Source organism: Rhizobium sp. WYCCWR 11152, assembly GCF_013087615.1.
In the GTDB taxonomy this organism is placed as follows: domain Bacteria; phylum Pseudomonadota; class Alphaproteobacteria; order Rhizobiales; family Rhizobiaceae; genus Rhizobium; species Rhizobium indicum.
In genome coordinates this window covers 57,672-114,217 of record NZ_JABFCP010000011.1, presented here as the reverse complement: position 1 = coordinate 114,217, position 56,546 = coordinate 57,672, and the positions used below count along the sequence as shown (strand labels likewise).

58 protein-coding genes (2 of these 58 cut by a window edge) are annotated in these 56,546 nt (G+C 60.8%); 47 read left to right on the top strand and 11 right to left on the bottom strand.

Going from position 1 to position 56,546, the window contains the following annotated elements; genetic code table 11:
- Window positions 1-636, top strand: partial view of a helix-turn-helix transcriptional regulator gene (locus tag G9X67_RS22070; protein ID WP_025393145.1) — the 3' portion only. Its footprint begins 111 nt before the window's first position; 636 of the gene's 747 nt are visible here — the last part of the coding sequence; its start codon lies off the left edge, out of view; it ends in the stop codon at window positions 634-636.
- An 8-nt stretch (window positions 637-644) separates the two neighbouring features.
- Window positions 645-1,391, top strand: a complete 747-nt coding sequence (locus G9X67_RS22065; RefSeq protein WP_171599675.1) for a helix-turn-helix transcriptional regulator — start codon at window positions 645-647, stop codon at window positions 1,389-1,391.
- Between the two features lie 82 nt (window positions 1,392-1,473).
- On the opposite strand, the gene G9X67_RS22060 is transcribed toward G9X67_RS22065, so the two are convergent.
- The 6 genes from G9X67_RS22060 to motA all read right to left on the bottom strand — a co-directional run bounded on the left by G9X67_RS22060 (window position 1,474) and on the right by motA (window position 6,780).
- On the bottom strand, window positions 1,474-1,917 hold the full coding sequence (locus tag G9X67_RS22060; protein WP_064652618.1) for a hypothetical protein: 444 nt from the start codon (window positions 1,915-1,917) through the stop codon (window positions 1,474-1,476).
- A gap of 5 nt (window positions 1,918-1,922) precedes the next feature.
- The gene (gene flhB / locus G9X67_RS22055; RefSeq protein WP_138334380.1) at window positions 1,923-3,002 is read right to left on the bottom strand and encodes a flagellar biosynthesis protein FlhB; all 1,080 of its coding nucleotides are present in this window, start codon (window positions 3,000-3,002) and stop codon (window positions 1,923-1,925) included.
- A gap of 232 nt (window positions 3,003-3,234) precedes the next feature.
- Complete coding sequence (gene fliG, locus G9X67_RS22050) at window positions 3,235-4,275, bottom strand: flagellar motor switch protein FliG (protein WP_138334378.1); 1,041 nt, start codon at window positions 4,273-4,275, stop codon at window positions 3,235-3,237.
- 28 nt (window positions 4,276-4,303) lie between these two features.
- Window positions 4,304-4,891: a flagellar motor switch protein FliN gene (gene fliN, locus G9X67_RS22045; protein WP_027666382.1), complete on the bottom strand. Its 588-nt coding sequence runs from the start codon at window positions 4,889-4,891 to the stop codon at window positions 4,304-4,306.
- Between the two features lie 65 nt (window positions 4,892-4,956).
- Complete coding sequence (locus G9X67_RS22040; protein WP_003545522.1) at window positions 4,957-5,907, bottom strand: FliM/FliN family flagellar motor switch protein; 951 nt, start codon at window positions 5,905-5,907, stop codon at window positions 4,957-4,959.
- On the bottom strand, window positions 5,908-6,780 hold the full coding sequence (gene motA, locus G9X67_RS22035; protein ID WP_011650470.1) for a flagellar motor stator protein MotA: 873 nt from the start codon (window positions 6,778-6,780) through the stop codon (window positions 5,908-5,910).
- A 254-nt stretch (window positions 6,781-7,034) separates the two neighbouring features.
- Here motA and flgF point away from each other — a divergent pair, with 254 nt between their 5' ends.
- From flgF to fliP, 13 genes are all read left to right on the top strand, one after another.
- Window positions 7,035-7,769, top strand: a complete 735-nt coding sequence (flgF, locus tag G9X67_RS22030; protein ID WP_138334377.1) for a flagellar basal-body rod protein FlgF — start codon at window positions 7,035-7,037, stop codon at window positions 7,767-7,769.
- A 119-nt stretch (window positions 7,770-7,888) separates the two neighbouring features.
- Window positions 7,889-9,289: a flagellar protein export ATPase FliI gene (gene fliI / locus G9X67_RS22025; protein WP_171599674.1), complete on the top strand. Its 1,401-nt coding sequence runs from the start codon at window positions 7,889-7,891 to the stop codon at window positions 9,287-9,289.
- 2 nt (window positions 9,290-9,291) lie between these two features.
- On the top strand, window positions 9,292-9,834 hold the full coding sequence (locus G9X67_RS22020; protein WP_138388096.1) for a flagellar protein: 543 nt from the start codon (window positions 9,292-9,294) through the stop codon (window positions 9,832-9,834).
- 243 nt (window positions 9,835-10,077) lie between these two features.
- Window positions 10,078-10,470: a flagellar basal body rod protein FlgB gene (flgB, locus tag G9X67_RS22015; RefSeq protein ID WP_138388095.1), complete on the top strand. Its 393-nt coding sequence runs from the start codon at window positions 10,078-10,080 to the stop codon at window positions 10,468-10,470.
- Window positions 10,471-10,474: 4 nt separating this feature from the next.
- Window positions 10,475-10,891: a flagellar basal body rod protein FlgC gene (gene flgC, locus G9X67_RS22010; RefSeq protein ID WP_003545531.1), complete on the top strand. Its 417-nt coding sequence runs from the start codon at window positions 10,475-10,477 to the stop codon at window positions 10,889-10,891.
- A 2-nt stretch (window positions 10,892-10,893) separates the two neighbouring features.
- A complete protein-coding gene (locus G9X67_RS22005; protein ID WP_138334374.1) occupies window positions 10,894-11,235 on the top strand; it encodes a flagellar hook-basal body complex protein FliE in 342 nt (113 codons plus the stop codon).
- A 19-nt stretch (window positions 11,236-11,254) separates the two neighbouring features.
- Entirely contained in the window at window positions 11,255-12,043 is a 789-nt protein-coding gene (flgG, locus tag G9X67_RS22000; protein ID WP_003545534.1) for a flagellar basal-body rod protein FlgG, read from the top strand.
- 16 nt (window positions 12,044-12,059) lie between these two features.
- Window positions 12,060-12,542: a flagellar basal body P-ring formation chaperone FlgA gene (gene flgA, locus G9X67_RS21995; RefSeq protein WP_003545535.1), complete on the top strand. Its 483-nt coding sequence runs from the start codon at window positions 12,060-12,062 to the stop codon at window positions 12,540-12,542.
- Window positions 12,539-13,660, top strand: coding sequence for a flagellar basal body P-ring protein FlgI (locus G9X67_RS21990; RefSeq protein ID WP_003545536.1), 1,122 nt, complete (start codon window positions 12,539-12,541; stop codon window positions 13,658-13,660). Before flgA ends, G9X67_RS21990 begins: the two co-directional genes overlap by 4 nt.
- Window positions 13,657-14,199 carry a MotE family protein gene (locus G9X67_RS21985; RefSeq protein WP_138334373.1) on the top strand — a complete coding sequence of 181 codons (543 nt, stop codon included), beginning with the start codon at window positions 13,657-13,659 and terminating at the stop codon, window positions 14,197-14,199. Before G9X67_RS21990 ends, G9X67_RS21985 begins: the two co-directional genes overlap by 4 nt.
- Window positions 14,196-14,912, top strand: coding sequence for a flagellar basal body L-ring protein FlgH (gene flgH, locus G9X67_RS21980; RefSeq protein WP_011650477.1), 717 nt, complete (start codon window positions 14,196-14,198; stop codon window positions 14,910-14,912). The genes G9X67_RS21985 and flgH overlap by 4 nt, the downstream gene beginning before the upstream one ends.
- Window positions 14,913-14,924: 12 nt before the next feature.
- Window positions 14,925-15,431, top strand: coding sequence for a flagellar basal body-associated FliL family protein (locus tag G9X67_RS21975; protein WP_171599673.1), 507 nt, complete (start codon window positions 14,925-14,927; stop codon window positions 15,429-15,431).
- The gene (fliP, locus tag G9X67_RS21970; protein ID WP_138334371.1) at window positions 15,428-16,165 is read left to right on the top strand and encodes a flagellar type III secretion system pore protein FliP; all 738 of its coding nucleotides are present in this window, start codon (window positions 15,428-15,430) and stop codon (window positions 16,163-16,165) included. Before G9X67_RS21975 ends, fliP begins: the two co-directional genes overlap by 4 nt.
- A gap of 140 nt (window positions 16,166-16,305) precedes the next feature.
- Here the strand turns inward: fliP and G9X67_RS21965 are convergent, their stop codons facing one another.
- The gene (locus G9X67_RS21965) at window positions 16,306-18,279 is read right to left on the bottom strand and encodes a glycosyl transferase (protein ID WP_171599672.1); all 1,974 of its coding nucleotides are present in this window, start codon (window positions 18,277-18,279) and stop codon (window positions 16,306-16,308) included.
- Between the two features lie 430 nt (window positions 18,280-18,709).
- On the opposite strand from G9X67_RS21965, the gene G9X67_RS21960 reads away from it, so the two are divergent.
- From G9X67_RS21960 to folD, 26 genes are all read left to right on the top strand, one after another.
- Complete coding sequence (locus tag G9X67_RS21960; protein WP_138334369.1) at window positions 18,710-19,615, top strand: flagellin; 906 nt, start codon at window positions 18,710-18,712, stop codon at window positions 19,613-19,615.
- Between the two features lie 282 nt (window positions 19,616-19,897).
- Window positions 19,898-20,806 (top strand): flagellin, encoded by a 909-nt coding sequence (locus tag G9X67_RS21955; RefSeq protein WP_062942473.1) that lies wholly within the window; start codon window positions 19,898-19,900, stop codon window positions 20,804-20,806.
- 246 nt (window positions 20,807-21,052) lie between these two features.
- Window positions 21,053-21,964, top strand: coding sequence for a flagellin (locus tag G9X67_RS21950; protein WP_129417936.1), 912 nt, complete (start codon window positions 21,053-21,055; stop codon window positions 21,962-21,964).
- Between the two features lie 300 nt (window positions 21,965-22,264).
- Window positions 22,265-23,227 (top strand): flagellin, encoded by a 963-nt coding sequence (locus G9X67_RS21945; RefSeq protein WP_138334368.1) that lies wholly within the window; start codon window positions 22,265-22,267, stop codon window positions 23,225-23,227.
- Between the two features lie 202 nt (window positions 23,228-23,429).
- Window positions 23,430-24,059 carry a hypothetical protein gene (locus tag G9X67_RS21940; RefSeq protein ID WP_171599671.1) on the top strand — a complete coding sequence of 210 codons (630 nt, stop codon included), beginning with the start codon at window positions 23,430-23,432 and terminating at the stop codon, window positions 24,057-24,059.
- A complete protein-coding gene (locus G9X67_RS21935; protein WP_138334366.1) occupies window positions 24,056-25,387 on the top strand; it encodes a MotB family protein in 1,332 nt (443 codons plus the stop codon). Before G9X67_RS21940 ends, G9X67_RS21935 begins: the two co-directional genes overlap by 4 nt.
- Before the next feature lie 4 nt (window positions 25,388-25,391).
- Window positions 25,392-26,687, top strand: coding sequence for a chemotaxis protein MotC (motC, locus tag G9X67_RS21930; RefSeq protein ID WP_138334365.1), 1,296 nt, complete (start codon window positions 25,392-25,394; stop codon window positions 26,685-26,687).
- A complete protein-coding gene (locus G9X67_RS21925) occupies window positions 26,684-28,117 on the top strand; it encodes a flagellar hook-length control protein FliK (RefSeq protein ID WP_171599670.1) in 1,434 nt (477 codons plus the stop codon). Before motC ends, G9X67_RS21925 begins: the two co-directional genes overlap by 4 nt.
- Entirely contained in the window at window positions 28,065-28,622 is a 558-nt protein-coding gene (locus tag G9X67_RS21920) for a lytic transglycosylase domain-containing protein (protein ID WP_138388557.1), read from the top strand. The genes G9X67_RS21925 and G9X67_RS21920 overlap by 53 nt, the downstream gene beginning before the upstream one ends.
- A gap of 280 nt (window positions 28,623-28,902) precedes the next feature.
- Entirely contained in the window at window positions 28,903-29,574 is a 672-nt protein-coding gene (locus tag G9X67_RS21915; protein ID WP_003545558.1) for a winged helix-turn-helix domain-containing protein, read from the top strand.
- 125 nt (window positions 29,575-29,699) lie between these two features.
- On the top strand, window positions 29,700-31,001 hold the full coding sequence (locus tag G9X67_RS21910; RefSeq protein WP_171599669.1) for a flagellar hook protein FlgE: 1,302 nt from the start codon (window positions 29,700-29,702) through the stop codon (window positions 30,999-31,001).
- A gap of 19 nt (window positions 31,002-31,020) precedes the next feature.
- Window positions 31,021-32,508 carry a flagellar hook-associated protein FlgK gene (flgK, locus tag G9X67_RS21905; protein ID WP_171599668.1) on the top strand — a complete coding sequence of 496 codons (1,488 nt, stop codon included), beginning with the start codon at window positions 31,021-31,023 and terminating at the stop codon, window positions 32,506-32,508.
- 3 nt (window positions 32,509-32,511) lie between these two features.
- Window positions 32,512-33,564 (top strand): flagellar hook-associated family protein, encoded by a 1,053-nt coding sequence (locus tag G9X67_RS21900; RefSeq protein WP_171599667.1) that lies wholly within the window; start codon window positions 32,512-32,514, stop codon window positions 33,562-33,564.
- A gap of 34 nt (window positions 33,565-33,598) precedes the next feature.
- Window positions 33,599-33,946, top strand: coding sequence for a flagellar biosynthesis regulator FlaF (gene flaF, locus G9X67_RS21895; RefSeq protein ID WP_027666404.1), 348 nt, complete (start codon window positions 33,599-33,601; stop codon window positions 33,944-33,946).
- Window positions 33,943-34,392, top strand: coding sequence for a flagellar biosynthesis repressor FlbT (gene flbT / locus G9X67_RS21890; protein WP_003556571.1), 450 nt, complete (start codon window positions 33,943-33,945; stop codon window positions 34,390-34,392). Before flaF ends, flbT begins: the two co-directional genes overlap by 4 nt.
- Window positions 34,383-34,811 carry a flagellar hook assembly protein FlgD gene (gene flgD, locus G9X67_RS21885; protein ID WP_171599666.1) on the top strand — a complete coding sequence of 143 codons (429 nt, stop codon included), beginning with the start codon at window positions 34,383-34,385 and terminating at the stop codon, window positions 34,809-34,811. Before flbT ends, flgD begins: the two co-directional genes overlap by 10 nt.
- 99 nt (window positions 34,812-34,910) lie before the next feature.
- Entirely contained in the window at window positions 34,911-35,177 is a 267-nt protein-coding gene (gene fliQ / locus G9X67_RS21880; RefSeq protein WP_003556576.1) for a flagellar biosynthesis protein FliQ, read from the top strand.
- A gap of 152 nt (window positions 35,178-35,329) precedes the next feature.
- Window positions 35,330-37,417 (top strand): flagellar biosynthesis protein FlhA, encoded by a 2,088-nt coding sequence (gene flhA / locus G9X67_RS21875; RefSeq protein ID WP_171599665.1) that lies wholly within the window; start codon window positions 35,330-35,332, stop codon window positions 37,415-37,417.
- Window positions 37,414-38,166 carry a flagellar biosynthetic protein FliR gene (locus G9X67_RS21870; protein WP_029874060.1) on the top strand — a complete coding sequence of 251 codons (753 nt, stop codon included), beginning with the start codon at window positions 37,414-37,416 and terminating at the stop codon, window positions 38,164-38,166. Before flhA ends, G9X67_RS21870 begins: the two co-directional genes overlap by 4 nt.
- 7 nt (window positions 38,167-38,173) lie before the next feature.
- A complete protein-coding gene (locus G9X67_RS21865) occupies window positions 38,174-38,587 on the top strand; it encodes a hypothetical protein (protein WP_171599664.1) in 414 nt (137 codons plus the stop codon).
- A 32-nt stretch (window positions 38,588-38,619) separates the two neighbouring features.
- Entirely contained in the window at window positions 38,620-39,183 is a 564-nt protein-coding gene (locus G9X67_RS21860) for a rod-binding protein (protein ID WP_011650492.1), read from the top strand.
- Window positions 39,184-39,307: 124 nt separating this feature from the next.
- The gene (locus G9X67_RS21855) at window positions 39,308-39,673 is read left to right on the top strand and encodes a hypothetical protein (RefSeq protein WP_003545575.1); all 366 of its coding nucleotides are present in this window, start codon (window positions 39,308-39,310) and stop codon (window positions 39,671-39,673) included.
- Window positions 39,673-40,212, top strand: coding sequence for a hypothetical protein (locus G9X67_RS21850; protein ID WP_138334356.1), 540 nt, complete (start codon window positions 39,673-39,675; stop codon window positions 40,210-40,212). Before G9X67_RS21855 ends, G9X67_RS21850 begins: the two co-directional genes overlap by 1 nt.
- Window positions 40,213-40,606: 394 nt before the next feature.
- Window positions 40,607-41,446, top strand: coding sequence for a WecB/TagA/CpsF family glycosyltransferase (locus G9X67_RS21845; protein ID WP_171599663.1), 840 nt, complete (start codon window positions 40,607-40,609; stop codon window positions 41,444-41,446).
- A 158-nt stretch (window positions 41,447-41,604) separates the two neighbouring features.
- A complete protein-coding gene (locus G9X67_RS21840) occupies window positions 41,605-43,377 on the top strand; it encodes a succinoglycan biosynthesis protein exop (protein ID WP_171599662.1) in 1,773 nt (590 codons plus the stop codon).
- Between the two features lie 120 nt (window positions 43,378-43,497).
- Entirely contained in the window at window positions 43,498-44,397 is a 900-nt protein-coding gene (gene folD / locus G9X67_RS21835; protein WP_171599661.1) for a bifunctional methylenetetrahydrofolate dehydrogenase/methenyltetrahydrofolate cyclohydrolase FolD, read from the top strand.
- A 112-nt stretch (window positions 44,398-44,509) separates the two neighbouring features.
- Here folD and G9X67_RS21830 read toward each other — a convergent pair whose 3' ends face one another.
- The gene (locus G9X67_RS21830; RefSeq protein ID WP_138388076.1) at window positions 44,510-45,535 is read right to left on the bottom strand and encodes a substrate-binding domain-containing protein; all 1,026 of its coding nucleotides are present in this window, start codon (window positions 45,533-45,535) and stop codon (window positions 44,510-44,512) included.
- Between the two features lie 308 nt (window positions 45,536-45,843).
- On the opposite strand from G9X67_RS21830, the gene G9X67_RS21825 reads away from it, so the two are divergent.
- The 6 genes from G9X67_RS21825 (at window position 45,844) to G9X67_RS21800 (ending at window position 52,927) form a co-directional block, all read left to right on the top strand.
- Window positions 45,844-47,205 carry an ABC transporter substrate-binding protein gene (locus G9X67_RS21825; RefSeq protein WP_138334352.1) on the top strand — a complete coding sequence of 454 codons (1,362 nt, stop codon included), beginning with the start codon at window positions 45,844-45,846 and terminating at the stop codon, window positions 47,203-47,205.
- Window positions 47,206-47,392: 187 nt separating this feature from the next.
- Window positions 47,393-48,406: a sugar ABC transporter permease gene (locus G9X67_RS21820; protein ID WP_171599660.1), complete on the top strand. Its 1,014-nt coding sequence runs from the start codon at window positions 47,393-47,395 to the stop codon at window positions 48,404-48,406.
- A 1-nt stretch (window position 48,407) separates the two neighbouring features.
- Window positions 48,408-49,571, top strand: a complete 1,164-nt coding sequence (locus G9X67_RS21815) for a carbohydrate ABC transporter permease (RefSeq protein WP_171599659.1) — start codon at window positions 48,408-48,410, stop codon at window positions 49,569-49,571.
- A 34-nt stretch (window positions 49,572-49,605) separates the two neighbouring features.
- Complete coding sequence (locus G9X67_RS21810) at window positions 49,606-51,258, top strand: alpha-glucosidase (protein ID WP_130700987.1); 1,653 nt, start codon at window positions 49,606-49,608, stop codon at window positions 51,256-51,258.
- 50 nt (window positions 51,259-51,308) lie between these two features.
- On the top strand, window positions 51,309-52,397 hold the full coding sequence (gene ugpC, locus G9X67_RS21805) for a sn-glycerol-3-phosphate ABC transporter ATP-binding protein UgpC (RefSeq protein WP_138334349.1): 1,089 nt from the start codon (window positions 51,309-51,311) through the stop codon (window positions 52,395-52,397).
- Window positions 52,398-52,573: 176 nt separating this feature from the next.
- Entirely contained in the window at window positions 52,574-52,927 is a 354-nt protein-coding gene (locus tag G9X67_RS21800; protein ID WP_003545591.1) for a hypothetical protein, read from the top strand.
- Window positions 52,928-53,008: 81 nt separating this feature from the next.
- Here the strand turns inward: G9X67_RS21800 and edd are convergent, their stop codons facing one another.
- From edd to zwf, 3 genes are all read right to left on the bottom strand, one after another.
- Window positions 53,009-54,832 carry a phosphogluconate dehydratase gene (gene edd / locus G9X67_RS21795; RefSeq protein WP_138334348.1) on the bottom strand — a complete coding sequence of 608 codons (1,824 nt, stop codon included), beginning with the start codon at window positions 54,830-54,832 and terminating at the stop codon, window positions 53,009-53,011.
- 77 nt (window positions 54,833-54,909) lie between these two features.
- Window positions 54,910-55,608, bottom strand: a complete 699-nt coding sequence (gene pgl, locus G9X67_RS21790; RefSeq protein ID WP_138334347.1) for a 6-phosphogluconolactonase — start codon at window positions 55,606-55,608, stop codon at window positions 54,910-54,912.
- 10 nt (window positions 55,609-55,618) lie between these two features.
- Window positions 55,619-56,546 carry the 3' portion of a glucose-6-phosphate dehydrogenase gene (gene zwf / locus G9X67_RS21785; protein ID WP_138334346.1) on the bottom strand. Its footprint extends 548 nt past the window's final position, so the window shows 928 of its 1,476 coding nt (coding positions 549-1,476); the start codon falls outside the window, past its right edge; the stop codon is at window positions 55,619-55,621.

The following is a 56,546-nucleotide window of genomic DNA, read 5'->3' as shown; positions in this document are numbered from 1 at the left end:
GGTGTCGCCAGCACCGGCAGGTTGCAGTCTGGTTTGCGCGCATTGACGGACTACGTGGGTGCGTCGCACTACCTTCTGGCGCGCTGCGATCTTCTTCAGGAAAGTGGCCTCGATTTCATCGTTTCGTCTGACTGGCCTTTCGATCTGGTCAGGGACATCGCCAATGATCTGGTTCGCGGCTATGCTCGGTCGACGGAGCTGGAAAAATGCATGCAGGTATTCCAGCCGAATTTTGCTCTTCTGCCTGACAGTGCCGAGGTTCCGGATGGCGCCAGCCGTCAATATTGTTCGGTGACCTTCAATGTCGGCCGGTCGCGGCTGGCCTTGATGTTCCTGTTCGGCGAGGGGTTCATCCTTTCGCCGGAGCGCCTGCGGGACGTAGGCCTGCTTGCAGGTTATGTCGCGAGCTTCCTGCGCTGCGGTGGGACGAAGGTCGATCGCGATTTCGAATTGACCGACCGCGAGCTGGAATGCCTGTTCTGGATCGCCGAGGGCAAGACCAGCGACGAGATCGCGATGATCCTCGGAATCTCTCGCAATACCATCAACAACTACATCACCAGCGTGATGCGCAAGACGGCGACCAAGACCCGGTCCGAGGCCATAGCCTTCGCCGTCCGCAATAATCTCGTATAGGGGGATCCATGGGCTATCCAGCAGGCAGGACGATGAGCAGCGCCGAGCAGCTGCGCACGGTGCGTGTGAACAGGATTTCCAGCCGGTCCGATCTTTTTCCGCGGCTGATCGCGATGCAGAAGCTCGCCGATGCGCAAGGCTTCGCGATCTTCCGCGTCAGCGGCTCTGGCCTTCCGGCAAAGCAGCGGCTTGTCTGCGAGCTTGAGAACTGGGGTTCTTCCAATGCCGGTTTCGGCAAGGCCTTCACGGATGCCTACGGCGATATTCTTCTCGATCATATCGACAAGTCGCTGCTGCCGCTCTCATGGGCCGGCGGTTACGACCGCGCGGCACCCGGTCCGGCAGACTTCTCGCCGTTCATGACCCGGCTGCAGGACGGTATCCTGTCTTTCTCCGGCCTTGCCTTTCCGGTGCGGCTCGGCGCCGTCGGCAATGGTTTCATCCTTTTCACCGGCGATGAGCTCGATCCTTCGAGCGATACCATCGTCGAGCTGCACGGTCGCTGCTGCCATATCATGATGGATCTGCTCTCGCTCGACGAACGCCGCACGGCTGCCGCCGAGGCGCTCAGCGAACGCGAGATCGCCTGTCTGCAGCTTGCCGGCGACGGCCGCATCAGCGAAGAGATTGCCGACAAGCTCGGCCTGTCCGTGCACACGGTGAACGCCTATCTCGGCTCGGCGACCATCAAGCTCGATTCCGTCAACCGCATCCAGGCGATCGCCAAGGCGATCCGGCTCGGTTATATCAGCTGAACCCACGCGTTGTGCCTTTCAGCGCCGCGCGTCTTTTGAGACGCGCGAGAGCATGTCGCGCAAAAGTGTGCATGGAAGAAAGTCAGCCGGTCAGCGCCTGCGGCGGCTGGTTGACGCTGTAACGCGCTTCCCGAAGGCTCTTTTTGAGGAAGATGGTGTTTTCGTCCGGATCGGCCGAGGGCTCCTGGAAAGCGATATGGCTGATCTCGATGCCGGCGTGATCTTCGGCAAGAGTGAGCTGTGCGTAGACGGTGACGCCGCGCGGCTTGATTTCCAGATCGAGAACGACTTCGGGCTTGCCGCCCCACTCCAGAGTATAATTGCCGCCCAGGCCGAAATTCACCGTGCCCGGATGAAAGAAAAGCTCCGCCGCCGAAGCGACGAGATCGGAAAGATTGCCGTAATACTCGAAGCGCAGCAGTGAAATAAGGTCAGAAGCATCCAGAAGTCGCAGTTCGGTAGCGACCGGGCTGATCGCGTCTGCAAGGATCTTTTCACGCTGCGTAGAGTGGGGGCATTTTTTCATTCGGCTTATCTCACCCGTTTGTTCCTGGCGTCCGCAGCGTAGACCCGGTGGATGAGCTCCGCTACCGCCTTATAAAAGACTGACGGGATGACACTATCGATCGAGACTTGCGCAAACATGGAGCGCGCAAGTGGCGGATCTTCGAACACCGGTATGCCGTTCTTCTCGGCGATCTCCCTGATTTTGAGCGCAATCAGGTCCTGACCCTTGGCCAGCACCACCGGCGCATCGTTCTCTTCGCGCGCGTAACGCAGCGCCACCGCATAGTGCGTCGGGTTTGCAATCACCAGCGTCGCGCGGTCCACGTTGGCGATCATGCGCCGGCGCGCCCGGTCGCGCATCAGCGAGCGCTGCCGGCTCTTGACGAAGGGATCGCCCTGCGCCTGCTTGTTTTCTTCCTTCACCTCGTGCCGCGTCATTTTCAGCTCGGTAAACCAGTGATGGCGCGTCCAGAAAAGATCGGCGATCGCCACGATAGCCGTGGCGATCAGCATGACGATGATGATCTTGCGCATCGCCGCCATCATTCGCACCAGGATCGTCTGCGGATCGGAGAACATCGCGTCGATCGAGCCGAAATATTCGCTCCTGAGCACGAAGAACAGGATCACCCCGACGACGACCACCTTGAACAGCGACTTTCCGAATTCGACTAGGCCGGGCACGCTGAACAGCCGTGACCAGCCTTTGATCGGCGAGATCCGCGAGACCTGCGGGCGGATGCGTTCGAGCACCGGCGTCGGCAGATTCTGAAAGACGGAGGAGGCGACGCCGAACACCATGAACAGGATGAAGGCGGGCGCCACCAGCGCCGCACTTGCCCAGCCGATCCGGACGAACAGCGCCAGGACATCCGGTCCCGTCTCGATCTTCCACTGGTCGGGCTGCTCGAAGATGTCGCGCAGCATTTCAGTCATGCGCCCGACACTTTCTGGAAGGAAGAATACGAGGTAAATGAAGGTCGCGAGGATCGTCGCAAAGATCGAAAGTTCGCGCGAAGACGGCACGTTGCCCTTTTCCGCGGCATCGCTTTGCTTTTTCGCGGTTGGGGCTTCTGTTTTGCTGTCCTTGTCATCGTCTGCCAAGTCGCGGCCCTCTTCAAAGAAATAGGCCGCAGCTAATGCTTGTCGCCCAAAAACGTGCAGCGGTTTTGGGATAGTGACATGCATCAGAACAAGGACCTAAAGCGCGTCGCAGGAACCGAGTTCTATGCGACGCGCTTTAGAGCGCGGTCTGTTGCTGGAAGGGTAGTCGCCTGTGGCACGGCGATCAACAGCCGCCTTTCGGCATGCCGGATTTGTCAACAGTCTCGACGTGTTAGGCGGCCGCCGAAGCGTCGCCTTCCTTTTCCTTGAGCTCGATCTGGCCGGAATTGGCCAGGCGAATCGCTTCCTGCGCCACGGCGCGGCGGGCAATCGCGATCTCGCGCGGATTGACGCCACCCATGCCGCTCTGCAGATCCGATTCGATCATGCGGCGCTGGCGTGGGCTGATGGCGGAGAGAACCGATTCGCGGATCTCCGGGGGCGACCCGCGCAGCGCGACGGTGAGCACGTCCGTCGAGATGTCGTTGAGCAGCATGACGCGGCTGCGCTGCGGCATGTACATGAGGTCCTCGAACAGGAAGATCTTCGGGCGAACCTTGTTGACCGACTCGCGGCTGATCGATTCGAGCGAGCTGAGCAGCGTGTCGACCTGCGGCTTGTCGAGCTCGTTCATAAGATCGGCGACCTTCGTCGAGCCGGCTGCATTGCGCTCTGCCTCGACCTCGGCAAGCAGCGTCATGACCTGGTTTTCGATGATTTGCGCAGCCTTCGGGCTGACCGCCTTCATGTTGACCGTTCTGTTCATGATGTCGGCGCGGCGGTTGTCGGGAAGCTGCAGCAGCACCTTGGCGCCGAAGGAGGAGGGCATCATCGAAAGAATATAGGCGACGGTCTGCGGATGTTCGCGCAGCAGGAACTGTGCGATGAATGTCGGCTCCGCCTCGCTGAGGCGATCCCAGATCGAGGTTTCGTAGGCCTGGAATGCGGTGCGGCGGCCGAGCAGGCTGTCGACCTCGTCGGGCGTCAGGCCTTCTTCAAGAATGGCCTCGATCGCCTTGGCGTTGTCCATCAGTCCGGCGCCCTCGGTGAAGAGGTCTTCGAACTCGGAGACGAGCAACAGGAGCTCGTCCGGCGGAATAGCGCGCAGCGACTGGGCGGATGAGATAATGGTCTGCAGTTCGGCCTGGGTGAAATATTTCAACAGCCGGCCGGCGACGCCCTTTCCCATAGCGAGAAGAACAGCCGCCGCCTTTTCAGCCTGGGTCAACGGTTTCCCGGCTAGTGCGCCGCCGAAATCGTCAAAGTCCATCATGGTCTAACCTCTCCGTCCCACACAGGGATCAGGCTTTTTTCGTACTCAAAACTTCAATCAGTTTCACACCGAATCGCGTGTCGTCGTTATCAAGCACCGTAATTTCGCCGCGGGCAATCCTGCGGCCATTCACCATGATCTCGACCGGTTCACCGATCTTCTTGTCGAGGGCGATCGTCGCCCCTTCATTGAGGTTCATCAGACCGGAGACCTGCATGCGGCTGGTGCCGAGCATGATCTGGACGTCGATCGGGATGTCCATGATCAGGTCGAAGTTGGAATTCAAAGCGCTGCCGAGCGGGGCCGGCGACGCCTCGAAGGAGGGGCTGCTGCCGAAATCCATGCCGGCCGCCGGGCTGGCATCGCCGCCGCCGAAGTCGCCGCCGAAATCGTCGCTGCCAAACGGGGTTTCCGAAGTCTCGCCGCCAAAGGCCGCCAGGTCCGTTCCTGCTGCGAAGGGGTCGCTCTGCAGGTCGTCGCCAAACTGCGACAGGTCGCCATCGGCATCCTGCTTCAGCACGCCGCGCAGATCGTCGATCGCCTGGTCGAGATCGGCTTCGCTGCCCGGAAGATCCAGGGAGAGGTCGCTGTTCTGCTGTGTTTTCTTCGTAGCCATGAAATCACTATTCCAGTTGAAACTTGCCTCAAACTGCCTTTGCAGCCCAAAAGCCAGAGAACCGATTAATTCATTAAATGACGGATGAGTTCGTCATCCGAGTTCATCGTATCCTTGACGCGGACCATGTAGTTTTCGCCTGAACGCCCGAACTCGCACACATACAATTCCTTGCTGTTGGCGCTGACCTCGACACGCACGTCGCCGTGGTCGCGGAACGGAATGACGTCGCCGACCATCAGCTTCGATATCGTGCGCAGCGTCAGGTCCTGCAGCCTGATCTTGGCCTCGAGCGTGACATGTGAGCGGCGGACCTGGTCGCCAAGCTGTTCGGTCCATTCCGCTGAGTTGCTGCTGGCCTGGCGTTTCGGCTTCGGCGGCGTCACCTTGGTCTTGAGCAGTGCCGTCTGCGGAACGATCAACGAAAATTCCGAAACGATGCCGGCAAGCGTGATCGACATGTTGATGGCAGCGGCGAATTCATCCGGACGATCCTCCTGCGGCCGGGCGCGCATGTCATGGGCGTACGGGGCCGAAAGGCTCGGTTCGAAACCGCCCGGCGCGTTGACGGCCGAGCGCAGCACCTTGGCGATCTTGTCGAAGACCATGACCGCCAGATCGAGCTCGATGATCGACAGCAGCCGGTCGGCCGGTTCCTCGATCGTATCGGCTGTGGCGCCGAGCAGATGCTCCATCAGCGTGATGACGAAGCCGTTGCCGCAGGCAAGCGTAATGTTCTGCGACCAGTTGCGCAGCGTCGCGTCGACGAGTGTGACGTTCGCGCTCAGGTCTTCGATGAGGTGGTTCTTGTAGCCGATCTCGCAGCCGAGATAGTTGACCGTCACGTCGAGGCCGGTCTCGCTTTTGATGACGTCGGGAAAGAATTCGCTGTAGATTTCCCCGAAGGAGCTGCAGATCTTGGCGACCCTGCCTCTGTCGCCAAGCCCGCCTGTCAGCTTGGCGAGGAGGGCAGGATCCATTGCCGGTTTGTCGTGCGAAGCATTGCTCATAGTCATTTAAGCCGCCTTGTTTTCGCCACCTGGGTTCATCATTTCCTGCTCGACCGCATCGATGGACGGACGCTCGTAAGCCGAGATCGTCTTGCGACCGTATTCGAGAGCGACCTGCGGCACCGAGCCATTCATATAGGCAAGCAGCGTCTGCTTGACGATGACGTAGAGGCGGTGCTGCTTGTTGCGCACGACCTTGATCTGGGAGACCAGCGGCGAGCAGACGCAGTAGGACAAGAGAATGCCGAGGAAGGTGCCGACGAGCGCCGAGCCGATCAGGTGACCGAGCACTTCGGGCGAATCGTTGATGTGGGCCATCGCTTTGATGACGCCGAGAACGGCCGCGACAATACCGATCGCAGGGAAGGAATCGCCCATGATCTGGATCGCGTGGTAGGGCTTCATCTTGTCGTGCATGATGGTGTTGAGCTCTTCATCCATCAGCGCCTCGATCTCGTGGCTGCGGGCGTTGCCGATGATGATCAGGCGCACGTAGTCGCAGATGAACGCCGTCAGTTCCTTGTTCTTCAGAACGGTCGGAGCCGATTGAAAGATTGTCGATTCGGCCGGATTGTCGATATGGGCTTCGATTTCGTTTCGCGACTTGGTGCGCAGGTCGCGCATCAGCGAATAGAGCACGCCGAGCGTATCGAGATAGTTACGTTCCTTCGGCACGGCATGCTTGAAGGCTTCGCCGAGCGCCTTGCCGGAATCCTTCACCACCTTCATCGGGTTCGCCATGATGAAGCTGCCGAGACCGGCGCCACCGATGATGACGAATTCGAAGGGCTGGAACAGAGCGTTCACGTCGCCGCCCATCGCCATGAAGCTGCCGATGACACAGCCGCAAGTCACTATAAATCCGATAATGATGTTCATCGTCAGCCCAATCTGAACGTTGCTTTTCATTGAGACCGATAGGGTTTCTGCCTTGCGTGAGGCTGATGAAAGGCCCGCTCGCGAGGCATTTCCGCGTGCCAGCTTCGCGCAAGCATCTGCCGTCAGTCTAAAGGGGACGAATGGGTGCCCGCGCCCGTTTCTGAGATGCCGCCTCAGCGAAATCCCGGCCGAACCACATGAGACGACGCCCGGCTTTTCGTCCCGTTCATCGCCAATGCTTGGAGCTTACCGACATGCAATCCGGTCTTTATGTTTCTCTGTCGTCGCAGATGGCCCTCGAAAAGCGCCTGACCACCATCGCAGACAACATGGCGAACGTGAACACGACCGGTTTTCGCGCCACCGAGGTGAAGTTCGACGAGATGGTGGCAGCCACCAAGAACAAGCTGAACACCAAGGTCGCCTTCGTTTCCCAGGGCAACGACTACCTGAACGAGGGAAATGGCGAGTTGCAGCACACCGGCAACATGCTCGATTTCGCTATCAAGGGTGATGCCTGGTTTGCGCTCGACACGCCGGCCGGCCAGGTTCTGACGCGAGACGGCCGCTTTACGATCAAGGATACCGGCGAACTCGTCTCGATCCGCGGATACCCGGTTCTTGACGCCGGCGGCGCGCCGATCCAGCTCAACACGACAGGCGGCGAACCGGCCGTCGGCACCGACGGCATCATCTATCAGGGCGGACGCCAGATCGCCTCGCTCGGCCTGTTCGAGGCCGATGTCAGCAAGGGTTACCTGCGCTACGAAAACAGCGGTATCATGACCACCGACCAGCCGCGCGCCGTCGTCGACCGCTTCAATGTCGGTGTCGAGCAGGGTTATCTCGAAAACTCCAACGTCAACGCCATGCGCGAGATCACCCAGCTGATCGAAGTCAACCGCGCCTTCGAAAGTGTCTCGTCGCTGATGCGCGACAGCGAGGATTCCTTCAAGGAAGCCGTTCAGACGCTTGGGGGCAGCCGCTAATGCATGTCGCCCAAAAGTGTCTGGCGGTTTTGGGAGAACGACACGCACAAGAACAAAGATCCAAAATACGTCGCATGCAGCAAGCTGCACGCGACGTATTTTGGGGTGGGATTTGAAGCATGAGCACCACGCTACTATCAGTGGACGGTCTTTCTCCGAAGCTGGCGCATCTGGCGGACCTCGTCGAGCGATACGCATCGCCGGAGTTCGCGGTTGCCCATGGCGGCCGCGTGCAGACCATCGCTGCGGGCCACTACACGGTTCACGGTCTCTCCCGCCATGTTCGTCTCGGCGAGTTCGTGGCCCATAAATCGGCCACCGGCATCCATCTCGGCGAGGTCGTGCGCGTCGAGCCGGAACTGATCTATGTCTGCCCGATCGAACCCGGCGAACCGATCGGTATCCACGATACCGTCATCCGCAAGGGCGCCTTCCGCATTTCTCCGACGGACAGCTGGTGCGGGCGCACCGTCAACTCGCTCTGCGAGCCGATCGACGGGCTGGGCCCGATCACCGAGGGCCTCGATCGCCGCTCGATCTCCAATACCGCGCCGCCCTCGATGACCCGCAAGCGTGTCGAGACCGGCTTCAAGACCGGCGTGCGCGCGATCGACATCTTCTCGCCGCTCTGCCTCGGCCAGCGCCTCGGCATCTTCGCCGGTTCCGGCGTCGGCAAGTCGACGCTTCTGTCCATGCTCGCCCGCGCCGATGCCTTCGACAAGGTTGTCATTGCGCTCGTCGGCGAACGCGGCCGCGAGGTGCGCGAATTCATCGAGGATACGCTCGGCAGCAATATGAAGAAGGCGATCGCCGTCGTCGCCACCAGCGACGAGAGCCCGATGCTGCGCAAGATGGCGCCGCTGACGGCGGTCACCATCGCCGAGCATTTCCGCGACAAGGGCGAGAACGTCCTCTTCATCGTCGATAGCGTCACGCGTTTCGCCCATGCGATCCGCGAGGTGGCGACCGCCTCCGGCGAACCGCCGATCGCGCGCGGTTATCCCGCTTCCGTCTTCACCGAGCTGCCGCGCCTCCTGGAACGCGCCGGTCCCGGTCCCGAGGGCGCCGGCACCATCACGGCGATCATCTCGATCCTCGTCGACGGCGACAATCACAATGATCCGATCGCCGATTCGACCCGCGGCATCCTCGACGGTCATATCGTCCTGCAGCGCAGTCTGGCCGAAGAAGGGCGGTATCCGCCGATCGATCCGCTCGCCTCGATCTCGCGTCTCGCCCGCAAGGCCTGGACGCCGGATCAGGAAAAGCTGGTATCGCGGCTGAAGGTGCTGATCCATCGTTTCGAAGAGACGCGCGACCTGCGCATGATCGGCGGTTACCGCCAGGGTGCTGATCCCGATCTCGACATGGCGATCAAGCAGGTGCCGATTATTTACGACGTTCTGAAGCAGTCTCCGGGCGATCGCGACTCGCTCGACGCTTTCGCCGATCTCGCCGGCGCGCTCAAGGCTGCAGCCGGCATGGGCAATCAGGGCGCCCCTATTCAGAGGAGAGGCTAGACGTGGCTGATTTCGACGACGAACGTATCGCTTCCCTGAAGCAGCGCAGGAAAGCCGCCATCCTGGATCGGTTTCTGACCTTCTCCGGCCTGGCGCTTGCCGGCGCCTCCGCCTTCTTTCCCTGGTATGTCTTCTTCAATGCGGACAAATTCGGCATCAATGTCGCCGCCAGCGAGAATTCGCGTGAACTACCGGATTGGCCGGCCCGCAACGTCTTCAGCGTCTCGCCGCTTGCCATGGTCAACAAGAACGAGGCGGACAAGAAGGCCCCGCCGATCGATCCGCTGACGACGGCGACGGTCTCCGATCTCGGCAAGGAGCGCGCTGGCCGCGCCATACAGGAAGATCAGCCTTTCCCCGGCAAGTCTTCCTTCCGCCTGCTGCATGTTTCCAACGGCCGGGCGCTGATCGAGGATCCCTCGGGCATGTATGTAGTGCGCATCGGCTCGATCCTGCCCGACGAAAGCCGCCTTGCGACACTCGAGCAGCGCGACGGCAAATGGGTGATCGTCACCTCCAAGGGCGAGATCTACCAGAACAATTGAACCTGTCCGCAAACGCCAAAGGCAACAGGGGCTCCGCCGCGAATCGGCCGGAGCCCCTGTTTTTTCCGTCATTTCTCAGATCGATTCCGATTTAGGGAATGACGCAGCCTTGCGCATCCGAAAGGCGCGCGGCGCTGTCAAAGCGGCGGCGTTCGCCGAAAACCGCCTCGAAGCCTGAATTCCCCGTAAGTCCCACGCAAGATTACCGCACTAGGTTCGGGACAGTAAAAACGGAGAGTTCTCATGCAACCGATCCAACTTTTCGACTTGGCTTCGCGGCAGGCGGAATGGCTGACGATCCGTCAGCAGGTTGTTGCCGGCAACATCGCCAATGCCAATACGCCGAAGTTCCATGCCAAGGACGTTACGCCCTTTGATGCGGTGCTCGACAATGCCAATATCAACATGGCGCGCACCAATCCGGCGCATCTCAGCGGCAACGATTTCAGCGACAGCGGCGATATCGACGTCAAGGACGCTGCGCTCGACCAGGAAATCGGTGTCCAGGAATCCGGCAACACGGTCGGTTTGGCCGAGGAGCTCTCCAAGTCGGGCGATATCAAGCGCCAGTACGATCTGAACACCTCGCTGGTCAGTTCCTTCAACCGCATGATGTTGATGACGGTCAGGAGGTAAAGTCATGGATCCGCTTTCAGCAGCAATGAAAATCGCCGGTTCCGGGCTCGAGGCGCAGTCGACGCGCCTGCGCATCGTTTCGGAAAACATCGCCAACGCCCGCTCGACCGGCGACACGCCCGGCGCCGACCCCTATCGCCGCAAGACGATTACCTTCGGCCAGCAGATGGATCGCAGCAACGGCGTCGAGACTGTCGGCGTCAAGAAGGTCGGCGTCGACGAAGGCGACTTCAGCACTGAATTCGACCCCAGCAATCCGGCTGCGGACCAGAAGGGCGTCGTCAAACTGCCCAACGTCAATATCCTGGTCGAGATGGCCGACATGCGCGAAGCCAACCGCTCGTATGACGCCAATCTGCAGACCATCAAACAGACCCGCGATCTCATCTCCTCCACGATCGACCTCCTGAAGAGCCAATAATAATGATCAGCAGCGTCCAGAATGTCAGCAACCTTTCGATGACCCGTGCGCTCGGCGCCGTCGACACCGAAAATTCCGCCTCCTCGTCTGCCGCCACCATGTCGGGCGCCGCAGGTGCGGCCAATGGCATGAGCTTCGCCTCTGTCATGGGCAACATGGCGAGCGACGCGGTCACCAGCCTGAAGGGTGCGGAAAGCATGTCCTTTGCCGGTATCAAGGGCACGGCGACGACGCGTGAAGTCGTCGATTCCATGCTCCAGGCCGAGCAGACGCTGCAGACCGCGATTGCCATCCGCGACAAGGTCGTCTCGGCCTTTCTCGAAGTCACCAAGATGCAGATGTAACTGATTTGAGGACGAACACATGAGAGCGCTCGCCATCGCAGCAACGGGCATGGATGCCCAGCAGACCAATCTGGAAGTCATCGCGAACAACATCGCGAACATCAATACGACCGGTTTCAAGCGCGCCCGCGCCGAATTCTCGGATCTTCTCTACCAGACCGAACGCGCCAAGGGTGTCGCCAACCGCGCCAACCAGGCCGTCGTTCCGGAAGGTGCCAATATCGGCCTCGGCGTCCAGACCTCGGCGGTCCGCAACCTGCATCTCCAGGGCGAACTGACCCAGACCGGCAACGATCTCGACGTGGCGCTGATCGGCAAGGGCTTCTTCCAGATCCAGTCGACCGACGGTACGACGCTTTACAGCCGCGCCGGCGCCTTCAACAAGAACGACCAGGGCCAGCTCGTCACCATCGACGGCTACGAGGTCCTTCCCGGCATCACCATTCCGACGGGCTCGACCGAACTGACGATCAGCCGCTCCGGCCAGGTCTCGGCCAAGCTGCCGGGAGCGACGGAGGCAACCGAGCTCGGCCAGTTGACCCTTGCCGACTTCGTCAACGAGGCGGGTCTCCAGCCGCTCGGCGACAATCTCTTCCAGGAAACGCCGGCCTCCGGCGAAGCCGTCATCGGCAATCCTGACGAGGAAGGTTTCGCCTACATGAAGCAGGGTTACCTGGAATCTTCGAACGTCGACCCGGTGAAGGAAATCACCGAGCTGATCTCGGCCCAGCGCGCTTACGAAATGAATTCCAAGGTGATCACCACCGCTGATGAAATGGCCTCCATCGTCAGCAAGAACCTGAAGTAAAGGGAAGGGCCGAAACATGATGTTTTGCCGGGCAGGACACATCTCAGGATGGGTGGCGGCAGCCACGATCGCAGTCGCGGGCATTTTCTTGCCCGCGGACGTGGACGCCGGCATGGGTTATGCCGTCGTCCCGACGACGATCATCTACCCCGGCGACACATTGTCGTCGAGCCAGCTTCAGGAGGTCGAGGTCACCAACCCCAACCTCGCCGGCGATTATGCCAAATCCATTTCCCAGGTCGAAGGCATGGTTTCCAAGCGCACGCTGTTGCCGGGCCGCACGATTTCGGTTTCGGGTCTGCGCGAGGCCTATACGGTGACGCGCGGCTCTTCGATCCGCCTGGTCTTATCGCTCGGCGCGATGACAATCTCCGCCGCCGGCACGCCGCTCGAAGACGGCACGATCGGGCAGGTCGTCCGCGCACGCAATATGGACTCCGGCGTCATCGTCAGCGGCACGGTGCTTGCGGACGGCACGGTCCATGTGAGGGCAAAATGAAATTGTTCTTCCGTTTCGTCACCCTTGTCGCGGTTCTCGCCATGAGTTTGGCTGATGTCGCGCCCGCCTGGGCGCTGACCTCCCGCATCAAGGACATCGCCTCCCTTCAGGCCGGTCGCGACAACCAGCTGATCGGATATGGTCTGATCGTCGGCCTGCAGGGAACCGGCGACGGCTTCCGTGCCTCGCCCTTCACCGAGCAGTCGATGCGGGCGATGCTGCAGAATCTCGGCATCTCGACGCAGGGCGGTCAGTCCAACGCCAAGAACACGGCGGCCGTGATGGTCACCGCCAACCTGCCGCCCTTCGCAAGTCCCGGCAGCCGTATCGACGTGACGGTGAGCTCGCTCGGCGACGCGACGTCGCTGCGCGGCGGCACGCTCGTCATGACCTCGCTTTCCGGCGCCGACGGCCAGATCTACGCCGTTGCGCAGGGCGCCGTCATCGTCTCCGGTTTCCAGGCACAGGGCCAGGCGGCGACCGTGACCGAAGGCGTCACCACCGCAGGCCGCGTGCCCGGCGGCGCGATCATCGAACGCGAACTGCCGTCCCGCTTCAAGGATTCGGTCAATCTCGTCCTGCAGCTGCGCAACCCAGACTTCTCGACGGCGATCCGTATCGCCGACATCGTCAACGGTTATGCCTCGGCGCGCTTCGGCGGCCCCGTCGCCGAAGCCAAGGATTCGCAGGAAGTCGTGATCCAGAAGCCGCGCGCGGCCGATCTCACCCGGCTGATGGCCGACGTCGAAAATCTCATCGTCGAAACCGACACGCCGGCCAAGGTGGTCATCAACGAGCGCACCGGAACGATCGTTATCGGCTCCGACGTCCGCGTCTCGCCGGTCGCCGTCAGCTACGGCACCCTGACTGTCCAGGTCACCGAGACGCCGCAGATCATCCAGCCCGAACCCTTCTCGCGCGGCCGGACCGCCGTCCAGCCGCAGACCGATATCGCGGCCGAGCAGACCGGCGGGCGCGTCGCCATCATCGATGGTCCAGATCTCAGGACCCTTGTCGCCGGCCTCAACAATATCGGTGTGAAACCGGATGGCATCATCGCCATTCTCCAGGGCATCAAGTCGGCAGGCGCCCTGCAGGCGGAGCTTGTGCTGCAATGATTGATATCATCAACCCCGACATGACGGTTCTGCAATTGCTGCGCCGGCTGGCGCTGCCGGCCGCAGGCCTCGTCCTTCTGTCGATCCCCAGCGCCTTCGCGCAGGAACATGCGCCGGCAGGCGACATCACCTCGCAGGATGAAATCAAGCAGTTCTGCACCAACATCGCCGAGCCCGCCCGCGACCAGCGTTACCTCCTGCAGAAGCAGGAACTGGAAAAGCTTCGCGCCGACATCGACGCCCGCATGGAAGAAATGGACAAGCGCAAGGCCGAATACCAGGACTGGCTGAAGCGGCGTGACGATTTCCTGAGGCAGGCGGAAGCCGGCCTCACCGAAATCTACAGGAAGATGAAGCCGGATGCGGCCGCACTTCAGTTGCAGGACATGAAGATCGAGGTGGCCTCCGCCGTGATCATGCGGCTCGGCCCGCGTCAGTCGAGCCTCATCCTCAACGAGATGGACCCTGAGAAGGCCGCGGTCATCGCCAGCGTCATCGCCAGTGCGTCCGATCCCAATACGTCGAAGGATCCTTCATGAATATGCGTTTCCCGGCCGCGATCGCCGCCCTCGCACTCCTTGCAGGTTGCCAGTCTCCGACTGCGGTCAGCGAGATCGGCCGTGCGCCTGCCATGAGCCCGATCGGCAGCGGCCTCGCTTACGGCCAGACGCCACAGATGGCGCTTTATCCGAAGCAGCCGCGCGCCGTGGCGCAGGGCTATTCGCTGTGGAGCGATTCGCAAGCTGCCCTCTTCAAGGACGCGCGCGCGCTCAACGTCGGCGACATCCTGACCGTCGACATCCAGATCAACGACAAGGCCTCCTTCGACAACGAGACCAACCGCAGCCGCACGAATTCGAGCGGCATGAACTGGGATGTCAACGCCCAGATCTTCGGCTGGACGCCCGAGTCGAAGACCGACCTGACTTACGGCTCCGACACCAGCACCGACGGCAAGGGCAAGATCGAGCGTACCGATAAGCTCACCCTTCTGGTCGCCGCCGTCGTCACCGGTATTCTCGAAAACGGCAACCTCGTCATATCGGGCTCGCAGGAAGTCCGCCTGAACCAGGAGCTGCGCATCCTGAATGTCGCCGGTATCGTTCGTCCGCAGGACGTCAATGCCGACAACCAGATCTCCTACGACAAGATTGCCGAAGCCCGTATCTCCTACGGCGGCCGCGGCCGTCTGATGGAAGTGCAGCAGCCTCCGCGCGGCCAGCAGGCCGTCGATCTTTTCTCGCCGCTTTGAGGCTGAACGACGATGGCAGAACCAGACGCAAGCGCAGGTCAATCGCAGAAGAAATCCGGCTCGCTGATGACGATCATCGGCATCGCCGTCCTGACCCTGCTCGGCGCCGGCGGCGGCTGGGCGGTCGGCACGATCGTGGCGCCCAACGTCAAGGGTGCCAAGGAGGTCGAGCAGGCCAAGCATGAGGAGGCGAAGAAGAAGGCCGAGGAAGGCCTGGCGCGCATCTCGACCGAGGCCAACAACGTCGTCCAGCTCGAGCCGATCACCTCGAACCTCGCCTACCCCTCAGAAAACTGGGTGCGACTCGAAGTCGCGCTGCTGTTCAACGGGCCGCCGGATGTCAAGGTTTCCGAGGATATTCACCAGGATATCCTCGCTTATATCAGGACCGTTTCCCTCCAGCAGATCGAGGGGCCGCGGGGCTTTCAATATCTCAAGGATGACATACAGGAACGTGTTGACCTTCGCTCGCAAGGGCGGGTATCGAAGGTCATGTTCAGGACATTTGTCATCGAATGATTCGTCTCATAGTTTTCCTTGCCGCCATGATGGCGGTACCGGAACTGGCGGTGGCACAGCAGCTGCCGACTGACTTGTTGAACGTGCCGGTCGATGGCTCCGTCGCCGCCTGGATCATCCGCACATTCGGCCTGCTGACCATTCTTTCGGTCGCGCCGGGCATCCTGATCATGGTGACGAGCTTTCCGCGCTTCATCATCGCCTTCTCGATCCTGCGCTCAGGGATGGGCCTCTCCTCGACGCCCTCCAACATGATCCTCCTGTCGCTGTCGCTGTTCATGACCTTCTACGTCATGTCGCCAACCTTCGATCAGGCCTGGCAGAACGGCGTGCAGCCGCTGCTTGCCAATCAGATCAACGAGACCGAGGCGGTCCAGCGTATCGCCGAACCCTTCCGCACCTTCATGGCGGCCAATACCCGCGACAAGGATCTGGCGCTCTTTGTCGATCTGGCGCGCGAACGCGGACAGAATATCCAGACGACCGATCCGATCGACTACCGCGTGCTGATCCCGGCCTTCATGATTTCCGAGATTCGCCGCGGCTTCGAGATCGGCTTCCTCATCGTGCTGCCGTTCCTCGTCATCGACCTCATCGTCGCGACCATCACCATGGCGATGGGCATGATGATGCTGCCGCCGACCTCGATCTCGCTGCCTTTCAAGATTCTCTTCTTCGTGCTGATCGACGGCTGGAACCTGCTCGTCGGCAGCCTGGTGCGCTCGTTCAGCTGACCGGCTACCGCTTGATATTCACCAATGAAAAACACCCGCTGGATCGCTCCAGCGGGTTCTTTCATTATGCAACAATTCAAAGTGCTACAGCGTCCTTTACCCATCTGAAAGACGCGCGACGCTGTAGCGGTCGAAAAGCCTCACTCCGCCGCGAACGGCGCCGTGCGCGGCGGCAGCGCCGGAATGTCCATGTGATCGGGTGCGAGACCCTGCTTGGCACGCTCGGCCATGACTTCATAGGCCTTCTCCAGATGGTCGCAGAACCGTTCGGCATCGAAGAGCGGCGCGATATAACGCTTCTCCTTGAGATGCGCCTTGTATTCGGCGATCCGCCCGGGATTCTCAGCCAGTTCGACGGCCATATCCTCATAGGCCTGCAGGTCGGGCGCGACGAGATCGGGCAGGTCGATGGCCCTGAGCAGGCTCTCGCTGACGCGTGAGGCGAAGTTCGTGCCTTTGACGGTCAGGACTGGCAGGCCGCCCCAGAGCTGCTCCGAGGTGGTCGTGTGGCCGTTGACGGGGAAGGTGTCGATGCCGAGGTCGGCTGCTTGCTGACGGTCGATATGTTCTTCATAGGGCGCGCGCGGGCAGAAGATGATCCGCTTGGGCGAAATGCCGGCCGTCTGGAATTGCTTCAAGAGGTTCGCCTGGTTGCGCGGCGTATTTGCCATCAGCCAGAGCACGCTGTTTGGCGCACGCTTGAGAATGCGGCACCAGCTGTCGATCGTCTCCGGCGTGATCTTGCGGTTGCCGTTGAAGGACGCGAAGATGAAGGCTTCATCAGGCAGGCCGAGCTTTTCGCGGGTGACGGGGCGGGGCTTCGGGCGATGCATCGGGTCGTTCGGCTGGTAGCTCTCCGGCAGCCGGCAGAACTTCTCATGATAGAAGGGCTTTGCCACGTCGGGCAATACCGAATGGTCGCCGATGACATAATCAAGGTCGATATTGACCGTGCTGCCGGGAAAACCGAGCCAGCCGACATGCACCGGTGCCAGCGGCAAGTTGAAGGCCGTGGCGCGGCTGCCTGATGTATGGCCCTTCAGGTCGACCATGATGTCGATATTATGCTCGCGCACCGCTTCCAGCATCGCCTGGTCGGAGAACCCGTGAATTGTGACGATCCTGCCCCAGCGGTTACGGTCGGTGTCGTTGTGCTTCAGGAACTCCGGGTCCGTATGGCAAAAGAGCGTCACATCGAACCGGTCCTTGTCGTGCAGTTCCAGGATACGCTGCAAGAGCTTCATCGTCGCGTGGCGATCCCAGAAGTCCGATGACATGTAGCCGATCCGGATCTTGTCTGACCAGCTGTGCGGCTGGCTGCGGCGGAAGGACACCCGTTCCGGGTTGAGGGGGGCGAAGCCGATCGTCGCATACCGGTTGAGGTCCTCGTTGCCGCACCAGTGCAGGTGATAGAACGGGTTATCCTTGCGCAGGATCTCGATATCGCCCTTTGCAAGTGCAGCGTCGATCACCGCCTGATGTTTGCCGGCCTCTTCGAACTCATTGAATTCGCGGGCGAAAACCAGATGCAGGAAGCGGAATGCGAGATTGCCGGGAAACCGCTTGAAAAGGTTGCGAGAGAGGCTCTGGTTGGTTGGGTCGTTCAGATCGTCGCTGAGAAGCAAGGCCGCCAGGCGCATATGATCGGGATTTTGGCTCTGCGACAGCACCGTTTTGAACGGGCGGATGATATCCCGCTGCTGGCGCTTCAGATAGATCGCGGTGATGATGAAGGCAAGCTCCGGGTCTTCCTGGGCCTTGGCGAGGTTTCGCATGGCGATCAGCAGAGCATCGTCCTCGCTGCCGGTCTCGTAATGCAGCTTGGCAGCCTGTTTCTGGTATTCGTAGGAATTCGGTCCTTCACAGTTGCCGGCCAGGCCATAGGCTTTCGCGGCATCGGCCTTGAAGCCGAGCTGCAGGAGGTTCTTGGCCAGCAGCGCATAGGTCTTGGCGTCCTGCTGGATATCCATCAGCTGATTGAGCGTCGCCAAGGACTGTGTGTAGCGGCCCATCTGGTAATCCTTGGATGCCGCAGAGAACGAAACTTTGCTGTTCAAAACCCAACTCCGTGAAGGAAATGTTCTGGCATGACTGTCGATCGCCGAAGCGCGCATGGACCGTCCTCCCCAAAACGGGGTCAGTCCGATGATGCTATCCCGGCATCTGCCATACTGGCATTCGAAGCTTGCTTGAAACCGGTGGCGCGATGAGCGCCTGCTTTGTCCGGAAAGCCTCGACTGCCCCAGGAAAGCGCCCCTTTCGCCGGTAAAGTTCGCTTTTGCCGCTCGAATTCGGATGCCAAATATTATCTTCAGCAGGCATTAACTAAGCCTTGTGAGAAGGCATTAACTATGCCCTGCAAGGAGCCGGCTCAGGGTCTGTCTTTTTAAGAAGTTGGCAAGCATTGGCTGCGAAATTGCCCTGGACATGACGGGTTTGGGCCAAACAAAAAGGCGCCGAGTAGCATGAAGCTGGTCCGTCATCGCCGGTACTATAGTCCGGTATGTCCTCCTTTTTGTATCTAGTTTTCCAGGGGACAGACTTATGACAAGCATTAACACCAATTCTTCCGCACAGGCCGCTCTCCAGACGCTGCGTAGCGTCAACCAGGGCCTCAACCAGACGCAGAACCACGTTTCGTCGGGCTATCGCGTCGAAAAGGCTTCCGACAACGCTGCTTACTGGTCGATCGCAACGACCATGCGTTCGGACAACAAGGCTCTCTCGGCTGTTTCCGATGCTCTCGGCGTAGGCGCCGCCAAGGTCGACACCGCTTACACCGCCATGGACAGCGCCATCGACGTCGTCACCGACATCAAGGCTAAGCTCGTTGCCGCAACCGAAAGCGGCGTCGACAAGGCCAAGGTCCAGGAAGAAATCGGTCAGCTGCAGCAGCAGCTCCTGAGCATCGCTCAGTCGGCTTCCTTCAACGGCGAAAACTGGGTTGCCGGCGCAAACGGCACCAAGAGCGTTGTTTCCTCCTTCGTCCGCGACGGTTCCAACGCCGTTTCGATCAAGACGACCGACTACGTTCTCTCGAACACCTCCACCGGCAACGTCCTGTTCGGCATCAGCGGCGGCTCGGTCGAAACCTCCACCGGTATCCTCGGCACCTCGTCGGGCGCAACTGGCTCGATCTACGCGATGAGCATCACCAACTTCACCGCCGGCCAGATCCAGTCTGCTCTGACCACCGTTGAAGCGGCTCTGAAGGCCATGACCAGCGCCGGCGCTGCTCTCGGCTCGCTCTCCAGCCGCATCGACAGCCAGGACGACTTCGTCAACGCGCTCAGCGACTCGATCGACTCCGGTGTCGGCCGCCTCGTCGACGCCAACATGGAAGAAGAATCTTCCAAGCTCAGCGCCCTGCAGACCCAGCAGCAGCTGGCGATCCAGTCGCTGTCGATCGCGAATTCCTCTTCGCAGAACATCCTGTCGCTCTTCCGCTAAGACCGGTCGGCACAAGGCTTTCAAGTTTCGCGGCCGGGTCATCCCCGGCCGCGAAATGTTTTAAGATAAGGTTAATGAAAACATTCCTAAGTATCAGATATTTTTACGCTATTTCCAATTTGAATTTAGCTTTCCTTAACCATCTTGCTGTTTTCTAGGCCCATCGAAACGGCGAGTTAACCTTAACAAGAGTGGTTAACAGGCATGATGCTGATCGCTGTGGGCCGGCCGAAAATCCGGAATGTCCCTTCTTAAAATCTGCCAACAAGGGGCAAGCAAACTATGACGAGCATCAACACCAACAACGCTGCAATGGCAGCCCTCCAGACTCTCCGTGGCATCAACCAGGGTCTCCAGGAAACCCAGGCCCACGTTTCGTCCGGCTATCGCGTCGGCAAGGCTTCCGACAACGCCGCTTACTGGTCGATCGCAACGACCATGCGTTCGGACAACAAGGCTCTCTCGGCTGTTTCCGACGCTCTCGGTCTCGGCGCCGCCAAGGTCGACACCGCTTACTCCGCTATGGACAGCGCCATCGACGTCGTCGGCGACATCAAGGCTAAGCTCGTTGCCGCCACTGAAAACGGCGTCGACAAGGCCAAGGTCCAGGAAGAAATCACCCAGCTGCAGGCACAGCTCCTGAGCATCGCTCAGTCGGCTTCCTTCTCGGGCGAAAACTGGGTTGCCGGCGCAAACGGCACCAAGAGCGTCGTTTCCACCTTCGTCCGCGACGCCTCCAACGCCGTTTCGGTCAAGACGACCGACTACGTTCTCTCGAACACCTCCACGGGCAACGTCCTGTTCGGCATGAGCGGCGGCTCGGTCGAAACCTCCACGGGTATCCTTGGCACCTCGTCGGGCGCTACCGGCTCGGTCTACTCGATGAGCATCACCAACTTCACGCTCGGCCAGATCCAGTCGGCTCTGACCAACGTTGAAGCGGCTCTGAAGGCCATGACCAGCGCCGGCGCTGCTCTCGGCTCGATCTCCACCCGCATCGGCCTGCAGGAAGACTTCGTCAACGCGCTCAGCGACTCGATCGACTCCGGTGTCGGCCGTCTCGTCGACGCCAACATGGAAGAAGAATCCTCCAAGCTCAGTGCCCTGCAGACTCAGCAGCAGCTGGCGATCCAGTCGCTGTCGATCGCGAATTCCTCTTCGCAGAACATCCTCACGCTGTTCCGCGGCTAATAACCCGCAGAAACATCGGCCCGTCGGTCTCCGGCGGGCATCTCGGAATAGAGCCGCGCTCCGATGGAGCGCGGCTTTTTAATTTTCGTTAACCAATGATTAACCATAATGCTGTCTTCTGCGGTCAACGAGACGGAGAGTTAACCAAATTTAAGAACCGGTTAACAGGCATGAGGCTGCTTCCCGTTCCCGGTACCTTTCCGGAATGTCCCTTTTTTCCACATGCCGACAAGGGGCAATCATTTCATGACCAGCATTTTGACGAACGTCGCGGCGATGGCCGCTCTTCAGACACTCCGCGGTATCAACGACAGCCTTGAGACCACGCAGAACCACGTATCGTCGGGTTACCGCGTCGAAAAGGCAGCCGATAACGCCGCCTATTGGTCGATCGCAACGACCATGCGTTCGGACAACAAGGCACTTTCCGCCGTTTCCGACGCTCTCGGCCTCGGCGCCGCCAAAGTCGACACCGCTTACTCTGCCATGGACAGCGCCATCGACATCATCAGCGAAATCAAGGCGAAGATCGTCGCCGCGACCGAAAAGGGCGTCGACAAGACCAAGATTCAGGAAGAAATCGGCCAGCTGCAGCAGCAGCTCCTGAGCATCGCGCAATCGGCTTCCTTCTCCGGTGAAAACTGGGTTGCCGGCGCCGACGGCACCAAGAGCGTCGTTTCCACCTTCGTGCGCGATGGCAACGGCAATGTCTCGGTCAAGACGACAGACTACATCCTGGACTCGAGCTCCACGGGCAACGTCCTCTTCGGCATGACCTCGACTGGCACGATTGAGACCAGCTCCGGCATTCTCGGCACATTAAGCGGCACGATCGGCTCGATCTACTCGATGGACATCAGCACTTTCGGCTCGGCTGAGATCTCCATGGCCCTGACGTCAATCGAGGCCGGCCTGGAGGCGATGACCAAGGCTGCATCGCAACTCGGCTCGATTTCCACTCGCATCGATCTGCAGGAAAACTTCGTCAGCGCGCTCAGCGACTCGATCGACTCGGGCGTCGGCCGCCTCGTCGATGCCGACATGGAAGAGGAATCGAGCAAGCTGACGGCGCTGCAAACGCAGCAGCAGCTGGCCATCCAGTCGCTGTCGATCGCCAACTCCAGCGCCCAGAACATCCTCACGCTGTTCCGCAGCTAAATCAGAGGCTGAAGCTGGACCCAATCTTGCGCCGTCATCTGGCAGCGAGCGTAAAGTCTCCCGGACCGCGCCCGAAATGGCGCGGTTCTTTCTTTTATATCAACGGCTTGATCGACATGGCGATCGGCGCGCCACGCTCAGTGCTGCGCTCTTGCCCAACAGGTTGATATCGAGTTACCTTCGCCTGGAATTGATTTGCTTTTGCGACACACCGGCGGAAACCCTGCCGGAGGCATGATGCCACCTCAGTCGCCGCCGGCAATCCGGCCTGCCTTTTCACCCCGATTCCGAGACCTGTCGATGACCGTTAAGATTACCAGCGCGGCCGCGGTGAATGCGCTTGCGGTGCTGCGCAGCATCAACAAAGAAGCCAGCCAGACCCAACAGCAAGTGTCCTCGGGGTATCGTATCGAGACGGCCGCCGACGACGCGTCCTATTGGTCGGTCGCGACCGTCATGCGCTCGGACAGCACCAATCTCGGAACGATCGGCGATGCGCTCGGTCTCGGCGCTGCCAAGGTGGATGCGACCTACACGGCGATGAACTCGGCGATTGATCTCATAGGCGATATTCGCGCCAAGCTGGTTTCGGCAAGAGAGCCCGGCGCCGACAAGAACAAGATCAACGCCGAGATCAGCGAATACAAAGAGCAGTTGCAGACGATCGTTGAATCGACGTCGTTTGCGGGTGAAAACTGGCTATTGAACGGCGATACCGCTGCGCCGCCGACATGGCAGGTCATCTCTGGTTTCGTACGCGCTCCGACCGGCGAATATCAGGCCCAGACCATCGATTTCCCATCGTCGCAGACCATTCTCATCGACAAGAACAATGCGAGTGGCGGCCTGTTGACCAAGTCGGTCGATGCCAATGCGATCAACAACAGTGGCGCGACGTCGCGCAACTACTACCTTTTGAACGCCAACTCGACCACGCCGGCGACGGGTACGGAAATTGCGATCGACAACAACACGACCGGTGAGCAACTCACCGACATGCTTGACGTCACCGACGCGCTTCTCTCCTCGCTGACGACGACGGCCGCGTCCATCGGCGTGATGAAGACGCGCATCGACGATCAGATCGACTATACCGCCGATCTGGCGGATTCGATCGACAAGAGCGTCGGCGCGCTCGTCGACACCGACATGGACGAGGCTTCGATCCGGCAGAAGGCGATCGAGACCCAGAAGCAGATGGCCGTCGAAGCGATCTCGATCCTCAACACGGCCGCAAGCAAGATCCTGATCCTGCTGGAATAGGCGTGGGCGCGATCACGGGTGGCGACGGCGCCATTCATCCTCGCGCAAGTTTGACTGCCTAGTTTCCGGCATGAAGGCATCGTCCGAATCCGTGCCGGCGCAAGGTCAGCCCCTTGTCCGTTTCGAAGGGGATGCCGGCGCGCAAGGTCACTTTGAGCGGGGCGGGCATGCTGCATGCCTCCCGAATGCTGGATGGTTTTTTATGAGCATTACGCTTTCCCGGTATTTGAAGGATTTCGGTGAACCGGAATCGTCAGCGCCGATCCTCGACATGAACGATTTCGGTGGCGACGATTTTCCCGAAATGCCGAGCGAACCGGTGATCGACGTCGAGGCGGAGCGCCGCGAAGCCTATGCGGAAGGTCATGCCGCAGCGACCGTGGAATTGACCGAGAAATACGAACGCGAGGCGGGGACGCTGGCGGAGGTCCATGCGCGTGAACTCGAGGAACTGAAGCTTCGCTACGAGGTCGAGGCGGCGGCGGTCATTGCGTCCCGCATCCGCGATATCGCCGAAGAGGTCGCTCAGCTGGTCAGCGCCGGCGCCGCCCAGGCCATCGCGCCTGTGATCACGGAAGCGCTTGCGGCCAAGGCTGCCGAAAGCCTCGCCGCCCTGCTGCGTGATGCGATCCTCGAAGGCGCGGCCGGAGCGATCGTCGTCAGGGGCCCGACCCGGCTTTTCGATATATTGAAGGCCGAGCTCGGCGAACATGCCAGCGCGGTTCGCCACTTTGAGACCGACGATATCGATCTTGCCGTCGAAATCGGTGATTCCGTCATCGTCACCCGTATGTCCGCCTGGGCGGCCAGCTTGAAGAAAGTTCTGGAATGAGCGAAGGCGAAAACCACCACCACGGCAAGAACGAGATCATCATCGTCAAGAGACATGGCGGCGGTGATCACGATGGCGCCCATGGCGGTGCGTGGAAAATTGCCTATGCCGACTTCATGACGGCGATGATGGCGTTCTTCCTGGTTATGTGGCTGGTCAATGCCGCCAACGAGGAGACCAAGGCTTCGGTCGCGACCTATTTCAATCCGATCAAACTCTCCGACGAAAAGCCGACCGAGAAGGGCCTGAAGAAGCCCGTCGACAATGCCGAGGGTGAGGAGAAGCAGGAGAAGTCGAAACAGAAGGAAGAAGATCCGAACGACGGCAAGGCCGCGGCGGATGGTGACGACCAGACATCGACCTCCGGCGACCAAACCAATTATTCCGAGGCCGATTTCTTCGAAAACCCCTATTCGGTTCTTGCCGAGATCGCGCAGGAAGTCGGCCAGCAGGCCAATGTCAGCGCCAAGGGCGATGGCGGTGCCGCCGATTCCGGCCCGGCCACCGGCGCCGATGGCGGCGAGGCCTATCGCGATCCCTTCGATCCGGATTTCTGGACGAAGCAGGTCGAGGTCACGACGGCCGGCAAGCCGTTGCCGCCCGGCAAGAGCGACGACCAGGCGGTCGAGAGCGAGACGACCGAGATCGCCAAGCTTGAGGACGCCAAGCCGATACCGCTGACCACCGATCAGAAGGCCGCCCAGGAAACCAAAGAAACGAAGGAAACCAAGGGCGCGGTCGAGGCCAAGGACGGCAAGACGCCGGGTGGCAAGTCGCCCGAAGACAAGAAGGCCGAAGCTCAGAAGGACGCCGATCATCAGAAGGATGCGGACAAGAGTGCCGCCGAGGCCGAGCAGAAGCAGCAAAAGGAAGCCGAGCAGCTGCAGGCGCAGATCGCCCAGCAGATCGGCGGCGTTGCCGGCAAGCTCGCCGAAGGCCTGACCGTGACGGCGTCCGAAGGCGGATTGCTGGTCAGCATCTCCGACCAGACCGACGATTCGATGTTCAATATCGGTTCTGCGGTTCCGCGCCAGGAAATGGTGCTCGCCATGGAAAAGATCGGCACGATCCTGAAGGAGAGGGGTGGTGCGGTTGCCATCCGCGGCCACACGGACGGTCGCCAGTATAAGGGCGCGCAGAACGAGAACTGGCGGCTTTCGATGGACCGCGCTCAGAGCGCCTACTACATGCTCGTGCGCGGCGGGCTAGACGAGAAACGCATCTCCCAGGTCTCCGGCTTTGCCGACCGTCGGCTGAAGCTGCCGTCTGACCCGTTCAACGCCACCAACCGCCGGATCGAGATTCTGGTGCAGGCGGATCAAGGATAGTCGAATGGCGCGTCGGCAGCATCGTTACGTCGGATTTGTGGCTCTCGGCCTGGCGATGCTTTCGCCGGCCGTGGCCAATGCGCAGGATCCGGACGATCTCGCGCCCTACAAAATGCTGCGGTCGCTGCAATTCGTGCAGGATTCCGTCGTTACCGGTGATCATTCGGCCGGTGAGATGCAGCGCTTCATGCTGGGCACGATCGACACGCGGCTGCGCACCGTCGAACCGTCGATCTTCGACGACGACCGCAATGTCGACGCAGCGCTGATCTACACGATGAGCGGCGGCAATCCGCAGACGCTCGAATATCTGATCGCCCACGACGTCAACGGCTATTTCGACAACCGTGTCACCGATGTGCTGCGCAAATATCTGAGCGGCAAGGGCCTCCTCGTCGCCAAGACGCTGCAGGAGACGGCCAGGGAATATCGCGACAAGAAGATCGGCCCCTACCTTGCGCTGATCGGCGGCAACGTGCTGATCGCGACGAAACCGACAGACGCGCTGGATCTCTACGACCAGGCGCGTCTTGCCGCCCCGGGCACGATCGTCGAGGAGGCGGCGTTGCGCCGCTCCGTCGCCATATGCGTCGACAAGGGGATGCTCGACAGGGGAATGGCCTATTCGCAGCGCTATGTCCGTCGCTTCCTGCATTCGCCCTATGCCAGCCAGTTCGCCGATCTTTTCGTCACCCTCGTCGTCGGCCACGATCACGACGTGAAACCGCAGGATGTCATCGACATCCTGTCCTTCATGGACGCACCGCGCCAACGCGAGGTTTATCTGCGCATCGCCCGCGCCGCCGCGATATCAGGCAAGCCGGAGCTGGCGCGCATGGCGGTCGGACGCGTGCAGTCGCTTGGCGGCGGCACCGACAATGCTTTCGGTCCGCTCGCGGATTTCTATGGCGGCATGGCCGGCCTTCCCACCGAGGATATCGATCAGGCAGCAAAGAATGTCAGCGGCATCGACGGCAACGCGCTGTCGCGGCGGGATCAGGCGCTGCAGGAGGCGGCGCGATCCGTTGCCGAGCAGATCCTGCGCGCTCCCGACCCGGCAAGCTTGACGCAAGCCTCCGATCCTAACACTGATCATCAAGAAATCACTTCTGAAAAGGCTGCGGCGATAGCCACGCAACCGGGAGCGCCAGGCGCGCTTCCCGAGCCTGTTCCGGGAGGTGTGGCATCGACTGGCCAAAGTCAGGATACCGACCCCTCATTCAACGCATTTGTGACGACCAATCGATCCAAGCTCGATGAGATCGACGGTCTTCTGGCGCAAGAAGGCAACGAACAATGATGGATATAAGCGTCTCGGGCGGTGCCTCCGGTACGGAGACGGCCGCGGTTGCGAAATCCGCGCGACTGGCCGGAAAAAGCGATGCTGACGGCCAAAAGAACGGCTTCTTCGACGCGCTTGCCAAGGCAGGCAGCGATGCCGTCAATGACGAGCCCGACGATGCGCAGCCGGATCAGGGCGTGGCTGCCGACGGCGGCGCCGAGAAAGTGGCGCGGACGATCCGCGGCCGCAGCAGTGCAAAGCCGTTGATCGACCTTGGCGACGCCGCGCTGAAGGCACAGGCGGAGGTGCAGCCGGAAACGATTGCCAGTGTTGAAAAGGCCACGACAAAGCCCGCAAAGGCTGAGGTCAAAATGCCGGCCGATCTCGCCTTCGGCAAGCTCGATCCGAAGGACAGTCCCGCAGACGAGGTCGCTCCGGCAGCCAAGGGCGGCAAACACACCAAGGCGGACGCGTTGGAAACCGATACGGACAAGGTCAGCGACGATGATGACGGCGGCATTTCCGATGTCCTGGGTCTGTTGAAGCAGGAGCCTGCCGACGGGACAGTGACTTTGCCGGCGACCACCGCACATCACGTCTCCGCCAAGGTCGACGAGGCTGGAGCGGGCGACAAGAAACTCGATGGTATCGAAGCCAAGGCGGGCGGCCATGCGTCCGACGCTCTTGCCGCGGTCAGCGGCAATAACGAGAGCGGCAAGGCGAATGACATCAAGGTCCCCGGATCGGAGACTGCCGAAGCCGCCGATGGCAAGACATTCAGGTTGAGCCGTGCCGATGGCCGCGGCGTGTCGATGGATGTCCACATCGGCACGGATCAGGCCGGGCCGAAAGATGGTTCTAAGAAGGCCGATGTCGAAAACGTTTCGGTGCTCGAATCGCGCCGCTATATCGGCCTGATGCAGAATACGAATTCCGCCGCCGTCACCGCCGCTCTCTCCGGCGATTCCGAATGGGCGCGCGCCATGGAGCCGAGCTCGGCGCTCTCCAACGCGGCGGAATGGACGAGCACCGGCAAGGTGGTCAATACGTTGAAGATCCAGATGAACCCGCTCGATCTCGGCCTGGTGACGGCGACCATGCGCCTGTCCGGCGACGCCCTGAACATCGACCTCAAGGTCGATACCGGAGCGGCCTATCGTCAAATGAAGGAAGATCACGGCAAGATTCTCGAAGCTCTGCGCAGCCAGGGTTACGCGGTCGAAAACGTCACCATCAGCATGGCGCCGGTCGAGCGTCCCGACGCCGGCAATCAGGGCCAGGCCTCTCAGCAGCAGTCGCTTCCTCAGCAGGGGCAGGGCGGCGAGGCGCGCGAGCGCCAAAATCAGACGGCACAGCGGACGGACGGAGGCTTCAATGGCGCAGGCGATACCAGTGTTGAAGACGCTCGTTCTGGCGGCAGCAGCGGCGCTGGCGGCGTTTACCTCTGAGGCGAGCGCCTCCACCGGCGCCTGCGAACGCGAGATCCAGTCGGCAGCGGCCAAATACGGCATCCCGGAAGGCATCCTCTATTCGGTTGGGCTGACGGAGACCGGCCGCAAGGGTTCGCTCTATCCCTACGCCATGAACGTCGAAGGCAAGGCGATCTTTCCGCCCTCGGAGCAGGACGCAATGCGGCAGTTCGATGTCGCACGCAACAGCGGCGCCAAGCTCATCGACATCGGCTGCATGCAGATTAACCATTACTTTCACGGCGAGAATTTCCGCTCTGCCGAGGAGATGTTCGACCCGCATCGCAACGTCGAGTATGCGGCAAAATTCCTCCGCAATCTGCATGACCGTCACGAGACATGGACGATGGCGGTAGCCAGATACCATGCCGGACCCAACAACAATCCGGCGCAGAAGCAATATGTTTGCCGCGTCATCTCCAATCTCGTCGCCACGGGCTACGGCAAGTGGACTCTCAATGCGAGTAACTTTTGTCGAAATTGATTCAACCAAAGATAGAAGAGGCGTATTGTGACGAAACTGTGTCACAATGTGGCAGGAATCCGGCGCGAATCCCCCGCGCAAGTCATATTTAACCGACTGTTAACTTTTCCACGAAATTTTGGTGTGCATAATCAGGCGTACCCACTAGATATAGATCAAATCGCTACCCAGATCTTAATCAATTATTAGTTTCTGCCATTAACTTTAACGAGTTGTCGCCGATTCGTGCGATTCGTACCCATAGATCATCGAAGTGCCACACTGATTCGGAGGCGGACGAATGATCGTAGTGGTTGATGAGCGTGAGCTCGTGAAAGATGGATACACATCTCTGTTCGGTCGTGAGGGCATTCCCTCCACCGGCTTTGATCCAGCGGAATTTGGCGAGTGGGTACAGACCGCCGCCGATTCCGACATAGCTGCAGTCGAGGCCTTTCTGATCGGTCAGGGCCAGCGCAACTTCGAACTGCCCCGGGCGATCCGGGATCGGTCGATGGCGCCGGTGATTGCGGTCAGCGACCAGCACTCGCTCGAAAACACTCTTGCGCTTTTCGATTGCGGCGTCGACGACGTGGTGCGCAAACCGGTGCATCCCCGCGAAATCCTCGCAAGGGCGGCTGCGATCCGGCGCCGGCTGAAGGCGATCACCAATTACACCGAGATCGGCGGGATCCGCGTCTTCTCGGATGGTCGTGACCCCGAGATCAACGGCGAAGTCTTCGCACTTCCCCGGCGCGAGCGCCGCATCCTCGAATATTTGATCGCCAATCGTGGTCGCCGCGTCACCAAGACCCAGATCTTCAACGCCATCTACGGCATCTTCGATGAAGAGGTCGAGGAGAACGTCGTCGAAAGCCACATCTCGAAGCTGCGCAAGAAGCTGCGCAAAAAGCTCGGCGTCGATCCGGTCGATTCCAAGCGCTTCCTTGGTTACTGCATCGATTGGGCCTGATTTCTCGGCCGGGCGGCGGCGCCCGGCTGAACTTCGATATCTGGCCTCGCAGCTCGCATGACAGACAGCTTCACGCAAGGCCCGACAAATACTCTCGTGCATAACAGGTAAAACGAGGTTTTCAGATGAGCATTTTCGGCAGCATGAAGACGGCAGTATCGGGGATGAACGCTCAGGCCAACCGCCTCAGCACCGTCGCCGACAACATCGCCAACGTTAACACCACCGGTTACAAGGCTGTGTCGACGAGCTTCTCGTCGCTGGTTCTGCCCTCCTCAGGCGGCAATTACAATTCCGGCGGTGTTCAGACCTCCGTCCGCCAGGCCGTCTCCGACCAGGGCGATATTTCCTACACCACGTCGAGCACCGATCTCGCAATCTCGGGCGACGGCTTCTTCATCGTCCAGGGTCCTGACGGCACGCCGGTTCTGACCCGCGCCGGCGACTTTACCAAGGATGACGAAGGCAACCTCGTCAACGCCGCCGGCTTTATGCTGATGGGCTATTCCTACGATTCCGGCGCTCCAGCCGTCGTCGTCAACGGCTTCGATGGCCTCGTTCCCGTCAATGTCAACCAGGATGGTCTGACCGCGATCGCCTCGACATCCGGTATCTTCAAGGGCAACTTGGACTCCAACGCCAAGATCGCTCCGGTCGCTCCCGCGACGGCTCCAAGCGCCAACCTCGCCACGACGACGACCGATACCAAGAAGGTCTCGATGGTCGCCTACGACCGACTCGGCAACAAGGTGATGTACGACTTCTACTTCACGAAGTCCTCAGTCGCGGCAGCGCCGCCGCCGGCACCTCCCCTTACCGCTGCCACCTGGGAAGTGGCGATGTTCCGCAACGCCGATGCTGCGGTCGGCGGCGCGACCTCCTTCCCTTACTCCACCGCCGCTGTCGGCACGGGAGCGCTCACCTTCGACCGTGATGGCAAGATGACCTCGCCCGGCACCGTTAACATCGCCGATCCGGTGACTGGCCAGACGATTGCCATGGACTTCTCCGCCTTCACACAGCTCGGTGCCGACTTCTCCGGCACCGGTACGCCGAACGGTCAGGCAGCGACCCCGGTCAAGGACGTCACGGTTGACGGCGACGGCATCGTCTACGCGAAATACGAAGACGGCAGCACCAAGCCGCTCTATCGCATTCCGCTGGCCAATGTCGCCAGCCCGGACAAGCTGACGCTGATGAGCGGCAACGTCTACAGCGCCAACGGCCAGTCGGGCGTCACCGTCACCGGCTTCCCGCAGACCAACGGTCTCGGCACGATCAAATCAGGCGCTCTCGAAGGCTCGAACGTCGACCTCGCCGGCGAGCTGACCGAGATGATCGAATCGCAGCGCAGCTATACCGCCAATTCCAAGGTGTTCCAGACGGGATCCGACATTATGGACGTTCTCGTCAACCTCAAGAGATAAGCAAGGTACCGGCTAAGCCATGTCGCTCACGTCAGCACTTAATACCGCGCAGAATATATTCAACAATACGGGCACTCAGAGCAGTGTCGTATCGAACAATATCTCGAATGCGGGCAACAAAGATTACGTGCGCCGGCAGGCGATGCTCACCACGTCCTTGAATGGCGCGCAGGTCGTCAAGATCGATCGGGCGCAGGAAGAGGCGCTGCTGCGCCAATACCTGAAGACATCCTCTCAGGACAGTGCCCAGCAGGCATTGCTCGGCGGTCTTGAGGACCTCAAGTCGATCGTGGGTGGCAACGACTACGAAACGGCGCCATCCACATATCTCGGCGTTTTCCAGCAAAAGCTTCAGGCCTTCCGCACGACGCCGGGCAGCACAGTCGCCGCCCAGGGCGCCATCACCGCCGCCCAGGACGTCGCAAACTCGCTGAACAATGCCTCGCAATCCGTTCAGAACGTCCGCGCCACCGCCGATAAGCAGATTGCCACCGACGTCGATAAGCTGAATACGCTTCTCAGCGACTTCGAGAAGGCCAACAACGCGGTGAAGACCGCCACGGCCTCGGGTGCGGATGCATCCGGCGCCCTCGACGAACGTGAGAAGGCTCTCAAGCAGATTTCGCAGATCGTCGGCGTCAATACAACGACGCGCGACAATAACGACATGGTGCTGAGCACGTCTGACGGGACGATCCTCTTCGAGACGATCCCGCGCAAGGTGACGTTCAAATCTCAGGATGTCTATACCGCGACCATCGCCGGCAATTCGGTCTATGTTGACGGTGTGGCGCTTCCGCGTGGCAGCGGATCGACGACCACGGGGCAGGGAAGCCTTCAATCTCTCCTCCAGGTGCGCGACGAAATCGCCCCGAACTTCCAGAAGCAGCTCGACGAAGTCGCCCGCGGCCTGGTCTCGCTCTTCAAGGAGCAGAACACGGTAGCCGGTCCGGCCTATGTGCCCGGCCTCTTCACCTGGAGCGGCGGCACGGTCGATACCGGCGCCACCGCGGTTGCCGGCATGGCGGCGACCATCACGGTCAGCAGCCGCGTCATCACCTCGCAAGGCGGCGATCCGATGCGTCTGCGCGATGGTGGCGTCAACGCCACCGGCCTCGTCCTGAACACGTCAGGCGTCAGCGGTTATACGGCTGAACTCGATCGCCTCTATACCGCATTGGGCTCCGACATCGATTTCGATCCGGCGGCGGGGACGCCGGTCGGGTTCGACGCCACGACCGGCATCGATTCGAACGTCAGCATCATGGAATTCGCCACGAATTCCCTCGGCTGGCTCGAACAGTACCGCAGCAATGCCACGACGGCGGCGGAAAACACCTCGGCGGCGCTGTCGCGCTCCGACGAAGCCTATTCCAACGAGACGGGCGTCAACCTCGACGAGGAGCTGACGCTGCTCCTCGACATAGAGCAGTCCTACAAGGCGGCGACCAAGATCCTCAACGCCGTTGACGAAATGTTGAAGTCATTGCTGGATATTGCGAGTTAAGCCATGAAGAGCTCATTTATTTCAAGTTCGGCCATTCAGAATGCGATGCGGTTGACGATCCGTCAGGCGCAGAACCAGATGACGAAGGCGACGATGGAAGCGACGACGGGAGTCTATGCGGATATCGGTGTCTCTCTCGGCGGCAACGCCGCCAGGAGCGTCGACTTCAGTCGCGAGGTCGACAGGATAGCCTCGATCAAGGCAAGCAACTCGCTTGTCACCGCGCGCATGGAATCCTCGCAGCTCGGCCTTTCCAAGATGAAGGACGTCGGCGACGGCCTCGTTTCGAAGCTGACGGCGCTCCAGGGCAGCAACGATCCCGGCAGCATCACCGTCGCCATCCAGTCGGCCACCAGCGCCCTGTCCACGATGATGGACACGGCCAACACCATGGTAAACGGCGAATATCTGTTCTCGGGCATCAACACCGATGTGCAGCCGCTGACCGACAAGACGACCGCGACGAGTGCCGCCATCGTCACGCAGCTGAATGCCTACGCCGCTGCTCTTGTCCCACCGAAGGCGGTCAAGGATCTGACCGGCGCCGAAATGAGCACCTTCATCACCACGACGGTGGAGCCGATGTTCAGCCAGGCCAACTGGACCAATCCGGCGACCGGTTGGTCGCAAGCCTCGAACCAGAACATGACGAGCCGCATCAGCAACTCCGAAGTGATCGAATCCTCGACCAATGCCAATTCCGAGGGCATGCGTTACTTCGCCCTCGCCTCGGTGATGGCTTCGGCACTGTTGGGTCAGGGCCTCAGCAGCGATGCGATGAGCACGGTGTCCAAGCAGGCGATCAGTTACACGGCGAAGGCGACCAGCGGCCTGGTCACCCAGGCAAGCCAACTCGGCCTTTCGCAGGAGCGCGTCAAGAAGTCCAACGACGCTCTCGACGCTCAATCGAACATCATCAAGAACAAGCTCGTCGATCTCCAGGGGGTCGATCCCTACGAAGCCTCGACCCTCGTCAAGACTTTGGAAACGCAGCTTGAAACCGCTTACACGATCGTCTCGAAGATCCAGCAGTTGAGTCTAGTAAACTACCTTTGATGAGCAAAGGCGCGCAATAAAGAAGGATGCATGAATGTATCAGTTCTCATATGCCGAAGTCATGCAGGACTCGGTGGCCGACGCGAAAGAGCGGGAATGGCAGGTTCTTGACCGGTCCATAGACCTGCTGTCGTTGGCGCGCGAAAAGGAAAAATACGGCCGGGAAGCCATTGAAGCCCTGTTTTATACACGCCGGGTCTGGATCAGCTTCATCGAGGATCTCAAACATCCCGACAACCAGCTGGAGATCGGGCTCAGGGCCAACCTCATCTCGATCGCGATCTGGATATTGAAGGAATGCGACAGGATCAGAAAACGTCAGTCTAATAACTACCAGGGCATCATCGACGTTACCACCATCATCAGGGATGGACTTAAATGAAAAGTACACTTCGCATTTCTCTGAAAGCCGGAGAAAGAATCTTCATCAACGGCGCCGTCCTGCGCGTCGACCGCAAGGTCGCGCTGGAATTCCTGAATGATGTGACGTTCCTTCTCGAAAACCACGTCCTCCAGCCGGAGGGAGCCACGACGCCGCTGCGTCAGCTCTATTTCATCGCGCAGATGATCCTCATCAACCCTGAGGGCAAGGACCACTCGACGGCGTTGTTCCGCAAGTCGATCACCATGCTGCTCTCCTGCTTCAAGAACGAGGAGATCCTTGCCGAACTGAAGCGCATCGATGCGCTCGTCTCGACCGGCCGCGCCTTCGATGCGTTGAAGGCGATCCGTGGCCTCTACGCGATCGAAGACAATATCCTCAACAACCACGAAATGCCGCCGACGATGGTCGAGCAGATTCGCAGGGAGATTGCACCATGGCGGTAGATGCCACATCAAGCGTTGGCACGACGAGCACTTCGAGCACGACGAGCACGGCCCAGCAGAAGGCGACGCTGAACTACGACAATTTCCTTCAACTGCTCATCGCGCAGATGAAGAACCAGGATCCGACCGATCCGGTCGACGCCAGCGAACAGATGTCGCAGCTGGCGAGCTTCTCGCAGGTCGAGCAGACGATCCAGACCAACACCAAGCTGGACACGCTGCTCGCAAGCTCGAGCCTCACCCAGGCCAGCAGCTACGTCGGCAAATACATGGAAAGTGCCGACGGCACCGTCAAAGGCACCATCGAATCCGTCAAGGTTTATTCGGACGGAATCATTGCGACGACCACGGATGGCGGTAATATACTCGTGCAGGCGGGAATCACTATTGCCGACAAGGCGCCGACCAGCGATACCTGATATCCACGGCGCCGGTGCGCCGCATAGCTCGGGTGATACCAATCAATGGTGGTCCGGCCACGGCGGGGCCACTTCAAGGCGATATGAGGTTGCCTTCGGATGAATGAAGCTGATGCATTGGATCTGTTCCAGGCGGCGATCTGGACCGTCCTGATTGCCGCCGGTCCCGCCGTCATCGTCGCGATGGTGGTGGGTCTCGTCATTGCCTTGATCCAGGCGCTGACCCAGGTGCAGGAAGCGACACTGACCTTCGTGCCGAAGATCGTCGCGGTGCTGATCACGGTCGGCGTCACCGCGCCTTTCGTCGGCTCGCAGGTCTCGATTTTCACCAATCTGGTCTTCTCGCGCATCCAGTCCGGCTTCTAGAGCAATTCCAGCAAAAGTGCGCAGCGGTTCTACGCTTCCATTGAAAAGCTGAACCGCTCTGAGCCACCTTCGCGCAAGCTTCGCCATTTAATTCTCGATCCGAATTGGGCGGGCTGCATGTCCGCCTCCTCTCATGAAGAGACGGAATCGTCATGGCGCAACCACCTGCACTCCCCCTTCCAAAAGTCGCCCCGAGCCTGCGCGATGTCGGTTTTGCCCTCGGCATCATCGGCATCATCTGCATTCTCTTTCTGCCGATCCCGCCATTCCTGATCGATATGGGACTGGCCTTCTCGATCGCTTTCTCGGTGCTGATCCTGATGGTCGCGCTGTGGATCCAGAAACCGCTCGATTTCTCGTCTTTCCCGACCATTCTGCTGATCGCAACGATGACCCGGCTGGCGCTGAACATCGCGACGACACGCGTGATCCTTTCGCATGGCCATGAGGGCCACGATGCGGCAGGCGGTGTCATCGCCGGTTTTGCAAGCCTGGTGATGTCCGGCGACTTCGTCATCGGTCTGATCGTCTTCCTGATTCTCATCACCATCAACTTTATCGTCATCACCAAGGGCGCCACGCGTATCGCCGAAGTCGGCGCACGTTTCACCCTGGATGCCATCCCCGGCAAGCAGATGTCGATCGACGCCGATCTCTCGGCCGGCATTATCGACGAGAGGGAAGCTCAGCGCCGGCGCAGGGAACTCGAGGAGGAAAGCTCCTTTTTCGGTGCGATGGACGGTGCGTCGAAGTTCGTGCGCGGCGATGCGGTCGCCGGCCTGATCATCACCTGCATCAACATTTTCGGCGGCATCATCATCGGCTATTTCCGCCACGGCATGCCGATCGGCGAAGCAGCTGACGTCTTCGTCAAGCTCTCGGTCGGCGACGGCCTCGTCGCACAGATGCCGGCTCTCATCGTCTCGCTCGCCGCCGGCCTTCTCGTCTCTCGCGGCGGCACCACCGGCTCCACCGACCAGGCGGTCGTCAACCAGTTGAGCGGTTATCCCCGTGCGCTTTCCGTCTCAGCGGTGCTGATGTTCATCCTGGCCTTGATGCCGGGTCTGCCGTTTGTACCCTTCGTGGTCCTCGGCGGTCTTCTCGCCTTCGGCGCCTGGTTCATCCCGCGTCAAGTCGAGGCAGAGAACATGCTTCGCCGCGAGCAGGAAGAAAAGAAGGTCGTCCAGAACAAGGAACTGGAAAAGGATTCGGTCAAGGCAGTGCTGCGCACCTCCGAAATCGAGCTCGCACTCGGCAAGATGGTCTCGACGCGCCTGCTCGGCGCCCACCAGGAGCTCGCCTTCCGCGTCGGCAAGATGCGCAAGAAGTTCGCCACCCAATACGGCTTCGTCGTGCCCGAGATCAAGGTGACCGACGATATCGCCATCGCCGAGAAGTCGTATCAGATCCGCATCCACGGCACGACGGTCGCCTCCAACCTGCTGCGCGTCGGCGAAGTCCTCGTCGTTACCGGCGCCGGCCGCCGGCCGAGCATTCCCGGCGACGAAATCCGCGAACCCGCTTTCGGTATGCCTGCCGTCTCGATCCTCGAAAACTTCGCCGACGATCTGAAACGCGAGGGCTTCCAGCCGATCGACAATGTCTCCGTCGTGCTGACCCATATGAGCGAGGTCATCCGCAACAACCTGCCGCAGCTGCTGTCCTACAAGGACGTCAAGGTGCTGATCGATCGGCTCGATCCCGAATACAAGAAGCTTGCCGACGAGATCTGCTCGTCGCACATGTCCTATTCGGGCCTGCAGGCAGTGCTCAAGCTGCTGCTTGCAGAACGTGTCTCGATCCGCAACCTGCACCTCATTCTCGAAGCGGTGGCCGAGCTCGCCCCGCATGTCAGGAAGACCGAGCAGATCGTCGAGCATGTCCGCATCCGCATGGCCCAGCAGCTTTGCGGCGATCTCGCCGACAACGGCGTGCTGCGCGTGCTGCGGCTGGGCAGCAAGTGGGATCTGGCTTTCCACCAGGCGCTGAAGCGCGACACCAAGGGCGAAGTGATCGAATTCGACATCGATCCGCGCAGCCTGGAGGAGTTCAGCGAGCAGGCCACCAAAGTTATCCGTGAGTTCATGGATCGCGGCCTGCCATTCGCACTTGTCACGTCGCCGGAAACACGCTCCTATGTGCGCATGATCATCGAGAGGCTGTTCGCCACGCTCCCGGTCCTGTCGCATGTCGAACTGGCCAAGGGCATCGAGATAAAGATTTTGGGCTCTATTTCATGATAACAGACCCGCAAGGGACCGTTCTCGCGCTGTTTCTGGTTTTCTGCCGGATCGGTGGCTGTGTGCTGGCTCTTCCGGGTTTTTCCTCGGCGCGCGTGCCCGCACAGCTGCGCGTCTTCATCGCCGGCGCGCTCTCGATCGCCGTCATGCCGTTGCTCTGGGATACCGTCTATCCGGCTGTTCACACCGGTGCCGGAACCTATATCGGCCTGATCTTCAGCGAATCGCTGATCGGTGTGATGTATGGCATGCTGGCGAGGATCTACACGCTCGGCATGCAGTTCGCCGCCTCGATCACCGCCATGATGGTCGGCTACACCCAGCCGGGCTCCGCCGACGTCATCGAAGATACGCCTGAGACCAGCCTGTCGGCCTTTATTACCTTTGCCGGCATGATGATTCTCTTCATCATGGATTTCCATCACATCGTCTTCCGCGCGCTGATCGATTCCTACACGACCATGCCATTCGGCGGCATGATGCAGATGCGCGCGACGCTGATCTCCTTTACCGACACGCTGGAGCAGACCACCTACATCATGCTGCGGCTGTCGAGCCCGTTTTTGATCTACGGCCTGATCTTCAACGTCTCGATTGGTTTCATCAACAAGCTGGCGCCGCAGATCCCGGTCTACTTCATCTCCACACCCTATCTGCTGATGGGCGGGCTCTTCCTGATCTATTTCTCGATTGCGGCGATGGTCAGCCAGTTCGGCCAGTCCTTCGGCTCGATCTATATCGGGCGATGAGGCTGATATGATCGAAAAGAAGCGCTCCCAGAAGCTCAAGCGGCTGCTCTCGGTGCAGCGGCATATCGAAAGAATGGCCGAGAACGACCTGGCCGAAACCAGCCGCCAGCGTGTCGAGGTCAATGTGGCGATGGACGACGTCATCCTCGCGCTCGGCTCGATGGACCCCGTCCACCACGCCTTCTCGCAGAATTACGCCGACCGATTCGGCAGGCTCACTATCAAGGACCAGCAGCTGACCGGCATGCAGCAGATCCACGAGATGCGGCTGACGCGCGAGCGCGCCAAGGGCGACCGCCTCGAAGACGGCGTGAAGGAAGCGCTGGAAGTCGAGCGCCGCGAGGCCGATGACAATGCCGTCTACGATGTCATCGATCAGCAATTCGCAACGCCAGCCTCCAGCAAGCTTCAAAAACCATAGTCGTTACGATCTTAAATTCAGAGGATTGTAACGTGGCTATTTCGCCCCCCAGTGATCTGGTCCTGGACGTTGTCAAAGCTGCCGACCCCATGGAGGTTCAGGCGGCCCAGGAAAAGTTGAAGGCAAATCGTGCGGCCTTTGCCGCAACGAGCCTCGCCGAGAATGGCAAGGGCTTCTCCAATACGGTCGACGTTCTCGATCATGTCGGCCAGAAGAGCGGCCTCGCCAACATCCAGAACCGCACCAAGACCGAGGAAGTTCCGGAAAGCTACCGGAAGTTTGAGGCCATGGTCCTGCAGAATTTCGTCAAGTCCATGCTGCCGAACGAAAGCGAAGACGTCTACGGCAAGGGCGCGACCGGCGATATCTGGAAAGGCATGATGGCCGAACAGCTCGGCAACGTCATGGCCAAGGGTGACGGCATCGGCATCGCCAAGCAGATGTACAGCGAACAGCTGCGCCGCCAGGAAGGCAAGATCGTCAATGCCTCCACCGACGACGATGACCGCAACACCGCGCTCAGCATGATCGACGACTTCCAGCGCAAGACCTTTGGCACGCCGACGGCGGACGCCAAGGCCGATAGAACAGGATGATTTTAGGCCTGTTGGCCTAAAATCTGAATCCTCTTCTAAATTAAAGAGTTAGAGCATGATGTCGTCCGAAAACCGCGCACACTTTTCGGCATCATGCTCTAAGTGATGCATAATCGAGGGTACAATGGAAATAATTTCGAACGAATACAGGATCAAATCCGTTCTCGGACGCCTCGAAATGATCATCGACAATGAGAACACCCGGATCGGCAACGATCCGCAGTTCGATCTCAAGGTCTCCAATGCGCATAAGAGCCGCTGCCTCTACGAGCTGTCGATGCTGTTCCGCGATACCGATCCGGCCGAGCTTGCCGCTGCCCATCTCGATCAGCTGCACGGCCTGAAGAAGAAGCTGGTCCTCAATGCCCGTCGCGTCGAGGCGCATCTCGAAGCGGTTCGCGCTGTCGCCGACCTGCTGAAGAACGCAGTTCAGGACGCCGACGCCGACGGCACCTATTCCCAGGAACAATTCGCCGCGCGTGGAAACTGATGATCAAGCTCGTCCTCACCGGTGTCTGGGTTTGCGCCATCACCTTGGCATCGGTCTATTTCTCGGTGTACCTGGCGACCGCGCCGGCACCCGCAGCAACGGATTCCAAGCAGAGCGCGCTTGAACTGGTGAAGGGCGAAACGATCACGGTGCCGATCATCGGCAACGGTGCGATCACCGGTTATTTCCTCGGCCGCGTTTCGTTCATGATGAACAAGGACATGCTGAAAGGTGTGACGCTGCCGCTGAGCGAGATGACGACGGACGAGCTTTTCAGCCTGCTGGTCGGCAACAAGATGGTCGATATCGCCCACATCAAATCCTTCGACCCGAAGGCTTTCCGCGAGGAGATCAAGAAGGGCATGAACGAGCGCCTCGGCGGCGAATACGTCGCCGACGTGATGCTGGAGCAGCTCGACTATCTCTCCAAGGAAGAGGTCAAGGAAAGCTCCGCCGGTCAGCCGAAGAAGGTGGGCACACCCGTCAAGATCGTCGAGACCGCACCGGCCGCCGAAGCACCGGCGCCAGCAGCCCACTAAAGCGCGTCGCGATCTTTCAGATTCGCTCCTCGCGCTTCAGGTCTTTGCTTTTACACATGTCGTTGTCGCAAAACCGCTGCACACTTTTGCGCGACATGCTTTCGACATCATTCGATCATCCACCACAAACGGCGCCCGAGGGCGCCGTTTGTCGTTGGCGCGCGTGGTTAATAAACGACTTATACGAGCATGGAAATTCAAGGAATTTTCCTAAGGGTTGTTTGAAACCGTCCTGTTATATCAGGTGCCACAGCTTGGCATGCGCCGCTAATCCGGGATCGGAGCGACGCGTACCGGCGGGACGCGACCGGTCCTTTCGAGACCTCCGGTGCGGAAATATGGGCTTGTTTTCCGGGATGTCGGGCGCATGCAGCACCCTCGGCAGGAGGTAGGAATGAATCTGATTGCAAACTTCGCGGTGCTCGCATCGCGGCGGACGATCTTCGATCTGCCGGTCTGCGATCTCGGCTGGGACGACGCCCTCGTTTTCATCAACGAGCTGGCCTCCATTCCCGTCGGCCAGACCGTGGTTTGCTTCGTCAACGCCCACAACATGCTGACGGCGCTGCGCGACGACGAATATTACCGGATCATGTCGCACAATCTGGTGCTGCCTGATGGTATCGGCCTCAACATCGCATCGCAGATCGCCCATGGTTCGCCGTTTCCGGCCAATCTGAACGGCACCGATTTCGTGCCGGCCTTCCTGACCTTCATGGAGGCTCCGCGCCGCATCGGCCTCATCGGCGGCGAGCGTTCGGTCGTCGAGGCGGCGGCGGAAAATTTCCGCAGACACACGCCCTGGCACGAATTCGTCGTCGTTTCCGACGGTTACTTCGACAAGGTCGATCCCACAGATGTCATCGAGGAGCTTGAGCGCCAGAAGCTCGATATTCTGATCGTCGGCATGGGAACGCCGCTGCAGGAGAAATGGGTTCACGATCATATTCGCGCCGATCATGCGCGCCTGGTGCTGACCGTGGGCGCTCTCTTCGACTTCGTCTCCGGCGCCGTCCCGCGTGCGCCGAAGACCGTGCGGATGATGCGCCTGGAATGGGCCTATCGCCTGCTGCAGGAGCCGGCGCGCCTCTGGCGCCGTTACGTCATCGGCATCCCGGTCTTCCTCTTCCATGTACTGCGCTATCGCTTCCGCCGGCGCGAAAGGATCCTCAGCCATCCGGAAGAGCACGGCACCGCGCTGCAGCCGCGGGCGGACCGTAAGAAGGCGAGCTGAGCTTATAGCGCACCGCGTGTCTAACAGGACGGGCGGATTAGCAATTCTTGCCCGCTGCGGTTAACCATTTCTTTGCCATGAATATTTAGAGTCACTTAATCATCTGCATTCGTGTGGATGAACGAACTCGGCCATCATGTGCATGAGATGTGGCGCAAATGTACGATATCAGGGCCAGAAACAGCTTCCAAGATCGCGCAGCCGAAGGGCCGCGCCCCCATGACGATTTCTATGGGGCGCCCCGGTCGAGTCGGCCTGATATCGCGCCGCCTGAGGCCGAATTGCTGCGCGCCATCGGCCGCGCGCTGCAAGAGCAGCGCGCAAGAGCGGCGAGCACAGCACCGCTGGTCGACCGCATCGAAACCATCCTCGGCAACCGCCTCCGGGCCGCCAACGACGTCGGCCATCCGCTTCCTCAGGAGCCGGCGGGCGATGAAGAGCTGAGCGTTCCGGTCGACCAGCCGATGATCTCACCCGAACCGCTGGCCGCAGTCCGTGAAGAACCCGCCGAGCCCCGGCCGGTAGCGCCGCGGCGTCGGGCGAGCGGGATCGGCCTTGCGATGATAGTGGCCGCCGCGACGATCATCGGCGCGGGCTTGCCGGCGCTGATGCCAGCTTCGCCGGCCCTCTACCGTGCCGAGGCGACGCTTGCGGTGAAGAGCGATGCCGCAAGCCGCGCTGCCTTCACCCAGGCCGCGGCGAAAGGGCTGTTGTCGGCTAGGGTGGTTGCTTCGACGGTCGCCGCCCTGAAACTCGATCATGATCCCGAATTTGCCGGCGCCAGCGCCAATGCGCTCGGCGTCGCGCTCGATCTCCTCTCGGCGACCGGTGCTGCTGCCGATCCGGCCTCGCGCGCCGAAGCCACTCTGAAACATGCGGTCGAGATACTGCCCGATACCGCTACAGGCACCATCCTCGTCAGGGTGACGACCGGCGACAGCGGCAAATCCATGCGCATCGCCGCAAGGCTTGCCGAAGCGGTTTCCGCAGCAGACGGAGCCGGCGGCAATGCCGAGACCGATACCGCCTTGCGTAAAACCTATGACGCGGTGAAAGCGGAGCTTGCCGCCTTCACGGCGAAGAGCGGCGAGGGCAACGTCAAGGTGGCGATCGATCTTCGCCGCCAGATCGACCGGCTCGATGCCGATCTGAAAGCCGCCGACCAGAACATCCTTGCCGCCAAGGCGCAGGCCGACCGGCTCAAGGCCGCAAAACTTGCCGAAGTGCTCGACGGTTCGCTCCCCTCCGATATGCTTTCGCCGGCGCTGCAGGACTGGCGTGACAAATATGCCGTCGCCAAAACGACGCTTGCGCAGCTTTCGGCCGAGCTCGGCCCGCGCCATCCGCGCCTCTTGCAGCAGCAGGCCGAAACCGACGGCCTGAAGGAGAATATGGGCAAGGAGCTGACCCGTCTTGCCCAGAGTGCCAACCTCGCCGCCAAAGCCGCCGTCGATGCGCGCAAGGGCCTGAACGATCGCCGCAACACGCTGATCGCCCAGAGCCGGGACACCGGCGTCGATTTGTCACGCCTGACCGAACTCAGCGAAAGGGCGAATGCCGCTCGCTCGCGCTTCGAAGAGGCGGCGTCCGCAGCGGTGGAAGCGGCCGCCGACGGTCGTATCGTTCTCCTGAAGCCGGCTTTGGCAACAGCAGTATCGGGAAGCGATGGTCTGATCGGCCGCGCGCTGACCGGTGCCGCGGCGGGCCTTGCGATAGGCCTTGCTGCGGCTTTCCTGCTCCGGCTGCGTAGGCCCGTCGCCGATTCCGCAAGCGAGAAAATGCCCGTATCCCGGCCGCAGGCCCCGCTGCCCTCGATGCCTGTGCCGGCCCCCGCGCCGGTCGACGAAATGGAGCTGCTGCGCTCCGAAATCTCCGGCCTGCGCGACCGGCTTCGTGTTCATGCGCTCGAAGCGCGGCAGCCGCTGCGCTGAACGAACATTTCCTTGCAAGCTTGCTATTGCATTGCCGCTTTCCGACAGGATAGGGCGTTAGCGGGCAATTGACGCTCGCCGAGTATCCATAGATTGACGCGAAACAGGGCGGAGAGACGCGTGACGACAGTAATCGACGGCAAGAACGTAGCTGCATCGGTCATTCAGACGGTCAAGAGTGCGACGGCGGCGCTGGAAAAGAGCAGCGGCGTCACCACCGGCCTTGCGGTCGTCATCGTCGGCGACGACCCGGCAAGCCACGCCTATGTCGGCTCCAAGGGCCGCATGGCCAAGGAGTGCGGCTTCAAGTCCGTTCAGCACACGCTGCCGGCCGACACGAAGCAGGAGGATCTGGCAGCTCTCGTCGCCACCCTCAACGCCGATCCGTCGATCCACGGCATTCTGGTGCAACTGCCCTTGCCGAAGCCGCTCGACAGCGAGGCGATCATCCAGTCGATCCTGCCGGAAAAGGATGTCGACGGCCTGAGCGTCGTCAACGCCGGCAAGCTTGCCACCGGCGATCTGAAGACCGGACTGGTCTCCTGCACCCCGGCCGGCGCCATGGTCTTCGTCCGCCGCACCCATGGCGAGGACCTCTCCGGCCTCAACGCCGTCGTCATCGGCCGCTCCAACCTGTTCGGCAAGCCGATGGCGCAATTGCTGCTCAACGCCAATGCGACGGTGACGATTGCGCATTCCAGGACCAAGAATCTGGCCGAGGTCTGCCGTAACGCCGATATCCTGGTGGCCGCCGTCGGCCGGCCGGAGATGGTCAGGGCCGATTGGGTCAAGCCCGGTGCAACGGTCATCGACGTCGGCATCAATCGGGTGGCAGCCCCCGAAAGAGGCGAGGGCAAGACCCGGCTCGTCGGCGACGTCGCCTTCGAGGAGGTCTCGGCGGTCGCCAGCGCCATTACCCCGGTTCCCGGCGGCGTCGGGCCGATGACCATCGCCATGCTGATGGCCAACACGGTCATTGCCGCCCATCGCACGGCAGGGCAGACACCGCCGCAGTTTTGATTAGAGCATGATGCCGAAAAGTGTGAGCGTTTTCGGACGAAATCATGCTCTAACTATATGATGCAGAACAGGATTCTGACCTTAGGCAGACCCGGCCTAAAATCATCCTGTTCTAGGCCTGGGGAACGGGACCGGTCGAGGCCCTGACGATCAGCTCGGTCTTCCAGAGCTCCTGGTCGGGGAAGGGGCCGGCCTGCTTGACCGTGCCGATCAGCCGCTGCGCGATGCGAACGCCCGCCGCCCGCAGTGAAGAGCGTGTCGTCGTCAGCGGCACGGAAAAGCTTTCCGGTTTCAGCAGCGGCAGCACGTCGTCATGGGCGATCAGCGAGATATCCTCACCGAGCCGCAATCCGGCCTGGTTGACCGCGCGGATCGCGCCGAGCGCCAGCACCGTGCTGGAGCAGAGGATCGCCGTCGGCCGCTCCGGCAATTGCAGGAAGCGTTCCATCGCCAGCAGGCCTTGTTCGTCCGTCATCAGCGCGTGGCTCATGCAACCCTCCTCGAGCGTGAGCCCGCGCTCGGCAAGGGCCGATACGACGCCGTTCTTCCTGCGGATGGCGAAATCGAGATGCATCGGTCCATTCATCAGCGCAAAGCGCGTATGGCCGAGCTGCAGCAAGAGCCGCGTCGCATCGTAGAAGGCGCCTTCATTGTCGATGTCGAGATAGGGATAGTCCGGCTCCGAACCGAAGGACCGGCCGTGCACGACATAGGGCATGGAGAGCGATTTCAGCATGGCGAGCCGCGGGTCGTGGCCGCGCATATAGGCAACGAACAGGGCATCGACATTGCCGCTGATCGCAAGGCGGCGCAGCGCCGCCACCTCGTCATCCGGGTCGGCAGGCATGATCACGAAGTGGAAATCGTGGCGCACGGCCTCTTCGCCGAGCCCGGCCAGGAATTCACCGAAATGCACGTCGGACTGGTGGCCGGGCGCCGTCGGCATGACGAGGCCGATCGAGCCTGCCTTGCCGGTCGCAAGCCGCTGCGCCGCCTTGTTCGGCCTGTATCCGGTTTCCTTGACAGCCTGAAGCACGCGCTCCCGGGTTGCCTCGTTGACCTCGGGATAGCCGTTGAGCGCCCGGCTCACCGTCGTCTGAGACAGCCCCAGCAATTGCGATAGCTGTTTGAGATTCACCTGCTATGCTTCCTCCCAGCCCGCCCGTCAGCCGTTTTGAAAAGGCTTGCCGCCTCCCAGCGGCATCCAAAGCGCTTTCAAGTATGTATCATCTGGCGCGCTTGACTCAAGAAAAATCGCTCCATATTTCCCGATAGGCGCTGTTGCGCCGCGATATGCCGCGATATTTGGCGTGTTCACAGCGGGTTTTCGCGAATTGACTTGACTCCATTCCACCGAAAGTGGAATGAGTTGGGTGTCAAAGCGCTTTGAAATTTCTTTATTGAGGGAATTCAGCGCGGTTGGGATTGTGATGGGAGGATGATCACATGAAAAAGTCATTTTTGATGGGCGTTGCCGTGGCAGCGCTTTTTGCCGGTGCTGCGTCTGCGGCCGAACTGAAATTTGCGCCGGGGCAGGATGCCAAGTTCAACTGGAAGAGCTATGACGAATTCAAGGCTGCGCATGCCGATCTGAAGGGCCAGCCGCTGACGATCTTCGGGCCGTGGCGCGGCGAGGACGAGGCGTTCTTCATGAGCGTGCTTGCCTACTTCACCGAAGCCACCGGCATCGATGCCAAATACTCTTCTTCCGAAAACTACGAACAGCAGATCGTCATCGACACGCAGGCGGGCTCGCCGCCGAACATTGCCGTTCTGCCGCAGCCGGGCCTCCTGGCCGATCTCGCCAGCAAGGGCTTCCTGACGCCGCTCGGCGACGACAACTCGAAGTGGATCAAGGACAATTACGGCGCCGGCGACAGCTGGGTCGGTTACGGCACCTACAAGGGCAAGGATGGCAAGGAAGCCTTCTACGCCTTCCCGTATAAGGCCGACGTAAAGTCGCTCGTCTGGTACGTGCCGGAGAATTTCGAGGAAGCCGGTTACAAGATCCCGACGACCATGGAAGAGCTGCATGCCCTGACCGACCAGATCGTCAAGGACGGCGGCGTTCCCTGGTGCATCGGTCTCGGTTCCGGCGGCGCCACCGGCTGGCCGGCGACCGACTGGGTCGAGGACATCATGCTGCGCATGCAGCCGCCGGAAGCCTACGACAAGTGGACGACCAACGAGCTGAAGTTCACCGATCCGGCCGTCGTTGCCGCGATCGACGAGTTCGGCAAGTTCGCCAAGAACGCGAAGTACGTCGATGGCGGCGTCGCAGCTGTGGCCTCGACCGATTTCCGCGACAGCCCGAAGGGCCTCTTCGCGGTTCCGCCGAAGTGCTACATGCACCATCAGGCCTCATTCATCCCGTCCTTCTTCCCTGAAGGCACGAAGCTCGGTCAGGATGCCGACTTCTTCTACATGCCGACCTTTGCTTCGCATCCCGAACTCGGCAAGCCGGTTCTCGGCGCCGGCACGCTCGTCTCGATCGCCAAGGACTCGAAGACGGCCCGCGCCTTCATCGACTTCCTGAAGACCCCGATCGCCCATGAGGTCTGGATGGCGCAGTCGAGCTTCCTGACGCCATATAAGAGCGTCAGCACCGAGGCCTATGCCAACCCACAGATGAAGAAGGAAGGCGATATCCTGACCTCCGCCACCACCTTCCGCTTCGACGGTTCCGACCTGATGCCGGGCAAGATCGGCGCCGGCGCCTTCTGGACGGGCATGGTCGATTTCGTCGGTGGCAAGTCCGCTGAAGAGGCCGCTGGCGAAATCCAGAGCGCCTGGGACGGCATCAAGTAATCCTTCAAGACGATGCTGCCGGCTTGCCGGCGGCATGGCTTGCATGACTGGCCGGGCTCGCAAAGAGCCCGGCCATCGCAGGATATATTGTGATCAGGCAATCAAAGAGATTGACGGTGACTGAGGTCGACCCGTCAGAATTAAAAACCGATCGGAATAAGATCAGGGGAAGCAGGGGAGGGACGAAATGCTGTTGCAGATAGTGTCCGCTTTGGGCGTCGTGTTCGCCGCCGTGATCGCGTGTTCGGCCTATTTCTATTTTTCAAATAAGATTCTGGACATGGCTCTGCCGGTGAAGGATGGCGACATCCGAGCGGCATCGCGCAATCTGAACCGCCGCGCGCTCGTCCGGCCATGGCTGTTCATCGGCCCGGCGCTCGTCCTGCTCGTCGTCTACCTCGTCTATCCCGTGGTTGCGACCTTCATCCTCTCCTTCTACGACCGCGCCGGTCTGCAGTTCGTCGGCCTCGCCAATTACAAATGGGCGCTCGGTGACCGCGAATTCCGCCAGTCGATCTTCAACAACATCCTCTGGCTCGCCGTGGTGCCGGCTGCCTGCACCTTCTTCGGCCTCGTCATCGCCGTGATGACCGATCGCATCTGGTGGGGCAATATCGCCAAGAGCATCGTCTTCATGCCGATGGCGATCTCCTTCGTCGGCGCCTCGGTCATCTGGAAATTCATCTATGAATATCGCGGCGGCAACGATGTCCAGATCGGCCTGCTGAACGCCATCGTTCAGACCTTCGGCGGCACGCCGGAGGTGTGGATCTCCATTCCCTTCTGGAACAACTTCTTCCTGATGATCATCCTGATCTGGATCCAGACCGGTTTCGCCATGGTCATCCTGTCGGCGGCTCTTCGCGGCATTCCGGAAGAGACGATCGAAGCCGCCGTCATCGACGGCGCCAATGGCTGGCAGATCTTCTGGCGCATCATGGTGCCGCAGATCTGGGGCTCCATCGCCGTCGTCTGGACGACGATCACTATCCTCGTCCTCAAGGTCTTCGACATCGTGCTGACCATGACCAACGGCCAGTGGCAGACGATGGTGCTGGCGAACCTGATGTTCGACTGGATGTTCCGCGGTGGCGGTGATTCCGGCCGAAGTGCGGTCATCGCCATCATCATCATGCTCGCCGTCACGCCGATCATGGTTTGGAACGTGCGCCGCGCCAATCGCGAATTGAAGGGCCACTGAGATGACCGCTATCGGAAGTTACTTAAAGATAGGCCCCGCCCGTCTCTTTGTTCACGCAGCCGTTCTGCTGATCGTCATCATCTGGCTCATCCCGACACTCGGCATCTTCGTCAGCGCGCTGCGCGACAAGGACCAGATCGTCGTCTCCGGCTGGTGGACGGCCTTCGTCGGCTCGACGCAAACCGCCGCGGTCCGCCTCGGTACACCCGACCAGCAAAAGCAAGAGGGCGCCAGCTACGTCATCTCGGGCAATGTGCTGGAAGGTCAGGCCGGCCGGGCGGTGAAGGCCTTCGGCAACCGCATACAGCAGCCGGCCGCCTTTAAGGCCGGGGAGACCGCCGATCTCGGCGACGGTGAAACCCTGCAGATCAACAGCGATGGCAGCTACCGCTATGTGAAGAACACCGCCTTTTCGCCCGACCAACGCCCGAAGCGCATCTATGCATCCGTCTCGGCGCCGCCGGAATTCACGCTGCAGAACTACAATACGGTTCTAAGAGGCGAGGGTATCGGCCAGTCCTTCATCAACTCGCTGACCGTGACGATCCCGGCGACGATCATCCCGATCCTGATTGCCGCTTTCGCCGCCTATGCGCTCAGCTGGATGGAATTTCCCGGCCGCGGGCTGCTGATTGCGCTCGTCGTTGGCCTCATCGTCGTGCCGCTGCAGATGTCGCTGATCCCGCTGCTGCGCCTCTACAACGAGATCGGCAACATGCTCGGCCAGCCGTCGAAGACCTATCCCGGCATCTGGCTTGCCCATACCGCTTTCGGCATGCCGCTCGCCATCTATCTCTTGCGGGCCTATATCGCCGGCCTGCCGAAGGAGATCATCGAATCCGCCCGCGTCGACGGCGCGAGTGATTTCGAGATCTTCGTCCGCATCGTTTTGCCACTGTCCTTCCCGGCACTCGCCTCCTTCGCCATCTTCCAGTTCCTGTGGGTGTGGAACGACTTGCTCGTCGCCATGGTCTTCCTCGGCACCGACAAGGACCACATCGTGCTGACCGGCAGCCTGAACGCGCTGCTCGGCTCGCGCGGTGGCAATTGGGAGATTTTGACGGCGTCAGCCTTCGTCACCATCATCGTGCCGCTGCTCGTCTTCTTCGGGCTTCAGCGTTACCTGGTGCGCGGTCTGCTGGCGGGTTCGGTCAAGGGAGGCTGACCATTCCCGAACGTGACTTCAAACAGGATATTCCATGAACGTGGCTTCCCAATCGATCTCGACCCCTGACAAGGACTGGTGGCGCGGCGCGGTGATCTATCAGATCTATCCGCGCTCCTACCAGGATTCGAACGGTGACGGCATCGGCGACCTGAAGGGCATCACCGCCCGCCTGCCGCATGTGGCAAGCCTTGGCGTCGATGCGATCTGGATCTCGCCCTTCTTCACCTCGCCGATGCGCGATTTCGGTTATGACGTTTCCGACTACGAGAACGTCGATTCGATCTTCGGTACGCTGGTGGATTTCGACACGATGATCGCCGAGGCCCATCGCCTCGGCATCCGCGTGATGATTGACCTCGTCATCTCCCACAGCTCGGATCAGCATCCCTGGTTCGTGCAAAGCCGCTCCAGCAAGACCAACGCCAAGGCCGACTGGTATGTCTGGGCGGACGCCAAGCCGGACGGCACGCCGCCGAACAACTGGCTGTCGATCTTCGGCGGCTCGGCATGGGCGTGGGATCCGACGCGCATGCAATATTACATGCACAATTTTCTGACCTCGCAGCCGGACATGAACCTGCATAACCCGGAAGTGCAGGACCGTCTGCTCGATGTCGTGCGCTTCTGGCTCAATCGCGGCGTCGACGGCTTCCGCCTCGACACCATCAATTTTTATTTTCATGACACGCAGCTGCGCGACAATCCGGCGCTTGCGCCCGAACGCCGCAACGCCTCGACGGCGCCGGCGGTCAATCCCTATAATTTCCAGGAGCATCTCTATGACAAGAACCGGCCCGAAAACCTTGCTTTCCTGAAGCGCTTTCGCGCCGTTCTCGAGGAGTTCCCGGCGATCGCCGCCGTCGGCGAAGTCGGCGACAGCCAGCGCGGCCTTGAAATCGTCGGCGAATACACCTCCGGCAACGACAAGATGCACATGTGCTACGCCTTCGAATTCCTGGCGCCCGATCCGCTGACGCCGGAGCGTGTCGAGGAGGTGATGCAGGATTTCGAAGCCGCCGCTCCCGATGGCTGGGCCTGCTGGGCCTTCTCCAATCACGACGTCATGCGCCATGTCAGCCGCTGGGGCGGGCTGGTCGCCGATCACGACGCCTTTGCCAAGCTTTATGCCTCGTTGCTGATGACCATGCGCGGCTCCGTCTGCCTCTATCAGGGCGAGGAGCTGGCGCTGACCGAGGCCGATCTCGCCTATCAGGATCTGCAGGACCCCTATGGCATTCAGTTCTGGCCGGAATTCAAGGGCCGCGATGGCTGCCGCACGCCGATGGTCTGGGACAGCCAGGTCGCCCAGGGCGGCTTCTCGACGGTCAAGCCCTGGTTGCCGGTGCCGGTCGAACATATCCTGCGTGCCGTCAGCGTCCAGCTGGGCGACGAAGCTTCCGTGCTGGAGCACTACCGCCGCTTCATCGCCTTCCGCAAGCTGCACCCGGCTTTTGCCAAGGGCGAGATCGAATTCGAGGAACAACAGGGCGATAGCCTGGTCTTCACCCGTGAATACGGCAACGAGAAGCTGCTTTGCATCTTCAACATGAGCCCGGCCGAGGCCGCCGTCATTCTGCCTGCGGGAGAATGGCAGGCATTGACGGGCCACGGCTTTACCAGCAACAACTATGGCGACAAGATCGATATTCCGGCTTGGGGGGCGTATTTCGCCCGTCTTGCCTAAGGAACATAGGCCTAAGGAAACACAGGCCCAGGGAACACAGGGAGAGAGAAATGACTGGACTGACGCTGAAGGATATCCGCAAATCCTACGGTTCCGTGGACGTTCTCCACGGTATCGACCTCGATATCAAGCAGGGCGAATTCATCGTCTTCGTCGGTCCGTCCGGCTGTGGCAAGTCCACGCTTCTGCGCATGATCGCCGGTCTCGAGGCGATCACCGGCGGTGAGATGTATATCGACGGCCATCTCGTCAATGACGTGCCGCCCTCCAAGCGCGGCATCGCCATGGTCTTCCAGTCCTATGCGCTCTACCCGCATATGACCGTGTTCGATAACATGGCGTTCGGCATGAAGATCGCCGGCGAAAGCCGCCAGGAGATCGACCGCCGCGTCACGGCGGCCGCCGAGAGCCTGCAGCTGACCCAATATCTCGGTCGCCTGCCGAAGGCGCTTTCCGGCGGCCAGCGCCAGCGCGTGGCGATCGGCCGCGCCATCTGCCGCGATCCGAAGGTCTTCCTGTTCGACGAGCCGCTGTCCAACCTCGATGCAGCGCTGCGCGTCGCGACCCGCATCGAGATCGCCCGTCTGAACGAACAGATGGCCGATACGACGATGATCTACGTCACCCATGATCAGGTCGAGGCGATGACGCTCGCCGACCGCATCGTCGTTCTCTCCGCCGGCAATATCGAGCAGGTCGGCGCGCCGCTGGACCTCTACGAGCGCCCGGCAAACCTCTTCGTCGCGAAATTCATCGGCTCGCCGGCAATGAACATCATTCCGGCGACGGTCGCCGGAACCGGAAGCCAGACGACCGTGACGCTGACCGGCGGCATGTCGGTGACCCTCGATGTGGCAACCGATGCGTCCGAAATGGGCAAGCAGGCAAGCTTCGGCGTTCGTCCGGAGGATCTCCGGGTTGCCGATGGCGCCGACTACCTTTTCGAAGGGGAAGTGTCGATCGTCGAAGCGCTCGGTGAAGTGACGCTGCTTTATATCGAGGGCCTGGTTCCGGGCGAGCCGATCGTCGTCAAGCTGCCCGGCATCTACGATGTGAAGAAGGGCCAGAGGATGCGGTTTGCCGCCGACAGGCAGAAGTTGCATCTCTTTGACGCAACCGGCCATACCTACCGGAAATGAGGCGGCCATTTTTGGGGTGATAGTCCTAAGAATTGCGCGGGGCGGGCCGAATTCTCACTTTCTGTTAAAGATCGGCTGCTACCTTTTCCCTGTCAATTTATGAGGGGGATAAGCAGGTGGCCGCTTCCAATCCGTCACAGCCAAAATCTCATTTCCTGAGCAAGGAAGAATCCTTCATGTATGACCGCGAGGCGCGGTTCAAAATGGAGGACACTATGAACGCCGCGCGCATAGAATATACGGAAAAGGGCGTCATGCACGCGGCTTCGCGCCGTTGCGATATTGTCCGGATTTCGATGAGCAGCGCGACGCTCGCGATCCTGACCCAGTTCAGCCTGCCGAAGCAGTTCTATCTGGATATTCCGGATGCCCGGATCACCAAGGTCGGCTGCCTGCTGATGAAGGTCAACGCCAACAACACAGTGGAAGTTCGCTTCTTGCGCCTGCTGACGCAGAAGGAGCTGAACAAGATCTTCGTCTACAGCACCCATCCGGCGCACCGCGACTACGTTCTCGATATTCGAGCCTGACGGATAGCACGGCACTGATACAGAAAACCCGCGGGGTGCTTTTGCGCTCCGCGGGTTTTTGTTTGTCTCCAGTGACCATGCTCAGTGGTGGAAGAGTACGCTCGCACCCTGGTCCGAAGGTCCAACGGCGCGACGGAACGGCGCGAAGAGCTCGCGGCCCATGCCGAATTCATTGTCGGAGAGATCGACGGTCACCGGTTCGCGCTCGGCCAAATCCGCGGCATCGACGAGCAGCTCGAGCGTGCCCTTGATCGCGTCGAGGCGAATGATGTCGCCCTCGCGAATGCGGGCGATCGGACCGCCGTCGACCGCTTCCGGCGTGACGTGGATCGCCGCCGGCACCTTGCCGGAAGCGCCGGACATGCGCCCGTCGGTGAGCAGCGCCACGCGGAAGCCGCGGTCCTGCAGCACGCCGAGCGGCGGCGTCAGCTTGTGCAGTTCCGGCATGCCGTTCGCCTTCGGGCCCTGGAAGCGCACGACGGCGATGAAATCGCGGTTGAGCTTACCTTCCTTGAAAGCGTCCTGCAGCTCCTGCTGGCTGTGAAAGATGATTGCCGGGGCCTCGATGATGTGGCGCTCGGGCTTGACGGCGGAGATTTTGATGACCGCCTTGCCGAGATTGCCGCGCAGCATCTTCAGCCCGCCATTCGCCTGGAACGGCGTTTCGATGCTGGAAAGCACTTTGGGATCGACGCTTTTTTCCGGCGACGGCTCGCGCAGGACGGCGCCGTTTTCACCGAGTCGGGCATCGACGGTATAGGCTTGGAGACCGTGGCCGAAGACGGTGCGCACGTCGTCATGCACCAGGCCGTGCTTCAAGAGCTCCTTGATGAGGAAACCCATGCCGCCGGCTGCCTGGAAATGGTTCACGTCGGCAAGCCCGTTCGGATAGACGCGTGCAAGCAGCGGGACGATTTCCGAAAGCTCGGCAATGTCCTGCCAGGTCAGATGGATGCCGGCTGCCCGCGCCATGGCGACGAGGTGCAGCGTATGATTGGTCGAGCCGCCGGTCGCATGCAGGCCGACGACACCGTTGACGACCGAGCGCTCGTCGATCATCTCGCCTGCCGGCGTGAATTCGTTGCCGAGCGCGGTGATCGCCAGCGCCCGCTTGGCGGCTTCGCGCGTCAGCGCTTCGCGCAGCGGCGTGCCGGGATTGATGAAGGACGAGCCGGGCATGTGGAAGCCCATGATCTCCATCAGCATCTGGTTGGAATTGGCGGTCCCGTAGAAGGTGCAGGTGCCGGGGCCATGATAGGATTTCGATTCCGCTTCCAGCAGTTCGGCGCGTCCGACCTTGCCCTCGGCGAAGAGCTGGCGCACGCGCGACTTCTCGTCGTTCGGCAGGCCTGTGGTCATCGGACCGGCCGGAACGAAGATCGACGGCAGGTGGCCGAAAGACAGGGCTGCGATCACCAGGCCCGGCACGATCTTGTCGCAGACGCCGAGGAAGAGGGCGGCATCGAACATGTTGTGCGACAGGCCGACGCCCGCCGACATGGCGATCAGGTCGCGCGAGAACAGCGAGAGCTCCATGCCGGGCTGTCCCTGGGTGACGCCGTCGCACATCGCCGGCACGCCGCCGGCCACCTGCGCCACGCCGCCCGCCTCGGCCGCCGCCTCGCGGATGATCGCCGGATAGGTCTCGAACGGCTGGTGGGCCGAGAGCATGTCGTTATAGGCGGTGATGATGCCGAGATTGGGGATGCGGTCGCCGGCGAGCGCATCCTTGTCGGCGGGGGAACAGACCGCGAAGCCATGGGCAAGGTTGGCGCAGCCAAGCACCGAGCGCGCGACACCCTTGGAAGCGGCGGCGCGCAGGCGTTCAAGGTAGCGCTCGCGGCTTGGTTTCGAGCGTTCGACGATGCGATCGGTGATCGCAGAAATGCGTGCGTGAGCGGACATGGAAAATCCCTGCCTTGTTCGTTGTCTCTATCTGTTTCGGCGGCTCTGGCCTGAATCTCGGTCCGGATGACGGCGGATCAGGGAGCCCAGTAGATCTCGACCGGGGAAGTGGCCCGGCGCAGAACGGCGCGGATCGGCATTTCTGCCTCGTCACCGCTGCCTTCCGCCTTGGCGAGAACGTCTTTTTTGCCTTCGCCCTCAATATGGAGAACCAGGAGTGCGGCATCCTGAAGACTGGAGAAGGTGAAGGTCAGGCGCGGCTCGCCGGCTCCTTCCGCTTCCATGGTGATGATGCCGCGCGGCGTCGATGCATCGATCGCCTTGGCAAGATTGCTGCCGCCGGGAAAGAACGAGGCGGTGTGTCCATCGCCACCCATGCCGAGGATGACGATGTCGAAGGGTGAACTGATCGCCCTGGTCTTCTCGGTTGCGAGCCTTGCCGCCTCCTCCGCGGAAGCAGCATCCTGATAGAGCGGCAGGAAGTGTGCCGCCTTTGCCTTGTTCTGCAGCAGATTGGCATCGACCAGCAGATGGTTCGAGCGCGGATTGTCGGCCGGCACGAAACGTTCGTCCACAAGCGTGATCGTCACCTTGTCCCAGGCGATGTCGCGCGTCGAAAGCGCCTGGAAGAAGACCTTCGGCGTGGAGCCGCCGGAAACGGCGATGGACGCCGTTCCGCGGGCGGCAATCGCCGCCGAAAGCGTATCCGCGACCTTGTCGGCGAGGCTGCCTGCGAGGTCTGCGGCGCTGGCGAAGGAATGCAGGGTCGATACCATCGATTTCGTCCTAGATTTCGTCATGCCAGGTGCGGCCGTCACGCTCGATCAGCGCGATGGCCTGGCTCGGTCCCCAGGTGCCGGCCGTATAGCCCTGCACCTGCTGGCCGGTCGTTTCCCAACCCTTGAGGATCGGATCCACCCATTTCCATGCGGCTTCGACTTCGTCGCGGCGCATGAATAGCGTTTGGTTGGAACGGATCACGTCCATCAGCAGGCGCTCGTAGGCGTCGGGATTGCGGACGTTGAAGGCCTGGGCGAAGCTCATGTCGAGCGAGACGTTGCGCAGGCGCATGCCGCCTGGACCAGGATCCTTGATCATCAGCGACTGCTTGACGCCCTCATCCGGCTGCAATCGGATGATCAACTGGTTGGCGTTGATGCGCCCGGCCGCCTGGTCGAAGATTGCGTGCGGGATTGGCTTGAAGGTGATGACGATCTCGGACATGCGCCCGGTCAGGCGCTTGCCGGTTCTTATATAGAAGGGAACGCCGGCCCAGCGCCAGTTGTTGATCTCGGCCTTGATGGCGACGAAGGTCTCGGTGTTCGACACGCCGCCTTCGAGCTCTTCGAGGTAACCCTTGACCGGGCCAGTGCCCGATGCGCCGGCGCGATACTGGCCGCGGACCGTCGCCTGCTCGACGTTGGAGGCATCGAGCGGCTTCAGCGCGCGCAGCACCTTCAGCTTCTCGTCACGCACGGCTTCCGAATCCATCGACGAGGGTACTTCCATCGCAGTCAGGCAGAGCAGCTGCAGGATGTGGTTCTGCACCATGTCGCGCAGTGCGCCCGCCGTGTCGTAATAGCCGGCGCGGCCTTCGAGGCCGACCGATTCAGCCACGGTGATCTGCACGTGGTCGATGTAGTTGGCGTTCCACAGCGGCTCGTAGAGTGCGTTGGCAAAACGCAGCGCCATCAGGTTCTGCACCGTCTCCTTG

Excerpts from the sequence above, each read along its gene's own strand:
- G9X67_RS22065 (WP_171599675.1), top strand. The coding sequence starts at position 645 with ATGGGCTATCCAGCAGGCAGGACGATGAGCAGCGCCGAGCAGCTGCGC.
- G9X67_RS22060 (WP_064652618.1), bottom strand. The coding sequence starts at position 1,917 with ATGAAAAAATGCCCCCACTCTACGCAGCGTGAAAAGATCCTTGCAGAC.
- fliG (WP_138334378.1), bottom strand. The coding sequence starts at position 4,275 with ATGATGGACTTTGACGATTTCGGCGGCGCACTAGCCGGGAAACCGTTG.
- fliN (WP_027666382.1), bottom strand. The coding sequence starts at position 4,891 with ATGGCTACGAAGAAAACACAGCAGAACAGCGACCTCTCCCTGGATCTT.
- G9X67_RS22040 (WP_003545522.1), bottom strand. The coding sequence starts at position 5,907 with ATGACTATGAGCAATGCTTCGCACGACAAACCGGCAATGGATCCTGCC.
- motA (WP_011650470.1), bottom strand. The coding sequence starts at position 6,780 with ATGAACATCATTATCGGATTTATAGTGACTTGCGGCTGTGTCATCGGC.
- flgF (WP_138334377.1), top strand. The coding sequence starts at position 7,035 with ATGCAATCCGGTCTTTATGTTTCTCTGTCGTCGCAGATGGCCCTCGAA.
- fliI (WP_171599674.1), top strand. The coding sequence starts at position 7,889 with ATGAGCACCACGCTACTATCAGTGGACGGTCTTTCTCCGAAGCTGGCG.
- flgB (WP_138388095.1), top strand. The coding sequence starts at position 10,078 with ATGCAACCGATCCAACTTTTCGACTTGGCTTCGCGGCAGGCGGAATGG.
- flgC (WP_003545531.1), top strand. The coding sequence starts at position 10,475 with ATGGATCCGCTTTCAGCAGCAATGAAAATCGCCGGTTCCGGGCTCGAG.
- G9X67_RS22005 (WP_138334374.1), top strand. The coding sequence starts at position 10,894 with ATGATCAGCAGCGTCCAGAATGTCAGCAACCTTTCGATGACCCGTGCG.
- flgG (WP_003545534.1), top strand. The coding sequence starts at position 11,255 with ATGAGAGCGCTCGCCATCGCAGCAACGGGCATGGATGCCCAGCAGACC.
- flgA (WP_003545535.1), top strand. The coding sequence starts at position 12,060 with ATGATGTTTTGCCGGGCAGGACACATCTCAGGATGGGTGGCGGCAGCC.
- G9X67_RS21990 (WP_003545536.1), top strand. The coding sequence starts at position 12,539 with ATGAAATTGTTCTTCCGTTTCGTCACCCTTGTCGCGGTTCTCGCCATG.
- G9X67_RS21985 (WP_138334373.1), top strand. The coding sequence starts at position 13,657 with ATGATTGATATCATCAACCCCGACATGACGGTTCTGCAATTGCTGCGC.
- flgH (WP_011650477.1), top strand. The coding sequence starts at position 14,196 with ATGAATATGCGTTTCCCGGCCGCGATCGCCGCCCTCGCACTCCTTGCA.
- G9X67_RS21975 (WP_171599673.1), top strand. The coding sequence starts at position 14,925 with ATGGCAGAACCAGACGCAAGCGCAGGTCAATCGCAGAAGAAATCCGGC.
- fliP (WP_138334371.1), top strand. The coding sequence starts at position 15,428 with ATGATTCGTCTCATAGTTTTCCTTGCCGCCATGATGGCGGTACCGGAA.
- G9X67_RS21965 (WP_171599672.1), bottom strand. The coding sequence starts at position 18,279 with ATGCGCGCTTCGGCGATCGACAGTCATGCCAGAACATTTCCTTCACGG.
- G9X67_RS21960 (WP_138334369.1), top strand. The coding sequence starts at position 18,710 with ATGACAAGCATTAACACCAATTCTTCCGCACAGGCCGCTCTCCAGACG.
- G9X67_RS21955 (WP_062942473.1), top strand. The coding sequence starts at position 19,898 with ATGACGAGCATCAACACCAACAACGCTGCAATGGCAGCCCTCCAGACT.
- G9X67_RS21950 (WP_129417936.1), top strand. The coding sequence starts at position 21,053 with ATGACCAGCATTTTGACGAACGTCGCGGCGATGGCCGCTCTTCAGACA.
- G9X67_RS21945 (WP_138334368.1), top strand. The coding sequence starts at position 22,265 with ATGACCGTTAAGATTACCAGCGCGGCCGCGGTGAATGCGCTTGCGGTG.
- G9X67_RS21940 (WP_171599671.1), top strand. The coding sequence starts at position 23,430 with ATGAGCATTACGCTTTCCCGGTATTTGAAGGATTTCGGTGAACCGGAA.
- G9X67_RS21935 (WP_138334366.1), top strand. The coding sequence starts at position 24,056 with ATGAGCGAAGGCGAAAACCACCACCACGGCAAGAACGAGATCATCATC.
- motC (WP_138334365.1), top strand. The coding sequence starts at position 25,392 with ATGGCGCGTCGGCAGCATCGTTACGTCGGATTTGTGGCTCTCGGCCTG.
- G9X67_RS21925 (WP_171599670.1), top strand. The coding sequence starts at position 26,684 with ATGATGGATATAAGCGTCTCGGGCGGTGCCTCCGGTACGGAGACGGCC.
- G9X67_RS21915 (WP_003545558.1), top strand. The coding sequence starts at position 28,903 with ATGATCGTAGTGGTTGATGAGCGTGAGCTCGTGAAAGATGGATACACA.
- G9X67_RS21910 (WP_171599669.1), top strand. The coding sequence starts at position 29,700 with ATGAGCATTTTCGGCAGCATGAAGACGGCAGTATCGGGGATGAACGCT.
- flgK (WP_171599668.1), top strand. The coding sequence starts at position 31,021 with ATGTCGCTCACGTCAGCACTTAATACCGCGCAGAATATATTCAACAAT.
- G9X67_RS21900 (WP_171599667.1), top strand. The coding sequence starts at position 32,512 with ATGAAGAGCTCATTTATTTCAAGTTCGGCCATTCAGAATGCGATGCGG.
- flaF (WP_027666404.1), top strand. The coding sequence starts at position 33,599 with ATGTATCAGTTCTCATATGCCGAAGTCATGCAGGACTCGGTGGCCGAC.
- flbT (WP_003556571.1), top strand. The coding sequence starts at position 33,943 with ATGAAAAGTACACTTCGCATTTCTCTGAAAGCCGGAGAAAGAATCTTC.
- flgD (WP_171599666.1), top strand. The coding sequence starts at position 34,383 with ATGGCGGTAGATGCCACATCAAGCGTTGGCACGACGAGCACTTCGAGC.
- fliQ (WP_003556576.1), top strand. The coding sequence starts at position 34,911 with ATGAATGAAGCTGATGCATTGGATCTGTTCCAGGCGGCGATCTGGACC.
- flhA (WP_171599665.1), top strand. The coding sequence starts at position 35,330 with ATGGCGCAACCACCTGCACTCCCCCTTCCAAAAGTCGCCCCGAGCCTG.
- G9X67_RS21870 (WP_029874060.1), top strand. The coding sequence starts at position 37,414 with ATGATAACAGACCCGCAAGGGACCGTTCTCGCGCTGTTTCTGGTTTTC.
- G9X67_RS21865 (WP_171599664.1), top strand. The coding sequence starts at position 38,174 with ATGATCGAAAAGAAGCGCTCCCAGAAGCTCAAGCGGCTGCTCTCGGTG.
- G9X67_RS21855 (WP_003545575.1), top strand. The coding sequence starts at position 39,308 with ATGGAAATAATTTCGAACGAATACAGGATCAAATCCGTTCTCGGACGC.
- G9X67_RS21850 (WP_138334356.1), top strand. The coding sequence starts at position 39,673 with ATGATCAAGCTCGTCCTCACCGGTGTCTGGGTTTGCGCCATCACCTTG.
- G9X67_RS21845 (WP_171599663.1), top strand. The coding sequence starts at position 40,607 with ATGAATCTGATTGCAAACTTCGCGGTGCTCGCATCGCGGCGGACGATC.
- G9X67_RS21840 (WP_171599662.1), top strand. The coding sequence starts at position 41,605 with ATGTACGATATCAGGGCCAGAAACAGCTTCCAAGATCGCGCAGCCGAA.
- G9X67_RS21825 (WP_138334352.1), top strand. The coding sequence starts at position 45,844 with ATGAAAAAGTCATTTTTGATGGGCGTTGCCGTGGCAGCGCTTTTTGCC.
- G9X67_RS21820 (WP_171599660.1), top strand. The coding sequence starts at position 47,393 with ATGCTGTTGCAGATAGTGTCCGCTTTGGGCGTCGTGTTCGCCGCCGTG.
- G9X67_RS21815 (WP_171599659.1), top strand. The coding sequence starts at position 48,408 with ATGACCGCTATCGGAAGTTACTTAAAGATAGGCCCCGCCCGTCTCTTT.
- G9X67_RS21810 (WP_130700987.1), top strand. The coding sequence starts at position 49,606 with ATGAACGTGGCTTCCCAATCGATCTCGACCCCTGACAAGGACTGGTGG.
- ugpC (WP_138334349.1), top strand. The coding sequence starts at position 51,309 with ATGACTGGACTGACGCTGAAGGATATCCGCAAATCCTACGGTTCCGTG.
- G9X67_RS21800 (WP_003545591.1), top strand. The coding sequence starts at position 52,574 with ATGTATGACCGCGAGGCGCGGTTCAAAATGGAGGACACTATGAACGCC.
- edd (WP_138334348.1), bottom strand. The coding sequence starts at position 54,832 with ATGTCCGCTCACGCACGCATTTCTGCGATCACCGATCGCATCGTCGAA.
- pgl (WP_138334347.1), bottom strand. The coding sequence starts at position 55,608 with ATGGTATCGACCCTGCATTCCTTCGCCAGCGCCGCAGACCTCGCAGGC.